The 54304-nt window shown below is 69.3% G+C and carries 64 protein-coding genes (1 of these 64 running past the window's edge); 53 read left to right on the forward strand and 11 right to left on the reverse strand.

The window, feature by feature from the left end:
- Nucleotides 1–171 precede the first annotated feature (171 nt).
- A complete protein-coding gene (locus tag AB0L56_RS00685; RefSeq protein ID WP_365417426.1) occupies nucleotides 172–4071 on the forward strand; it encodes a DNA-directed RNA polymerase subunit beta' in 3900 nt (1299 codons plus the stop codon).
- Between the two features lie 159 nt (nucleotides 4072–4230).
- Complete coding sequence (locus AB0L56_RS00690; RefSeq protein ID WP_365417428.1) at nucleotides 4231–4761, forward strand: DUF1707 and DUF4190 domain-containing protein; 531 nt, start codon at nucleotides 4231–4233, stop codon at nucleotides 4759–4761.
- A gap of 35 nt (nucleotides 4762–4796) precedes the next feature.
- Here the strand turns inward: AB0L56_RS00690 and AB0L56_RS00695 are convergent, their stop codons facing one another.
- The 6 genes from AB0L56_RS00695 to AB0L56_RS00720 all read right to left on the reverse strand — a co-directional run bounded on the left by AB0L56_RS00695 (nucleotide 4797) and on the right by AB0L56_RS00720 (nucleotide 12147).
- Complete coding sequence (locus AB0L56_RS00695; RefSeq protein ID WP_365417431.1) at nucleotides 4797–6044, reverse strand: M48 family metalloprotease; 1248 nt, start codon at nucleotides 6042–6044, stop codon at nucleotides 4797–4799.
- A 42-nt stretch (nucleotides 6045–6086) separates the two neighbouring features.
- Complete coding sequence (locus AB0L56_RS00700; protein WP_365418794.1) at nucleotides 6087–6563, reverse strand: Pycsar system effector family protein; 477 nt, start codon at nucleotides 6561–6563, stop codon at nucleotides 6087–6089.
- Between the two features lie 71 nt (nucleotides 6564–6634).
- Nucleotides 6635–7984 (reverse strand): hypothetical protein, encoded by a 1350-nt coding sequence (locus AB0L56_RS00705; protein WP_365417434.1) that lies wholly within the window; start codon nucleotides 7982–7984, stop codon nucleotides 6635–6637.
- A gap of 13 nt (nucleotides 7985–7997) precedes the next feature.
- On the reverse strand, nucleotides 7998–10214 hold the full coding sequence (locus tag AB0L56_RS00710) for a hypothetical protein (protein ID WP_365417437.1): 2217 nt from the start codon (nucleotides 10212–10214) through the stop codon (nucleotides 7998–8000).
- Nucleotides 10211–11089 carry a hypothetical protein gene (locus AB0L56_RS00715; RefSeq protein WP_365417440.1) on the reverse strand — a complete coding sequence of 293 codons (879 nt, stop codon included), beginning with the start codon at nucleotides 11087–11089 and terminating at the stop codon, nucleotides 10211–10213. Before AB0L56_RS00715 ends, AB0L56_RS00710 begins: the two co-directional genes overlap by 4 nt.
- 317 nt (nucleotides 11090–11406) lie before the next feature.
- On the reverse strand, nucleotides 11407–12147 hold the full coding sequence (locus AB0L56_RS00720; protein WP_365417443.1) for a Crp/Fnr family transcriptional regulator: 741 nt from the start codon (nucleotides 12145–12147) through the stop codon (nucleotides 11407–11409).
- A gap of 434 nt (nucleotides 12148–12581) precedes the next feature.
- Here AB0L56_RS00720 and rpsL point away from each other — a divergent pair, with 434 nt between their 5' ends.
- From rpsL to gdhA, 8 genes are all read left to right on the forward strand, one after another.
- Nucleotides 12582–12953 (forward strand): 30S ribosomal protein S12, encoded by a 372-nt coding sequence (gene rpsL / locus AB0L56_RS00725; protein ID WP_003948652.1) that lies wholly within the window; start codon nucleotides 12582–12584, stop codon nucleotides 12951–12953.
- 2 nt (nucleotides 12954–12955) lie between these two features.
- Nucleotides 12956–13426 (forward strand): 30S ribosomal protein S7, encoded by a 471-nt coding sequence (gene rpsG, locus AB0L56_RS00730; protein WP_003998848.1) that lies wholly within the window; start codon nucleotides 12956–12958, stop codon nucleotides 13424–13426.
- 39 nt (nucleotides 13427–13465) lie between these two features.
- Complete coding sequence (gene fusA / locus AB0L56_RS00735) at nucleotides 13466–15592, forward strand: elongation factor G (protein WP_361031327.1); 2127 nt, start codon at nucleotides 13466–13468, stop codon at nucleotides 15590–15592.
- A gap of 170 nt (nucleotides 15593–15762) precedes the next feature.
- Nucleotides 15763–16956, forward strand: a complete 1194-nt coding sequence (gene tuf, locus AB0L56_RS00740) for an elongation factor Tu (RefSeq protein WP_361031330.1) — start codon at nucleotides 15763–15765, stop codon at nucleotides 16954–16956.
- A 189-nt stretch (nucleotides 16957–17145) separates the two neighbouring features.
- The gene (locus tag AB0L56_RS00745; RefSeq protein WP_365417448.1) at nucleotides 17146–18063 is read left to right on the forward strand and encodes a hypothetical protein; all 918 of its coding nucleotides are present in this window, start codon (nucleotides 17146–17148) and stop codon (nucleotides 18061–18063) included.
- Entirely contained in the window at nucleotides 18063–18353 is a 291-nt protein-coding gene (locus AB0L56_RS00750; protein ID WP_365417451.1) for a hypothetical protein, read from the forward strand. The genes AB0L56_RS00745 and AB0L56_RS00750 overlap by 1 nt, the downstream gene beginning before the upstream one ends.
- Nucleotides 18353–18568: a hypothetical protein gene (locus AB0L56_RS00755; RefSeq protein ID WP_365417454.1), complete on the forward strand. Its 216-nt coding sequence runs from the start codon at nucleotides 18353–18355 to the stop codon at nucleotides 18566–18568. The genes AB0L56_RS00750 and AB0L56_RS00755 overlap by 1 nt, the downstream gene beginning before the upstream one ends.
- 293 nt (nucleotides 18569–18861) lie before the next feature.
- Nucleotides 18862–20220 (forward strand): NADP-specific glutamate dehydrogenase, encoded by a 1359-nt coding sequence (gene gdhA, locus AB0L56_RS00760; protein WP_361031339.1) that lies wholly within the window; start codon nucleotides 18862–18864, stop codon nucleotides 20218–20220.
- A gap of 78 nt (nucleotides 20221–20298) precedes the next feature.
- Here gdhA and AB0L56_RS00765 read toward each other — a convergent pair whose 3' ends face one another.
- Nucleotides 20299–20421, reverse strand: a complete 123-nt coding sequence (locus AB0L56_RS00765; RefSeq protein ID WP_365418885.1) for a hypothetical protein — start codon at nucleotides 20419–20421, stop codon at nucleotides 20299–20301.
- Complete coding sequence (locus tag AB0L56_RS00770) at nucleotides 20373–20831, reverse strand: DUF2071 domain-containing protein (protein WP_365417458.1); 459 nt, start codon at nucleotides 20829–20831, stop codon at nucleotides 20373–20375. Before AB0L56_RS00770 ends, AB0L56_RS00765 begins: the two co-directional genes overlap by 49 nt.
- A 209-nt stretch (nucleotides 20832–21040) precedes the next feature.
- On the opposite strand from AB0L56_RS00770, the gene AB0L56_RS00775 reads away from it, so the two are divergent.
- The 32 genes from AB0L56_RS00775 to truA all read left to right on the forward strand — a co-directional run bounded on the left by AB0L56_RS00775 (nucleotide 21041) and on the right by truA (nucleotide 39226).
- A complete protein-coding gene (locus tag AB0L56_RS00775) occupies nucleotides 21041–21373 on the forward strand; it encodes a cupin domain-containing protein (protein WP_365417461.1) in 333 nt (110 codons plus the stop codon).
- Nucleotides 21374–21796: 423 nt separating this feature from the next.
- A complete protein-coding gene (gene rpsJ / locus AB0L56_RS00780) occupies nucleotides 21797–22105 on the forward strand; it encodes a 30S ribosomal protein S10 (RefSeq protein ID WP_003948644.1) in 309 nt (102 codons plus the stop codon).
- Between the two features lie 18 nt (nucleotides 22106–22123).
- Nucleotides 22124–22768 carry a 50S ribosomal protein L3 gene (gene rplC, locus AB0L56_RS00785; protein WP_190166826.1) on the forward strand — a complete coding sequence of 215 codons (645 nt, stop codon included), beginning with the start codon at nucleotides 22124–22126 and terminating at the stop codon, nucleotides 22766–22768.
- Nucleotides 22769–22776: 8 nt separating this feature from the next.
- Complete coding sequence (gene rplD, locus AB0L56_RS00790) at nucleotides 22777–23436, forward strand: 50S ribosomal protein L4 (RefSeq protein WP_361036890.1); 660 nt, start codon at nucleotides 22777–22779, stop codon at nucleotides 23434–23436.
- Entirely contained in the window at nucleotides 23436–23855 is a 420-nt protein-coding gene (gene rplW / locus AB0L56_RS00795; protein WP_190098386.1) for a 50S ribosomal protein L23, read from the forward strand. Before rplD ends, rplW begins: the two co-directional genes overlap by 1 nt.
- Before the next feature lie 38 nt (nucleotides 23856–23893).
- The gene (rplB, locus tag AB0L56_RS00800) at nucleotides 23894–24730 is read left to right on the forward strand and encodes a 50S ribosomal protein L2 (protein WP_365417465.1); all 837 of its coding nucleotides are present in this window, start codon (nucleotides 23894–23896) and stop codon (nucleotides 24728–24730) included.
- Nucleotides 24731–24742: 12 nt separating this feature from the next.
- Nucleotides 24743–25024 carry a 30S ribosomal protein S19 gene (gene rpsS / locus AB0L56_RS00805; protein WP_365417467.1) on the forward strand — a complete coding sequence of 94 codons (282 nt, stop codon included), beginning with the start codon at nucleotides 24743–24745 and terminating at the stop codon, nucleotides 25022–25024.
- A gap of 44 nt (nucleotides 25025–25068) precedes the next feature.
- Nucleotides 25069–25416, forward strand: a complete 348-nt coding sequence (rplV, locus tag AB0L56_RS00810) for a 50S ribosomal protein L22 (protein WP_006130776.1) — start codon at nucleotides 25069–25071, stop codon at nucleotides 25414–25416.
- Nucleotides 25416–26243, forward strand: coding sequence for a 30S ribosomal protein S3 (rpsC, locus tag AB0L56_RS00815; RefSeq protein WP_361036896.1), 828 nt, complete (start codon nucleotides 25416–25418; stop codon nucleotides 26241–26243). Before rplV ends, rpsC begins: the two co-directional genes overlap by 1 nt.
- 5 nt (nucleotides 26244–26248) lie before the next feature.
- Entirely contained in the window at nucleotides 26249–26668 is a 420-nt protein-coding gene (gene rplP / locus AB0L56_RS00820) for a 50S ribosomal protein L16 (protein WP_004984526.1), read from the forward strand.
- Entirely contained in the window at nucleotides 26668–26892 is a 225-nt protein-coding gene (gene rpmC, locus AB0L56_RS00825) for a 50S ribosomal protein L29 (RefSeq protein ID WP_007494763.1), read from the forward strand. The genes rplP and rpmC overlap by 1 nt, the downstream gene beginning before the upstream one ends.
- A complete protein-coding gene (rpsQ, locus tag AB0L56_RS00830; protein ID WP_023587024.1) occupies nucleotides 26892–27179 on the forward strand; it encodes a 30S ribosomal protein S17 in 288 nt (95 codons plus the stop codon). The genes rpmC and rpsQ overlap by 1 nt, the downstream gene beginning before the upstream one ends.
- Nucleotides 27180–27307: 128 nt before the next feature.
- A complete protein-coding gene (gene rplN / locus AB0L56_RS00835) occupies nucleotides 27308–27676 on the forward strand; it encodes a 50S ribosomal protein L14 (protein ID WP_003998823.1) in 369 nt (122 codons plus the stop codon).
- 2 nt (nucleotides 27677–27678) lie between these two features.
- Nucleotides 27679–28002, forward strand: coding sequence for a 50S ribosomal protein L24 (gene rplX, locus AB0L56_RS00840; RefSeq protein ID WP_016434629.1), 324 nt, complete (start codon nucleotides 27679–27681; stop codon nucleotides 28000–28002).
- The gene (gene rplE / locus AB0L56_RS00845; RefSeq protein WP_361036899.1) at nucleotides 28002–28559 is read left to right on the forward strand and encodes a 50S ribosomal protein L5; all 558 of its coding nucleotides are present in this window, start codon (nucleotides 28002–28004) and stop codon (nucleotides 28557–28559) included. The genes rplX and rplE overlap by 1 nt, the downstream gene beginning before the upstream one ends.
- A 5-nt stretch (nucleotides 28560–28564) precedes the next feature.
- Complete coding sequence (locus AB0L56_RS00850) at nucleotides 28565–28750, forward strand: type Z 30S ribosomal protein S14 (protein WP_003948630.1); 186 nt, start codon at nucleotides 28565–28567, stop codon at nucleotides 28748–28750.
- Nucleotides 28751–28964: 214 nt separating this feature from the next.
- Entirely contained in the window at nucleotides 28965–29363 is a 399-nt protein-coding gene (rpsH, locus tag AB0L56_RS00855) for a 30S ribosomal protein S8 (RefSeq protein ID WP_004984520.1), read from the forward strand.
- A 24-nt stretch (nucleotides 29364–29387) separates the two neighbouring features.
- Nucleotides 29388–29927, forward strand: a complete 540-nt coding sequence (rplF, locus tag AB0L56_RS00860) for a 50S ribosomal protein L6 (protein ID WP_361036901.1) — start codon at nucleotides 29388–29390, stop codon at nucleotides 29925–29927.
- 3 nt (nucleotides 29928–29930) lie between these two features.
- Nucleotides 29931–30314 (forward strand): 50S ribosomal protein L18, encoded by a 384-nt coding sequence (rplR, locus tag AB0L56_RS00865; protein WP_365417474.1) that lies wholly within the window; start codon nucleotides 29931–29933, stop codon nucleotides 30312–30314.
- Nucleotides 30315–30380: 66 nt separating this feature from the next.
- A complete protein-coding gene (rpsE, locus tag AB0L56_RS00870; protein ID WP_004927232.1) occupies nucleotides 30381–30986 on the forward strand; it encodes a 30S ribosomal protein S5 in 606 nt (201 codons plus the stop codon).
- Between the two features lie 3 nt (nucleotides 30987–30989).
- Nucleotides 30990–31172, forward strand: coding sequence for a 50S ribosomal protein L30 (rpmD, locus tag AB0L56_RS00875; RefSeq protein WP_004927226.1), 183 nt, complete (start codon nucleotides 30990–30992; stop codon nucleotides 31170–31172).
- A gap of 2 nt (nucleotides 31173–31174) precedes the next feature.
- Nucleotides 31175–31630 (forward strand): 50S ribosomal protein L15, encoded by a 456-nt coding sequence (gene rplO, locus AB0L56_RS00880; RefSeq protein WP_361036906.1) that lies wholly within the window; start codon nucleotides 31175–31177, stop codon nucleotides 31628–31630.
- Between the two features lie 243 nt (nucleotides 31631–31873).
- Entirely contained in the window at nucleotides 31874–33187 is a 1314-nt protein-coding gene (gene secY, locus AB0L56_RS00885) for a preprotein translocase subunit SecY (protein ID WP_361036908.1), read from the forward strand.
- Nucleotides 33187–33840 (forward strand): adenylate kinase, encoded by a 654-nt coding sequence (locus AB0L56_RS00890; RefSeq protein ID WP_361036910.1) that lies wholly within the window; start codon nucleotides 33187–33189, stop codon nucleotides 33838–33840. The genes secY and AB0L56_RS00890 overlap by 1 nt, the downstream gene beginning before the upstream one ends.
- A 159-nt stretch (nucleotides 33841–33999) precedes the next feature.
- A complete protein-coding gene (gene map, locus AB0L56_RS00895) occupies nucleotides 34000–34836 on the forward strand; it encodes a type I methionyl aminopeptidase (protein WP_365417480.1) in 837 nt (278 codons plus the stop codon).
- Between the two features lie 152 nt (nucleotides 34837–34988).
- Nucleotides 34989–35210 (forward strand): translation initiation factor IF-1, encoded by a 222-nt coding sequence (infA, locus tag AB0L56_RS00900; RefSeq protein WP_003948620.1) that lies wholly within the window; start codon nucleotides 34989–34991, stop codon nucleotides 35208–35210.
- Nucleotides 35211–35270: 60 nt separating this feature from the next.
- Complete coding sequence (gene rpmJ / locus AB0L56_RS00905) at nucleotides 35271–35384, forward strand: 50S ribosomal protein L36 (protein ID WP_003974245.1); 114 nt, start codon at nucleotides 35271–35273, stop codon at nucleotides 35382–35384.
- A 194-nt stretch (nucleotides 35385–35578) separates the two neighbouring features.
- Nucleotides 35579–35959 (forward strand): 30S ribosomal protein S13, encoded by a 381-nt coding sequence (gene rpsM / locus AB0L56_RS00910; RefSeq protein ID WP_004984507.1) that lies wholly within the window; start codon nucleotides 35579–35581, stop codon nucleotides 35957–35959.
- Between the two features lie 65 nt (nucleotides 35960–36024).
- The gene (gene rpsK / locus AB0L56_RS00915) at nucleotides 36025–36429 is read left to right on the forward strand and encodes a 30S ribosomal protein S11 (RefSeq protein WP_003956432.1); all 405 of its coding nucleotides are present in this window, start codon (nucleotides 36025–36027) and stop codon (nucleotides 36427–36429) included.
- Nucleotides 36430–36584: 155 nt separating this feature from the next.
- The gene (locus AB0L56_RS00920; RefSeq protein ID WP_003966937.1) at nucleotides 36585–37607 is read left to right on the forward strand and encodes a DNA-directed RNA polymerase subunit alpha; all 1023 of its coding nucleotides are present in this window, start codon (nucleotides 36585–36587) and stop codon (nucleotides 37605–37607) included.
- Between the two features lie 190 nt (nucleotides 37608–37797).
- Nucleotides 37798–38289, forward strand: a complete 492-nt coding sequence (gene rplQ, locus AB0L56_RS00925; protein WP_361036915.1) for a 50S ribosomal protein L17 — start codon at nucleotides 37798–37800, stop codon at nucleotides 38287–38289.
- Between the two features lie 79 nt (nucleotides 38290–38368).
- Nucleotides 38369–39226 carry a tRNA pseudouridine(38-40) synthase TruA gene (truA, locus tag AB0L56_RS00930; protein ID WP_365417483.1) on the forward strand — a complete coding sequence of 286 codons (858 nt, stop codon included), beginning with the start codon at nucleotides 38369–38371 and terminating at the stop codon, nucleotides 39224–39226.
- 19 nt (nucleotides 39227–39245) lie between these two features.
- On the opposite strand, the gene AB0L56_RS00935 is transcribed toward truA, so the two are convergent.
- On the reverse strand, nucleotides 39246–40127 hold the full coding sequence (locus AB0L56_RS00935; RefSeq protein WP_361036919.1) for a hypothetical protein: 882 nt from the start codon (nucleotides 40125–40127) through the stop codon (nucleotides 39246–39248).
- Between the two features lie 74 nt (nucleotides 40128–40201).
- On the opposite strand from AB0L56_RS00935, the gene AB0L56_RS00940 reads away from it, so the two are divergent.
- The 4 genes from AB0L56_RS00940 to glmM all read left to right on the forward strand — a co-directional run bounded on the left by AB0L56_RS00940 (nucleotide 40202) and on the right by glmM (nucleotide 44371).
- Nucleotides 40202–41464: a glycosyltransferase 87 family protein gene (locus AB0L56_RS00940; protein WP_365417485.1), complete on the forward strand. Its 1263-nt coding sequence runs from the start codon at nucleotides 40202–40204 to the stop codon at nucleotides 41462–41464.
- Between the two features lie 205 nt (nucleotides 41465–41669).
- Nucleotides 41670–42113, forward strand: coding sequence for a 50S ribosomal protein L13 (gene rplM, locus AB0L56_RS00945; protein ID WP_190166836.1), 444 nt, complete (start codon nucleotides 41670–41672; stop codon nucleotides 42111–42113).
- A 42-nt stretch (nucleotides 42114–42155) separates the two neighbouring features.
- Nucleotides 42156–42668 (forward strand): 30S ribosomal protein S9, encoded by a 513-nt coding sequence (gene rpsI / locus AB0L56_RS00950; protein WP_361036923.1) that lies wholly within the window; start codon nucleotides 42156–42158, stop codon nucleotides 42666–42668.
- 344 nt (nucleotides 42669–43012) lie between these two features.
- Nucleotides 43013–44371 (forward strand): phosphoglucosamine mutase, encoded by a 1359-nt coding sequence (gene glmM, locus AB0L56_RS00955; protein WP_365417490.1) that lies wholly within the window; start codon nucleotides 43013–43015, stop codon nucleotides 44369–44371.
- Nucleotides 44372–44955: 584 nt separating this feature from the next.
- Here glmM and AB0L56_RS00960 read toward each other — a convergent pair.
- Nucleotides 44956–45903, reverse strand: coding sequence for a DUF389 domain-containing protein (locus AB0L56_RS00960; protein ID WP_365417493.1), 948 nt, complete (start codon nucleotides 45901–45903; stop codon nucleotides 44956–44958).
- A 78-nt stretch (nucleotides 45904–45981) separates the two neighbouring features.
- Nucleotides 45982–46950, reverse strand: coding sequence for a type I pantothenate kinase (gene coaA / locus AB0L56_RS00965; RefSeq protein ID WP_361036980.1), 969 nt, complete (start codon nucleotides 46948–46950; stop codon nucleotides 45982–45984).
- Nucleotides 46951–47156: 206 nt separating this feature from the next.
- On the opposite strand from coaA, the gene AB0L56_RS00970 reads away from it, so the two are divergent.
- The 7 genes from AB0L56_RS00970 to alr form a co-directional block, all read left to right on the forward strand.
- Nucleotides 47157–47936: a hypothetical protein gene (locus AB0L56_RS00970; RefSeq protein ID WP_365417495.1), complete on the forward strand. Its 780-nt coding sequence runs from the start codon at nucleotides 47157–47159 to the stop codon at nucleotides 47934–47936.
- Nucleotides 47937–48044: 108 nt separating this feature from the next.
- Nucleotides 48045–49892: a glutamine--fructose-6-phosphate transaminase (isomerizing) gene (glmS, locus tag AB0L56_RS00975; RefSeq protein ID WP_365417498.1), complete on the forward strand. Its 1848-nt coding sequence runs from the start codon at nucleotides 48045–48047 to the stop codon at nucleotides 49890–49892.
- Nucleotides 49893–49963: 71 nt separating this feature from the next.
- Entirely contained in the window at nucleotides 49964–50497 is a 534-nt protein-coding gene (locus AB0L56_RS00980; RefSeq protein WP_365417501.1) for a DUF3515 family protein, read from the forward strand.
- Nucleotides 50498–50544: 47 nt separating this feature from the next.
- The gene (locus AB0L56_RS00985) at nucleotides 50545–50916 is read left to right on the forward strand and encodes a holo-ACP synthase (RefSeq protein ID WP_361036934.1); all 372 of its coding nucleotides are present in this window, start codon (nucleotides 50545–50547) and stop codon (nucleotides 50914–50916) included.
- A gap of 223 nt (nucleotides 50917–51139) precedes the next feature.
- A complete protein-coding gene (locus AB0L56_RS00990) occupies nucleotides 51140–51976 on the forward strand; it encodes an RNA polymerase sigma factor SigF (RefSeq protein WP_361036982.1) in 837 nt (278 codons plus the stop codon).
- Nucleotides 51977–52111: 135 nt separating this feature from the next.
- Complete coding sequence (locus tag AB0L56_RS00995; protein ID WP_365417504.1) at nucleotides 52112–53545, forward strand: NAD(P)H-hydrate dehydratase; 1434 nt, start codon at nucleotides 52112–52114, stop codon at nucleotides 53543–53545.
- Between the two features lie 96 nt (nucleotides 53546–53641).
- Nucleotides 53642–54304, forward strand: the 5' portion of a protein-coding gene (alr, locus tag AB0L56_RS01000; RefSeq protein WP_365417507.1) for an alanine racemase. It continues 504 nt past the right edge of the window; only the first 663 of its 1167 coding nucleotides appear in the window; the start codon lies at nucleotides 53642–53644; its stop codon lies beyond the right edge, outside the window.

Consider the following 54304-nt stretch of genomic DNA (forward strand, 5'->3'; position numbering starts at 1 on the left):
CTGTTGCGCGCGGTCGCGCAGCTACTCGCTCTGTGCCCGCGCCGGTCGATCAGTGCTGTGTTTTTTTTGTGGGGGGGGGGGGGGGGCGCCGGGCCCCCCCCCCCCCCCCCCCGCCCCAGGACCCCCGTATCAGACCCCAAGACTTACGACCCTGAGAGGGATTGACGCATAGTGCTCGACGTCAACTTCTTCGACGAGCTCCGGATCGGCCTGGCCACCGCTGACGACATCCGTCAGTGGAGCCACGGCGAGGTCAAGAAGCCCGAGACCATCAACTACCGCACCCTCAAGCCCGAAAAGGACGGACTCTTCTGCGAGAAGATCTTCGGTCCGACCCGGGACTGGGAGTGCTACTGCGGCAAGTACAAGCGCGTCCGCTTCAAGGGCATCATCTGCGAGCGCTGCGGCGTGGAGGTCACGCGCGCCAAGGTGCGCCGTGAGCGGATGGGCCACATCGAGCTGGCCGCTCCCGTCACGCACATCTGGTACTTCAAGGGTGTCCCGAGCCGTCTGGGCTACCTGCTCGACCTGGCTCCCAAGGACCTCGAGAAGGTCATCTACTTCGCCGCGTACATGATCACGTACGTGGACGAGGAGCGCCGCACCCGCGACCTGCCCTCGCTGGAGGCCCACGTCTCCGTCGAGCGCCAGCAGATCGAGAACCGCCGGGACGCCGACCTCGAGGCCCGCGCCAAGAAGCTCGAGACCGACCTCGCCGAGCTCGAGGCCGAGGGCGCCAAGGCCGACGTGCGCCGCAAGGTGCGCGAGGGCGCCGAGCGCGAGATGAAGCAGCTGCGCGACCGTGCGCAGCGCGAGATCGACCGCCTCGACGAGGTGTGGAACCGGTTCAAGAACCTCAAGGTCCAGGACCTCGAGGGCGACGAGCTGCTCTACCGCGAGCTGCGCGACCGCTTCGGCACGTACTTCGACGGTTCGATGGGTGCCGCGGCGCTGCAAAAGCGCCTGGAGTCCTTCGACCTCGAGGAGGAGGCCGAGAGGCTCCGCGAGATCATCCGTACCGGCAAGGGCCAGAAGAAGACCCGTGCGCTCAAGCGCCTCAAGGTGGTCTCCGCGTTCCTGCAGACCTCCAACAGCCCCAAGGGCATGGTGCTGGACTGCGTGCCGGTCATCCCGCCGGACCTGCGTCCGATGGTGCAGCTGGACGGTGGCCGCTTCGCGACCTCCGACCTGAACGACCTGTACCGCCGTGTCATCAACCGCAACAACCGCCTGAAGCGGCTTCTCGACCTCGGCGCGCCCGAGATCATCGTGAACAACGAGAAGCGCATGCTCCAGGAGGCCGTGGACGCGCTCTTCGACAACGGCCGTCGCGGCCGCCCGGTGACTGGCCCCGGCAACCGTCCGCTGAAGTCGCTGTCCGACATGCTCAAGGGCAAGCAGGGCCGCTTCCGTCAGAACCTGCTCGGCAAGCGAGTCGACTACTCGGCGCGTTCCGTGATCGTCGTCGGCCCGCAGCTGAAGCTGCACCAGTGCGGTCTGCCGAAGGCCATGGCGCTGGAGCTCTTCAAGCCGTTCGTGATGAAGCGCCTGGTCGACCTGAACCACGCGCAGAACATCAAGTCGGCCAAGCGCATGGTCGAGCGCGGCCGCACCGTGGTGTACGACGTCCTCGAAGAGGTCATCGCCGAGCACCCGGTGCTGCTGAACCGTGCGCCCACGCTGCACCGCCTCGGCATCCAGGCCTTCGAGCCGCAGCTGGTCGAGGGCAAGGCCATCCAGATCCACCCGCTCGTCTGCACCGCGTTCAACGCGGACTTCGACGGTGACCAGATGGCCGTGCACCTGCCGCTGTCCGCGGAGGCGCAGGCCGAGGCCCGCATCCTGATGCTGTCCTCGAACAACATCCTCAAGCCGGCCGACGGCCGCCCGGTGACGATGCCGACCCAGGACATGGTCCTCGGTCTGTTCTTCCTCACCACCGACGGCGAGATGCGCGACCTCAAGGGCGAGGGCCGTTCCTTCGCCTCGGTCGCCGAGGCGATCATGGCCTTCGACGCGGGCGAGCTGTCGCTCCAGTCGAAGATCGACGTCCGCTTCCCGGTCGGCACCATCCCGCCGCGCGGCTGGACCCCGCCGGCGCGCGAGGAGGGCGAGCCCGAGTGGCAGCAGGGTGACAGCTTCCGGCTGAACACCACCCTGGGCCGTGCGCTCTTCAACGAGCTGCTGCCCGAGGACTACCCGTTCGTCGACTACGAGGTCGGCAAGAAGCAGCTCTCCGAGATCGTCAACGACCTCGCCGAGCGCTACCCGAAGGTCATCGTGGCGGCGACGCTCGACAACCTGAAGGCGGCCGGCTTCTACTGGGCCACCCGTTCCGGTGTCACCGTCGCCATCTCCGACGTCGTCGTTCCCGAGGCGAAGAAGGAGATCGTCCGCGGCTACGAGGCGCAGGACGAGAAGGTCCAGAAGCAGTACGAGCGCGGTCTGATCACCAAGGACGAGCGCACGCAGGAGCTGATCAACATCTGGACCAAGGCGACCAACGAGGTCGCCGAGGCGATGAACGACAACTTCCCGAAGACCAACCCGATCTTCATGATGGTGAGCTCGGGCGCACGAGGCAACATGATGCAGATGCGTCAGATCGCCGGTATGCGTGGTCTGGTGTCGAACGCGAAGAACGAGACGATCCCGCGTCCGATCAAGGCGTCGTTCCGTGAGGGTCTGTCCGTGCTGGAGTACTTCATCTCCACGCACGGTGCCCGTAAGGGTCTGGCGGACACCGCTCTGCGTACCGCCGACTCGGGTTACCTCACCCGTCGTCTGGTCGACGTCTCCCAGGACGTCATCATCCGCGAGGAGGACTGCGGCACCGACCGCGGTCTGCGTCTCAAGATCGCGACCCGGGACGCGGAGGGCGTGCTCCGCAAGGAGGGCGACGTCGAGACGTCCGTGTACGCGCGCTGCCTCGCCGAGGACATCGTCGTCGACGGGCAGGTGCTGGCCCCGGCCGGCACCGACCTGGGCGACGTCCTCATCGAGGAGCTCGTCTCCCGCGGCGTCGAGGAGGTCAAGACCCGCTCGGTCCTGACCTGCGAGTCCGCCGTCGGCACCTGCGCGATGTGCTACGGCCGTTCGCTGGCCACGGGCAAGCTGGTCGACATCGGTGAGGCGGTCGGCATCATCGCCGCCCAGTCCATCGGTGAGCCCGGCACCCAGCTGACGATGCGTACCTTCCACACCGGTGGTGTGGCCGGTGACGACATCACCCAGGGTCTGCCGCGTGTCGTCGAGCTCTTCGAGGCCCGTACCCCGAAGGGTGTCGCCCCGATCTCCGAGGCCTCCGGCCGCGTGCGGATCGAGGAGACGGAGAAGACGAAGAAGATCGTCGTCACCCCGGACGACGGCAGCGACGAGACGGCGTACCCGATCTCGAAGCGCGCCAAGGTCCTGGTCTCCGAGGGCGACCACGTCGAGGTGGGCCAGCAGCTCACCGTGGGTGCCACCAACCCGCACGACGTGCTGCGCATCCTGGGTCAGCGTGCCGTCCAGGTCCACCTGGTCGGCGAGGTCCAGAAGGTCTACAACTCGCAGGGCGTGTCGATCCACGACAAGCACATCGAGATCATCATCCGGCAGATGCTGCGCCGGGTGACGATCATCGAGTCCGGCGACGCCGAGCTGCTGCCCGGCGAGCTGGTCGAGCGCTCGAAGTTCGAGCAGGAGAACCGTCGTGTGGTCCAGGAGGGCGGACACCCGGCCTCCGGCCGTCCGCAGCTGATGGGTATCACCAAGGCCTCGCTGGCGACGGAGTCCTGGCTGTCGGCCGCCTCCTTCCAGGAGACGACCCGAGTCCTGACGGACGCGGCGATCAACGCCAAGTCCGACAGCCTCATCGGCCTCAAGGAGAACGTCATCATCGGTAAGCTCATCCCGGCCGGTACGGGGCTGTCCCGCTACCGCAACATCCGGGTCGAGCCGACCGAGGAGGCCAAGGCCGCGATGTACTCGGCCGTCGGCTACGACGACATCGACTACTCGCCGTTCGGCACCGGCTCCGGCCAGGCCGTTCCGCTGGAGGACTACGACTACGGTCCTTACAACCAGTAAGCGGGTCGCTTGACCCGAAGGGCGGTCACTCCGTACGGGGTGGCCGCCCTTCGGCATGCCGGGACATGGGAGGGTCGGTGGAACCAATCTCCCGGTACGGTGCGTTCAAGTGGGTGAAACAGCACATAGGGACATCTGTCCCGCCCCCGGGAGGCAGCCGTGTCGTACCCGACTCCGTGGCAGGGCAACCCGTTGCAGGGCCCCGGCGGTCCGTCGATGCTGGCCTCGCACGCCGACCGTGAGCGCGCGGTGGACGTCCTGCGGGCCGGGTACGGCGAGGGCAGGCTGGACCACCCCGAGTTCGAGAAGCGCGTCGCCCGGGCCTACTCGGCCCGCACCGTGGCGGAGCTGTCGCTGCTGGTCGCCGATCTGCCGCAGGGCCCTGTGCCGCAGCCGGTGGCGGCCGCCGGGCCGGTCCCGGCGACCTTCGTGCCCCGGCCGCACCCGAGGACCAACGGCAAGGCGATCGCCTCGATGGTCTGCGGCGTCCTGTGCGTGGCCACCGGTGGGCTCACCGGGCTTCCGGCCGTGATCCTCGGCCATGTCGCGCAGTCGGAGATACGCCGCACCGGCGAGGGCGGTGACGGCTTCGCCCTCACGGGGCTGGTGCTCGGCTGGCTGTCGGTCGCCGGCTGGGCGGTGTTCCTGAGCCTGGTCGCCCTGCTGGCCGTGCTGGCGGGTTCCTCCTGACCGCGCCGACGCGCCCACGGGCTCGGGCGCGGAGTTCAGCGGCTCGGCTGGAGATACGGCTGCAGGTGGTGCAGCCGGGTGTAGTAGTCCGGGTGCGAGGACAGCAGCTTGCTCACCGGGGTCTCGGCGACCGGCGTACCTCCGTTGGCCGCGGTCAGCGCCGCGATCTGCTGCTGCTCCTGGTGGTGCAGCTTCTCCAGTACGGCGGCCAGCATCGGGGCGAAGCCGAGCGCGGCGGCGTGCTGGTCGGCGCGCAGCTCGGAGCGTCGTCCGACGGCGGCGAGCGCGTAGGGCATGCCGAGGATCAGCAGCGGCAGACCGTACAGGGTGCTGATCGTGGCGAGCGCGATGGCGCCGGCGAACACGCCGAAGAACAGGACGCCGAAGCAGGAGAACACCCGAGACACCCGGAACATGAACCCGGTGACCGCGCGCAGCACCCGCCAGGCGATCCGGCCGGGCAGCGCGTACCAGTAGCCGAGCAGCCCGGACCAGGCGTGACCGCCGACGTGGTGGCCCAGCTCGTGGGCCATGACGGCGGCCAACTCGCCGTTGGGCAGCTGGTTCATGGCGAACCGGGTGACGCCGACGATGTGTCCGGCCGCGGCGACCGCGTTGAGGCTGTCGCTGTCCTCGACCCACAGCTCGTAGTTCCGGCCCTCGACGCCCGCGCGAGCGGTCACCGTGCGCCAGACCGGCTCGATTTTGGCTCTTTCCTGCGGCGTGGGGTAGCGCAGACGGAGCAGATGGCGCGCGAGGGCGCTTTCGGTCGGGCGGTGGAACACGAGTGCGCCGCTGGCGAGCCAGGCGAGGAGGACCAGGATGCCGAGACCTCCGAAGAGCAGCGAGACCATGCCCATGACGACCAGACTGCACAGGAAGTTCGGCAGGTAGAGCAGCAGATTGCCGAAGGCGGTGGCGTCGGTGCGGCGCTGATGGGCGGAGACGTGGGTCCGGCCTCGGTCGGTGCTGATGTGGTGCGGGTGCAGCGGGGAGTCGGGCGCCGGGGGCGGAGTGGGCTGCGGGTACTGCGGCGCCTGCGGAGGGATCTGGGGCTGGGGTGTGGGCTGTGGCGGGTACTGCTGGGCCCCCGGTGTCGGGTACTGGGGTGCCTGCGGGTACTGCGGGGGGACGGCGAACAGGGGCCCGGGCGGGGTCTGCGGTGCGGGCTGCCCGGGATACGGCGGCGGCGGGTACTGCGGCGGGACCTGCGCCGCCCCCGGCTGGTGGGGCCGGCCGGTCGGCTCGGGGTAGTCCGGCGGGGTCGGCGGGGGCTGGGTCATGGTGCTTCCTTCGCTTGACGTGAGCGGTGGCCGACCCGTGGGTCAGCCGATCAGCAGGGAGGCGGGCAGCAGGAGCGTCCCGGTGCAGAAGGCGATCAGGCCGGTGCGGATCCACTGGTGCTTGCGCCAGGCGATCCGGCTCGTCTCCGTGAGCGCCGCCGTCAGCGCGGCCACCGGATCGGCCTCCGTGTCGGCGAGCGCGGTGTCCAGGCGGCCCGCCTTGACGGCCCGTTGGATGTCCCCGAAGTACGACAGCGGTTGCCCGAGGACCCACGCCCCGCTGCGATAGCGGGGCAGTACGGCCAGCAGCAGCGCGAACAGGGAGAGGGCGAGGGAGAAGGTCCCGGCCCACCACACCGCCGCGCCGGTCGTCGACAGGGCGTCCGGCGACCAGTCCCGTCCGGCAAGCAGTCCGCTGAACACACCCGCGGTGATGCCGAGGGCGGCGACCAGGACGGCTGCCTTGCTGTCGGCGCGGGCGATCTCGGTGCGCAGGTCCGCCAGCAGCCGCTCGCACAGCTGCGTACGGGCCGCAGCGGGGTCGGGGGTGTCCGCGGCCGCCGTCGTCGGGGCGGGCACCGGGTCGGCTGTCACCGGCCCTCCCCCTCACCGGTGTCGCCCTCCGCGGCGCCCTCCGGCTGCCCTGAGTGACTGTCGGCGGGCGGGGCGGTCGGTGCGGGATGCCCCGGCGCGGTGGGCGTCGTGCCGTACCCGGGCGGCGGCTGCCACGCGGGCGCGGGGGGCGCGGGGGTGTACGGCGGGGCCGTCGGCGGTGCGCCCGGTGGGGTCGGGGCACCCGTGCCCGCGCCCGGAGCCGGGGCGGGGCCGGGGTGGTCCGCCGGGGGAAGCAGGGGCGGGTTCTGGGGAACGCCCGGGAGGCGCTGGTTGAGGATGTCGCTGACGGTGCGCAACGCCAGTTCCTTGGGGCCCTCCAGCTCGAACTTCTCCGCGCCCTCGCTCCCCAGCAGTTCCTTCACCAGTTCCATCTGTGCCTGGATCATGCGGAGTTGGTCCTCACGCATGCTGCTCATCACCAGGTGCGAGTCCTCCGGGTGCTGGGCGAGGTGGAGCGCCCAGGACCGCACACCGCCCTGCGACAGATGCCACTCGTAGAACTCGATCTTCCGGGCCTCGATCTGCTGAAGCTCCAGCAGTTGCTGCCCCTTCAGCAAAGCCTGCTCGTGCTGCCAGCGCTGCTGCTGCAGGGCCAGTTCCTGCTGCCGTCGCCCGTACTCCATGGCCCGTTGGAGCTGCAGCTGGTCCTGCTGCCGGTGGCGCTGGTCCATCTCGACGTCGACCTGCATGCCCTGCTGTGCCGTGCGGATCTGCTCGGCCGCGGAGTGGTCGATCGCCTGGAGTCGCTGCTGGTGGTCGATGTTCGCCTGGTCGCGGCGCAGTCGCAGCGTCCAGGTGACCTGGAGCCCTGCCGTCGCGCCGAGCGGTCCGACGAGCATGACCGCCCGCAGCAGCTCCCGCTCGGCCGCGCCGCTGTCGGCGACGGCGAAGCCGCGGGTGACCGGCCGGGCCGCCTGCTGCAACTCGCCGATGAGCAGCGCGGGCACGTCCCTGATTCCGCTCGCCACGAACCGTGCCGCGTCCAGCACCTGCCAGGAGACGTCCACCTCGGCCGTGAACTCGAACGCGTCGTTGTCGCTCGGCAGGGTGAGGGTGTCGGTGAAGGGATGGACACCCATGTCCACCTCGTACACCGCCGTGTACCGGCGGGCCGCGATCTCGCTGCGGCTCGGCCGGGTCGGCGGGGGATAGGCCTCGTACCCGCCCTTCGGGGTGGAGAAGACCAGCGCGTGGTCGATGCGGACCACGTGCTTCAGGGACAGCTCGAAGCGGGAGAGTTGCCGCACGGTGAGCACCGGGTCGATCAGCCGCGTATGCCGGTCGGCGGACTGCTGCCACTCGGGCGGGCGGTGGAAGGAAGGCATGGGGCGTCTTTCGTCAGCTAGGTGGGAGCGTGCTCAGCAGACGGGCGGCCACCTCCGGCGGGGGGTTGCCGTCCTCGCCGGGCATGGTGCGCAGCAGATGGCTCAGCCGCTGGTACTCGGTCGGGGTGGTGACGAGCCTCGGCAGCAGCGCGGCGAGGGCCCATTCGGTGGTCGTGGAGCGGCTCGCGGCGAGCACCCAGTCACGCAGCGAGTCGAGCGCGAGCCGGGTGCATGCGGGATCGCCGAGGGCTACTCGCCACAGGCGCGCGATGCCCTCGGCCACGGTCCGGTCGCCGGCGGTGGCGGCGTCGGCGTACCACTGGAGGACCAGCGGGGTGCCGTACCGCTGGTCGTCCTCGGTCTGGCGGCAGGCGTTGACGAAGCCGCCGAGCGACAGGTCGCGCACGGCCCGCTCGTCGTCGAGGTGGCCGAGCAGGTCGTCGAGCACCTCGGAGGATGCGGGGGAGAGCAGCAACAGCTCCACGGCCTCGGCCAGTTCCCGCGCCATCTCCACGTCGAAGTCGTCCGGGTCGCCGAAGCGCTTGTACAGCTCGCGGGCGGCGTCGCGCAGCGCGGCGAGCGCCTGCGCCGGCCGTTCCGGCCCGATCAGCGCGTACGCCCGGACGGCCACCCAGCGCAGCCGGCGGTCCCCGGCGGTGGACCAGGCGTCGAGGATGCGCGGGATGTTGGGTGTGCCGATGTGGTGGGCGAGGGTGAGCGAGTTGACGGCGACGAGCCGGTGGCGGAACCGGTTCGACGTCGCCCACGGCTCGATGACCAGCGCCATCGCCGAGGGCAGGTCGGTGCGGGCGAGGACGGCGACGGTGGACGCGGCGCGGGTGCGTACGAGGGGCCGGCCGTCGTCGGCGAGGTGGCGCAGCCAGGCGATCAGCGCGGGCCGGGCCGACGGGTGGCCCGTCCACACTTCCCGCAGCAGCACCAGGGAGGCCCGCTCGTCGTGGAACGCGGCCTTCGTCTGGGTGACCGGGCCCCACTCGGTGTGCTCCTCGTCCTGGTAGCGGCGGGCGCGGGCGAGCTGGAGGCGCTTACCGATGTGGGTGCCGAAGACGGGGATCTCGGGGACGCGGGACCGGTTCTCGGTCTGCTGGAGGAAGCCGTAGAGCAGGTCGCTGAGTTCGGCGGTGAGCGCGTACGGCCCGTCGTCGAAGGCGGCGAGCGCGATGAGGAACGCCTTGTCGCGCAGGTGGACGGCGCCCTCGTCCTCCTCGAACCACTCCTGGACCTGGCTCTCCAGCGATACGAGCGAGAAGTCGGCGACCGCCTGTTCGGTGACCTCCCCCGCGGCGTACCGGCCGAGGAGCTGGGCGAACGCGGCGACCTCGCGCAACTGGTGGCCGTGGTGCAGGAACTCCTTGACGTCCGGGAGGCCCAGCAGGCGTGCGACGGTCTCCTCGGTGGTGCGGGTGCGCAGATGTGCGGCCAGTACGTCCTCGGCCGCGGGCGGCCGCCAGTCGGCGGCGGACACGTCGTCCTCCAGGACGGCGGTGGGGCCGACGGTGATCACCGCGTAGGCGTTCTGCTCGGCGAGCCGGTCGGCGGCGCCGAGCAGATGGGTCTCGCGCAGGGCGTTGCCGCGGCGGGTCTCCAGGTCGCACAGCACGTAGCCGCGCGCGGTGTCCGTGCCGCCGGCCGTGTCGTCGCGTGCGGTGAAGCGGTCGGCGAGGGAGCCGGGGCCGGTCTCACGGTCGAGGGCGACCACGGGGTCGGCGCCGAGCCGGTGCAGCAGCATCAGGGCGGCCGTGCGGCGGCCGGTGAAGCGGGCGCCGGACAGCACCAGGACGCGGTCGCGGCGCAGCCGCTCCACGAGGTCGTCGAACATGTCGCCGGCGGTGACGAAGGAGGCGGCGAGCCGTTCCAGGGTGCCGCGCGGGATCTCGCCGGAGGCGGAGGCGGCCGTGGACAGCCCCGGGAACGACCAGTGGTGGACCGTCTTGGTGCCCATGACCACGTCGCCGGTGACCCGGCCGCCGGAGACGCCGTGCTGGTCGCCTTCGGTGTAGCCGCCCCCGAACCGGGAGTGCGTGCCGACCTTCATGGTGCGCGGGCTGTGGTCCACCAGGTCACGCCGGGCCGACCACGCGTTCTGCGGCTGGTCGCGTTCGCCGGACTCCTCGGCGGAGCCGTCAACGGGAGCCTCGTCGGGGGCGGTCTCGCCCGGCGGGGAAGCGGCTTCGGGGCCGCCGCCGGCCGGGGGTTCCTGTCCGCTCACGGCCGCTCGCCCCGCTCCGTCTTGCTGCCCAGGACGACGTCGCCGGTGACCCGGCCGCCGGAGACGCCGTGCTGGTCGCCGGCGACGTAACCGCCGCCGAAGCTCACCGTGCCGCCGCTGATGTCCAGGACCGGGCCCGGCGCCGGGGCTCCCCGATGTCCGGCCGGCGCCGGGCGGCTCTGGTGAGGACCGTCCTCCGATGCGGACGCGGCCGGCGCCGGGCGGTCCCCCGACCCGCCCGGCGCCTCCCCCGCCCCCCGGTCACCGCGGTCCTGGGAATCCCCGCTCCGGTCGGGCGAGCCTGCCGGTACGGGGCCGTGCAGCCACGCCGCCAGCGGGCCGTTCTTGCTGTCCACCGTCACGCGGTGGAACTCGGCGGCCGGGACCCCCGCGTGGTCGTGCCGTACGACACCGGTGTAGACGGAGTCCGAGACGCACAGGGCGAAGTCGTCGGCGCGTTCGCGCAGGGCCGCGCGCAGCAGGGCGGCGTCCAGCAGGCGGCAGGCGTGGTTCAGGTCGGAGCCGACCCAGCCGTCGTGGCGGTCGACGGCCACGTATCCGGCGGCGACGACACCGCGGAGCCGGATCTGCGCGGAGCGGGACGCCATCCGGTTGACGGCCCGCAACTGCGCGGGCACCCCGGTGAGCAGGGCCCGCAGCAGCGCCGTGACCGGGGCGTTGGCGTCGATCAGCTCCATCACGGAGTCGCCGCGGTCGGCCCGCATGCGCAGGGTCTCGTCGATGCCGGCGGTCTCCAGCGCGCGGTCGGTGACGTCGTAGAGCATGCGCCGCAGATACGCCTGCTCCACGTCGTCCCGGTCGCTGAACCTCTCGATGTCCAGCAACAGGATCGTGCGGCTCACGGGGTCGGTCATGGTCGCCCTTCGAGGCAGTGGGGTGGCCGTGCAGGCAGCAGAGTGGCGGGAGCGGGGGGTGGGGTGTGAGGGCGTATGACCCATTGGAAGTGTGAACGTGTGCACAGAGCGCGGTGCTGGTGCTGGTGCTGCGCGGGGCGACTGCCCGCAGCGTGGGCCTGTCCGGCGGATGAAGTCGGGGAAAGGGGCGGCGCCGCGCAATCCAGGCGAGCGGGGTCTGGTGCGTCCAGCTGCAAGGCGGAGGAGGGAGTCGGCGACCGACGACAACGCCGTAGATGGGGTATTCAGACCCCGCGTCCCCGGCATGATTCGCCGCCCTAAGCCCGTGGGGACGGGATGCCGGTGGTCGGCTGGTCCGTGGCGGCGATTCTGCGGAGGATGCCGGGGCGGAGGATCAGCAGGGTGCGGCGGCCGGTCGAGACGGCCTCCTTCTCGCGCAGTTCGCGCAGCAGACGCTGGACCATCTCCCGCGACGCGCCGACCGAACCCGCGAGCTCCTGCTTGCTGAGCGGAACGGCGAGCTCGATGCCCTCGGCGGTGCGGCGGCCGTGGCTGCGGGCCAGATCCAGCAGGAGCACCGCGAAGCGCTGGCGGACGCTCATCGACGCGAACTCCAGGCGCCGCCGGTCGGCCGCCCGGGTGCGGTCCGCCGTGAGGCCGAGAAGGGCGAAGGACACCGCGGGGGAGTGGCCCAGGAAGTCCTTGAAACGCCCGTGCTCCACGGCCACCGCCCGCACCGGCTCCAGCGCGGTCACCGTCGCCGAGCGCGGGCGCCCGGTCAGCGCCGCCGACTCGCCGACGACGTCCCCGGCGCCGCGCAGGGCGAGCAGCGCCTCGTAGCCGTTGGCCGCCGCGGCGGTGACCTTGGTCCAGCCCTGCACCAGGAACAGGACGTGGGAAGAGGGCTCGCGCTGGTGCAGCAGGACGACCCGGGGAGCGAACCGCAGCTCGCGGCCGAGCGCGAGCAGCGCGGTCCGTTCCTGGCTCTCCAGGCGGGCCAGGAACGGCACCCGGTCCTCCAGATTGCCGTCGTCCGTGCCGTGCGACGCCGATGTCATCAGGCTGAACCCCCGTTCGTCTGCGGCGGACGGATCAAAGTACTGACCGCCGCATGTGTAAAGGGCGTGATCCGGCCAACATGGGATATCGGCCACGGATCGGCCGGGGAGCGGCTACGGACGGCCAGGGAGCCCGTACGGTGGGGTTCGCGGGACCGGCGGGGCGAAGGGGGAGAAGTCCGGCGTGTCGGGCCGCGCTCCATTTGTTTTGACCGGAGTCCGTGAGCTAGGTACGCTCAGACCTTGTGCCTGGGGTGTGCCCTGGCCCTCGTGCGTGCCATCACACCGCACCGGGGGCTGAGAAACGGCCACCGCAATTCAGCGCCTTCTTCTGCCTTGCGGTGGGAGTCCGCCGGATTCGACACACCCGACCGCGTGGGTCGGCGATGTTCCAGGTTAGCTGTACCCATCGGCACACAGAAACCGGAGAAGTAGTGCCTACGATCCAGCAGCTGGTCCGTAAGGGCCGGCAGGACAAGGTCGAGAAGAACAAGACGCCCGCACTCGAGGGTTCCCCTCAGCGCCGTGGCGTCTGCACGCGTGTGTTCACGACCACCCCGAAGAAGCCGAACTCGGCCCTGCGTAAGGTCGCGCGTGTGCGTCTGACCAGCGGGATCGAGGTCACGGCCTACATTCCGGGTGAGGGACACAACCTGCAGGAGCACTCCATCGTGCTCGTGCGCGGCGGCCGTGTGAAGGACCTGCCGGGTGTTCGCTACAAGATCATCCGTGGCTCGCTCGACACCCAGGGTGTCAAGAACCGCAAGCAGGCTCGCAGCCGTTACGGCGCCAAGAAGGAGAAGTAAGAATGCCTCGTAAGGGCCCCGCCCCGAAGCGCCCGGTCATCATCGACCCGGTCTACGGTTCTCCTCTGGTGACCTCCCTGATCAACAAGGTGCTGCTGAACGGCAAGCGCTCCACCGCCGAGCGCATCGTCTACGGCGCCATGGAGGGCCTGCGCGAGAAGACCGGCAACGACCCGGTCATCACGCTGAAGCGCGCTCTCGAGAACATCAAGCCGACCCTCGAGGTCAAGTCCCGCCGTGTCGGTGGCGCCACCTACCAGGTGCCGGTCGAGGTCAAGCCCGGCCGCGCCAACACCCTGGCGCTGCGCTGGCTGGTCGGTTACTCCCGCGCCCGTCGCGAGAAGACCATGACCGAGCGTCTGCTCAACGAGCTCCTCGACGCCAGCAACGGCCTCGGTGCCGCTGTGAAGAAGCGCGAGGACACGCACAAGATGGCCGAGTCCAACAAGGCCTTCGCGCACTACCGCTGGTAGTCGCAGTCCACATCGAGACCGAGAGAAGACTGAAGCCTTATGGCTACCACTTCGCTTGACCTGGCCAGGGTCCGCAACATCGGGATCATGGCCCACATCGACGCGGGCAAGACGACCACCACCGAGCGGATCCTGTTCTACACCGGCGTTTCGTACAAGATCGGTGAGGTCCACGACGGCGCTGCCACCATGGACTGGATGGAGCAGGAGCAGGAGCGTGGCATCACGATCACCTCTGCTGCCACCACCTGCCACTGGCCGCTGGAAGACGTCGACCACACCATCAACATCATCGACACGCCGGGCCACGTCGACTTCACCGTCGAGGTGGAGCGTTCCCTGCGCGTACTCGACGGTGCCGTGACGGTGTTCGACGGCGTCGCCGGCGTCGAGCCCCAGTCCGAGACCGTGTGGCGTCAGGCGGACCGCTACGGCGTTCCGCGTATCTGCTTCGTCAACAAGCTCGACCGCACCGGTGCCGAGTTCCACCGCTGCGTCGACATGATCAGCGACCGCCTCGGTGCACAGCCGCTGGTCATGCAGCTGCCGATCGGTGCCGAGGCCGACTTCAAGGGCGTCGTCGACCTGGTGACGATGAAGGCCTTCGTGTGGTCCGCCGAGGCGGCCAAGGGCGAGATGTACGACATCGTCGACATCCCGGCCACGCACACCGAGGCTGCCGAGGAGTACCGCGGCAAGCTGCTCGAGGCCGTCGCCGAGAACGACGAGGAGCTGATGGAGCTGTACCTGGAGGGCACCGAGCCCTCCGTGGAGCAGCTGTACGCGGCGATCCGCCGTATCACCATCGCGTCGGGCAAGAGCGACAGCACCACCGTCACCCCCGTCTTCTGCGGCACCGCGTTCAAGAACAAGGGCGTTCAGCCCCTGCTCGACGCGGTCGTGCGTTACCTGCCCTCCCCGCTCGACGTCGAGGCCATCGAAGGCCACGACCCGAAGGACGCGGAGAAGGTCGTCGCGCGCAAGCCGTCGGAGGAGGAGCCCCTCGCCGCGCTGGCGTTCAAGATCATGAGCGACCCGCACCTCGGCAAGCTCACCTTCGTCCGCGTGTACTCCGGCCGTCTGGAGTCCGGCACCCAGGTGCTGAACTCCGTGAAGGGCAAGAAGGAGCGCATCGGCAAGATCTACCGCATGCACGCCAACAAGCGTGAGGAGATCGAGTCGGTGGGCGCCGGTGACATCGTCGCCGTCATGGGTCTGAAGCAGACCACCACCGGTGAGACGCTGTCCGACGACAAGAGCCCGGTCATCCTGGAGTCCATGGACTTCCCGGCGCCGGTCATCCAGGTCGCCATCGAGCCCAAGTCGAAGGGCGACCAGGAGAAGCTCGGCGTCGCGATCCAGCGCCTGGCCGAGGAGGACCCGTCGTTCCAGGTCCACTCGGACGAGGAGACCGGTCAGACCATCATCGGCGGTATGGGCGAGCTGCACCTCGAGGTGCTGGTCGACCGTATGCGCCGTGAGTTCAAGGTCGAGGCCAACGTCGGTAAGCCGCAGGTCGCCTACCGTGAGACGATCCGCAAGACCGTCGAGCGCGTGGACTACACCCACAAGAAGCAGACCGGTGGTACCGGTCAGTTCGCCAAGGTGCAGATCGCGATCGAGCCGATCGAGGGCGGCGACGCCTCGTACGAGTTCGTGAACAAGGTGACCGGTGGCCGTATCCCGAAGGAGTACATCCCTTCGGTGGACGCCGGTGCCCAGGAGGCCATGCAGTTCGGCATCCTGGCCGGCTACGAGATGACGGGCGTCCGCGTTACGCTCCTCGACGGCGGCTACCACGAGGTCGACTCCTCCGAGCTCGCGTTCAAGATCGCCGGTTCGCAGGCCTTCAAGGAGGCCGCGCGCAAGGCTTCGCCCGTGCTCCTGGAGCCGATGATGGCCGTCGAGGTCACCACGCCCGAGGACTACATGGGTGAGGTCATCGGCGACATCAACTCCCGCCGTGGCCAGATCCAGGCCATGGAGGAGCGGGCTGGTGCCCGCGTCGTGAAGGGTCTCGTGCCCCTCTCGGAGATGTTCGGCTACGTCGGCGACCTGCGCAGCAAGACGTCCGGCCGTGCCAGCTACTCCATGCAGTTCGACTCCTACGCCGAGGTTCCGCGGAACGTCGCCGAGGAGATCATCGCGAAGGCCAAGGGCGAGTAACGGACTCCGTTTAACGGACCCCGTTCACACGCTTTAGGCTTGACCCCGGAGCCTGCAAGTGGGCATTCCGTCACCAACCCGGCGGAATGCCCCGGGCCCGGGTTTCCCAGCAAAGATCACCTGGCGCCGATGAAGTAAGGCGTACAGAACCACTCCACAGGAGGACCCCAGTGGCGAAGGCGAAGTTCGAGCGGACTAAGCCGCACGTCAACATCGGCACCATCGGTCACATCGACCACGGTAAGACGACCCTCACGGCCGCCATTACCAAGGTGCTGCACGACGCGTACCCGGACCTGAACGAGGCCTCGGCCTTCGACCAGATCGACAAGGCTCCCGAGGAGCGCCAGCGCGGTATCACCATCTCCATCGCGCACGTCGAGTACCAGACCGAGACGCGTCACTACGCCCACGTCGACTGCCCCGGTCACGCGGACTACATCAAGAACATGATCACGGGTGCGGCGCAGATGGACGGCGCCATCCTCGTGGTCGCCGCCACCGACGGCCCGATGCCGCAGACCAAGGAGCACGTGCTCCTGGCCCGCCAGGTCGGCGTTCCCTACATCGTCGTCGCCCTGAACAAGGCCGACATGGTGGACGACGAGGAGATCCTGGAGCTCGTCGAGCTCGAGGTGCGTGAGCTCCTCTCCGAGTACGAGTTCCCGGGCGACGACGTTCCGGTCGTCAAGGTCTCCGCTCTGAAGGCCCTCGAGGGCGACAAGGAGTGGGGCAACTCGGTCCTCGAGCTGATGAAGGCCGTGGACGAGTCCATCCCGGAGCCCGAGCGCGACGTCGACAAGCCGTTCCTGATGCCGATCGAGGACGTCTTCACGATCACCGGTCGTGGCACCGTCGTCACCGGTCGTATCGAGCGCGGTATCCTCAAGGTCAACGAGACCGTCGACATCATCGGCATCAAGCCGGAGAAGACCACCACCACGGTCACCGGCATCGAGATGTTCCGCAAGCTGCTCGACGAGGGCCAGGCCGGTGAGAACGTCGGTCTGCTGCTCCGCGGCATCAAGCGCGAGGACGTCGAGCGCGGCCAGGTCATCATCAAGCCGGGCTCGGTCACCCCGCACACCGAGTTCGAGGCCCAGGCCTACATCCTGTCGAAGGACGAGGGTGGCCGCCACACCCCGTTCTTCAACAACTACCGCCCGCAGTTCTACTTCCGTACGACGGACGTGACCGGCGTCGTGACCCTCCCCGAGGGCACCGAGATGGTCATGCCGGGTGACAACACCGAGATGAAGGTGGAGCTCATCCAGCCCGTCGCCATGGAGGAGGGCCTCAAGTTCGCCATCCGTGAGGGTGGCCGGACCGTGGGCGCCGGCCAGGTCACCAAGATCAACAAGTGAGCTTGCTGATCTGACCTGGTAGCTCCTGCTGCGAGCACCTGAGAGGGCCCGCACGACTTCGGTCGTGCGGGCCCTTTCGCTTGGCTGAGGCGCTGAAGCCGTCAACCTGCCGCCATGCGGATCGCTCGATCGCATGATCGATGCCGCATATGCGAGCAGAGTATGCGATCACCCCCATATGTTCGCCGCATGGTCAGCTCATCCCATGAGGCCCTGCACCGGATCTTCCAGGAGGTCCCGGGCCTCTTCGCCCGCGTCGCCAGAAACCTCGGCGCCGCATTCCCCCCACCCGTCTCCTCCGTCGAGCTCTCCACCGACCTCACGGAAACCCGGCCGCTGGAGCGCCGGGTGGACACGCTGCTGAAGATGGAGACCGAGGACGGCAGTTTCCTCCTGGCGGTCGAGTCACAGAGCAAGCCGGAACCGCGCAAGCCCGCGAGTTGGGCGTACTACCTCTCGTACGCGTACGCCAAGTACGGCATCCCGCCGGTTCTCCTCGTCGTCTGCCCCGACCGGGGTACGGCCGCGTGGGCGGCACGGCAGTTCGACATCGGCCCCCGGCAGTGGCCCTCGCTCAGCCTGCGCCCCCTGGTCCTGGGGCCCGACGACGTACCGGTGATCGACAGCCCCGACGAGGCCGCACGCGACATCCCGCTCACGGTGCTCTCGGCTGCGCTGCACAGCCGTGACCCGGAGGCCGATGCCATACTGGCCGCACTGGCAAAGGCACTCAAGGGCCTGTCGGCCGACGACGAGAACACCGCAGTCTTCTTCATCGAACTCACGGAACAAGGGCTCGGCAAGACGCCGGCCGCGGATCTCTGGAGGCATCTCATGGCCGTAGACCTCTCGTTCTTCCAGTCCCAGACCGCCCAGCAACTTCGCGCGGAGGGCAGGGCGGAGGGCCACGAGAAGGGCGTGGCGGAGGGTATGGCGAAGGCCATTCTGCGTCTGCTCAGTCATCGGGGTGTCGAAGTGACCGAAAGGGACCGTGAGCGCATCGTCGGATGTGGCGATCCGGATGTGCTGGGGCATTGGTTGACGCGGGCGCTGACTGCCGAGTCGGTGGCGGAGGTCTTCGCGGCCGATGGACAGGCCGGGGCCTGATGGACCTCTCGTTCTTCCAGTCCCAGACCGCCCAGCAACTTCGCGCGGAGGGCCGGGCGGAGGGCCGGGCGGAGGGCCGGGCGAAGGGCCTGGCGGAGGGCCGGGCGAAGGGCCTGGCGAAGGCCATTCTGCATCTGCTCAGTCATCGGGGTCTCGAGGCGACCGAAGGGGACCGTGAGCGCATCGTCGGATGTGGCGATCCGGATGTGCTGGGGCATTGGTTGACGCGGGCGCTGACTGCCGAGTCGGTGGCGGAGGTCTTCGCGGCCGATGGACAGGCCGGGGCCTGATGGACCTCTCGTTCTTCCAGTCCCAGACCGCCCAGCAGCTTCGCGCGGAGGGCCGGGCGGAGAGCATTCTGCGTCTGCTCAGTCATCGGGGTCTCGAGGCGACCGAAGGGGACCGTGAGCGCATCGTCGGATGTGGCGATCCGGATGTGCTGGGGCATTGGTTGACGCGGGCGCTGACTGCCGAGTCGATGGCGGAGGTGTTCGCGGCGGACTGAGCCTGCTCCCGACGGGCCTGCCATGACGACAACCGGCCCCGGCTGCGCTGTCACAGCGCAGCCGGGGCCGGTTCCGTCGGTGTCGGGCGGGGCATCCGTAGTCCGTGCGTGTTGTCCAGATAGCGGACGATTGCGCTTGGCCCTTGGTTTTGCGTTAACGCAGGAGTAACACTGGAAGGGTCGGCCGTCCTGTCGAGTACATCCGGGGCGGCCACTGTCCCGCGCGCGGCAACGGCGCCGAGCGCTCATCACCGGTGCTGCTACCGGTGTCAGCCGTGCCAGAAAGGGACTCCGTGACTTCACGACCCGACCCCAAGACCTCCCTCGACCAGCTGCGCGCCGAGGTCGAGCGCCGCAACCCCGCGGAGCCCGAGTTCCACCAGGCCGCGCGCGAGGTGCTGGACACGCTCGCCCCGGTGCTCGCGGCCCGGCCCGAGTACGCCGAGCCCGGGCTCATCGAGCGGCTCGTCGAGCCGGAGCGGCAGATCATCTTCCGGGTGCCGTGGCAGGACGACAACGGCCGGACCCAGGTCAACCGGGGCTTCCGGATCGAGTTCAACAGCGCCCTCGGCCCGTACAAGGGCGGTCTGCGCTTCCACCCGTCGGTCAACCTCGGGATCATCAAGTTCCTGGGCTTTGAGCAGATCTTCAAGAACGCACTGACCGGGCTCGGCATCGGCGGCGGCAAGGGCGGCAGCGACTTCGACCCGCAGGGCCGCAGCGACGCCGAAGTCATGCGCTTCTGCCAGTCCTTCATGACCGAGCTGTACCGGCACATCGGTGAGTACACCGACATCCCGGCCGGCGACATCGGTGTCGGCGCCCGCGAGATCGGCTACCTGTTCGGCCAGTACCGGCGGATCACCAACCGCTGGGAGGGCGGCGTGCTGACCGGCAAGAGCGCCGGCTGGGGCGGCTCGCTGATCCGCCCGGAGGCGACCGGATACGGCAACGTGCTGTTCGCGGAGGCCATGCTGCGCGCCCGCGGCGAGGACCTGGAGGGGCAGACCGCCGTCGTCTCCGGCTCCGGCAACGTGGCGATCTACACCATCCAGAAGCTGGCCGCCCTCGGCGCCAACCCCGTGACCTGCTCCGACTCCGGCGGCTACGTCGTCGACGAGAAGGGCATCGACCTGGAGCTGCTGCGCCAGATCAAGGAGGTCGAGCGCGGCCGCGTGAGCACGTACGCCGAGCGCCGTGGAGCCTCCGCGCGGTTCGTGCCCGGCGGGCGGGTGTGGGAGGTCCCCGCGGACGTCGCCCTGCCGTCGGCCACGCAGAACGAGCTGACCGCGGACGACGCCGCCGCCCTGATCCGCAACGGCGTCAAGGCGGTCTCCGAGGGCGCGAACATGCCGACCACGCCCGAGGCCGTCGACCTGCTCCAGCGGGCCGGCGTCGCCTTCGGCCCCGGCAAGGCCGCCAACGCGGGCGGTGTCGCGGTCAGCGCGCTGGAGATGACGCAGAACGCCTCGCGCACCTCCTGGAAGGCCGACCAGGTCGAGCAGGAGCTGGCGCGCATCATGACCGACATCCACACCACCTGCGCCGAGACCGCCGAGCGCTACGGCGCCCCCGGCGACTACGTCACCGGCGCGAACATCGCCGGCTTCGAGCGAGTGGCGGACGCGATGCTCGCGCAGGGCGTCATCTGACGCAGCCACGTCCGCCCGGCGTCCGGAGGTGACGCCGAAGCAGGGCCTCGTCCGGCGCGGACCTGCCCCTTCACGCCGTCACGGCGTGGGCAGGCCGACCGGACGGGCCGACCGTACGAAACGGGCGGGGACGCCCGGTGAGTACAGCACGCTCACCGGCTCCCCGGCGACCGCGGTGACCAGGTCCCCCTCGCACTCCACCGACTCCCCCGGTGCAGCGGCCAGCGCGGATGCGGGTTGGGCAGGTACGCCGGCCGGCCGAAGAAGACGCCGTGCATGCCCCAGCGCGCGGTGAGGAAGTGCTCCAGCTCGGTTGGCTCCCCGATCGGCCCGCGCGGCGCACGATGAGCCGGCCGCCCCCGCCGCCCGGCCCGGGCCACCGTCGGGAGCCGGTGTATCCGACGGTGGCGCCGTCGGGATGGCCGACGCTCATCCGGGACCAGACGTACGGCATCCCGAACCCCAGGCGCCCGACCGCCACCGGGGATCAGTCTGGGCGCGTTCAGGGAGAGGGACGCGACCCCGCGCCGCCCGTGGCTGTCCACGCAGCAGAGGTGGACGGTGGTCTCCGGGAGGTCCCGAGGTAGGGAATCCCCGGGAGGCGCAGTCACCCCGCCCGGTGTATGCGGAACGCCGCGAGACCGACGTAGGTGACCCGTCCAGCGTGCGGGGCACGGTGGGTGAGCAGCGGGCGCGTGATCGGCTCCGGGGACGGTGGCAGCGGCGTCGACGGCGCTGCGCCGGTATCACGGAGGACCGCGTGCGATGTGCCCCACATGGCCCTGGTGGGCCCACCGCCCGGGCGGGAAGGGTTGGGGGCATGCAGAAGCGCTCCCTTGACGCCCTGGCCCGTGAGCACCTGGACCGTGCCGCCGCCGCGGCCAACGGCCGTAGCGCCACCACCGTGTACGGCGGGCACGAACACACCCTGCGTCAGACGCTGCTCGCGCTGACCGCCGGTACGAGCCTCGCCGAGCACGACAGTCCCGGCGAGGCCACCCTGCTGGTTCTGCGCGGTCGCGTGCGCCTGACCAGCGGCGATGCCCACTGGGAGGGGCGCACCGGCGATCTCATCGCCATCCCTCCGGCCCGCCACGGGCTGCAGGCCCTGGAGGACGCGGCGGTGATCCTCACGGTCGCCACACCCGCCTGACCGGCGCCGCCCTGTTTGATCCAGGTCACTCTCGGGGTAATCTCTTCCGCCCGATTGGCCAGGCCCCCGCCCGTTATGGCAGACTGTCGGAGTTGCTCGGTCGAGCGTTGATGCTGCGCGCCTCCCGCCGGGAGGACCGGAAGCGAGTCCCACAGTACTCGTCGTCCCATGCATGGCACCGCAAGGTGCAGGGGCGGACGTACGGGAATCTTCCGGGAAGCGTATGTGCGGCGCCGGCCAGGCACCCGGTGGGCCTTTCGCCCCCGGTCCGCGGTTCTGGTAGGGCCGTGTCAATCCCGCAGGGATGTTCGAACAAGGGACATCTGTGTCAGCGGGAGTGCGACACGCCCGACCGCGTGGGTCGGAACGAGAGGGACCCCTGCCGGGTCCAGAGCGTAAGAGAGACAGGACTACGAAGTAGCCATGGCGGGACAGAAGATCCGCATCCGGCTCAAGGCCTACGACCACGAGGTCATCGACTCCTCGGCGAAGAAGATCGTCGAGACGGTGACCCGCACTGGTGCGTCGGTCGCGGGCCCGGTGCCGCTGCCCACTGAGAAGAACGTGTACTGCGTCATCAAGTCGCCGCACAAGTACAAGGACTCGCGCGAGCACTTCGAGATGCGCACGCACAAGCGCCTGATCGACATCCTCGACCCGACCCCCAAGACCGTTGACTCTCTGATGCGACTCGACCTCCCGGCCGGTGTCGACATCGAGATCAAGCTCTGAGGCCGGTGATCTGAAGAGATGGCTAAGCAGATCAAGGGCATCCTGGGCGAGAAGCTCGGCATGACGCAGGTGTGGGACGAGAACAACCGTGTTGTTCCGGTCACCGTCGTCAAGGCCGGCCCCAACGTCGTCACCCAGGTCCGTACGAACGACGTCGACGGCTACGAGTCGGTCCAGATCGCCTTCGGCGAGATCGACCCGCGCAAGGTGAACAAGCCCCTCAAGGGCCACTTCGCCAAGGCCGACGTCACCCCCCGTCGTCACCTCGTCGAGATCCGCACGTCGGACGCCTCCGAGTACACGCTGGGCCAGGAAGTCACCGCCGAGGTGTTCGAGGCCGGTGTCAAGGTCGACGTGACCGGCAAGAGCAAGGGCAAGGGCTTCGCCGGTGTCATGAAGCGCCACAACTTCCGTGGTCTCGGCGCCGGACACGGTACCCAGCGCAAGCACCGCTCGCCCGGTTCCATCGGTGGCTGCGCCACCCCGGGCCGTGTGTTCAAGGGCCTCCGCATGGCGGGCCGCATGGGCAACGAGCGGGTCACCACCCAGAACCTGACCGTCCACGCCGTTGACGCGGAGAAGGGTCTGCTGCTCATCAAGGGCGCGGTTCCCGGTCCGAACGGCGGCCTCGTCCTGGTCCGCACCGCGGCCAAGGGGGCCTGAGGTAACCGATGAGCACTGTTGACATCCTTTCGCCGGCGGGCGACAAGGCCGGTACCGTCGAACTCCCCGCGGAGATCTTCGACGTCGAGAAGGTCAGCATCCCGCTGATCCACCAGGTCGTCGTCGCGCAGCTGGCCGCTGCCCGCCAGGGCACCCACAAGACCAAGACCCGCGGTGAAGTCCGTGGTGGTGGCCGCAAGCCGTACCGCCAGAAGGGCACCGGCCGCGCCCGTCAGGGCTCGACCCGCGCTCCGCAGTTCGCCGGCGGTGGCATCGTCCACGGCCCGCAGCCGCGTGACTACTCGCAGCGGACCCCGAAGAAGATGAAGGCCGCGGCCCTGCGCCACGCCCTCACCGACCGGGCCCGCCACAACCGCATTCACGTCGTCACCGGCGTGATCGAGGGTGAGACGCCCTCCACGAAGGCCGCCAAGACGCTGTTCGGCAAGATCTCGGAGCGCAAGAACCTGCTCCTGGTCGTCGACCGCGCCGACGAGGCCGCGTGGCTGTCCGCCCGCAACCTGCCCCAGGTCCACATCCTGGAGCCGGGCCAGCTGAACACGTACGACGTGCTCGTCTCGGACGATGTGGTCTTCACCAAGGCCGCTTTCGAGTCCTTCGTCGCCGGCCCGAACAAGGCCAACGACAACGAAGGGAGCGAGGTCTGATGGCTGCCCGTCACCCCTCGATCGCCTCGAAGGCCGCCAAGGCGGCCAAGGCTGCGCGCGTCGCCAAGGCGCGCCGTCACGCCGCCGAGGGCAAGAACACCGTCGTCACCCCGGCGAGCAAGGCGTACACGGACCCCCGTGACGTCCTGCTGAAGCCGGTCGTGTCGGAGAAGAGCTACGCGCTGATCGACGAGAACAAGTACACGTTCCTCGTCGACCCCAACGCGAACAAGACCCAGATCAAGCAGGCCGTCCAGGCGGTCTTCGAGGTCAAGGTCACCGGGGTCAACACGATCAACCGCATCGGCAAGCGCAAGCGGACCCGCACCGGCTTCGGCCAGCGTGCGGCGACCAAGCGCGCGATCGTGACCCTCGCCGAGGGCGACCGTATCGACATCTTCGGCGGTCCGACCGCGTAAGCGGTCAGGATCGTTCGATATCGGACGAGGACTGAGAAATGGGTATCCGCAAGTACAAGCCGACGACTCCGGGCCGTCGTGGCTCCAGCGTCGCCGACTTCGTCGAGGTCACGCGGTCCACGCCGGAGAAGTCGCTGGTCCGTCCCCTGCACAGCAAGGGCGGCCGTAACAATTCCGGTCGTGTGACCGTCCGCCACCAGGGCGGTGGCCACAAGCGCGCCTACCGAGTGATCGACTTCCGTCGTCACGACAAGGACGGCGTGCCGGCGAAGGTCGCGCACATCGAGTACGACCCCAACCGCACCGCGCGCATCGCGCTCCTGCACTACGTGGACGGCGAGAAGCGTTACATCCTCGCGCCGCGTGGCCTGAACCAGGGCGACCGCGTGGAGAACGGTCCCGGGGCCGACATCAAGCCGGGCAACAACCTTGCCCTGCGTAACATCCCGGTCGGTACGACGCTGCACGCCATCGAGCTGCGTCCCGGCGGCGGCGCCAAGTTCGCCCGCTCCGCCGGCGCCTCGGTGCAGCTGCTCGCGAAGGAGGGCCAGATGGCCCACCTGCGCATGCCGTCCGGCGAGATCCGCCTGGTCGACGTCCGCTGCCGCGCCACTGTGGGCGAGGTCGGCAACGCCGAGCAGAGCAACATCAACTGGGGCAAGGCAGGCCGCAAGCGGTGGCTGGGCGTCCGCCCGACCGTCCGTGGTGTCGTCATGAACCCGGTTGACCACCCGCACGGTGGTGGTGAGGGCCGTACCTCCGGTGGCCGCCACCCTGTGTCCCCGTGGGGCAAGAAGGAAGGCCGTACTCGTTCGCCCAAGAAGGCGTCGAACAAGTACATCGTCCGCCGCCGCAAGACGAACAAGAAGCGCTAAGGACGGGTTGAGATGCCTCGTAGCTTGAAGAAGGGACCCTTCGTCGACGACCACCTGATGAAGAAGGTGGAAGTCCAGAACGAAGCCGGTACCAAGAACGTCATCAAGACCTGGTCCCGCCGCTCGATGATCGTCCCGGCGATGCTCGGCCACACGATCGCGGTGCACAACGGCAAGACCCACATTCCGGTGTTTGTCACCGAGTCGATGGTCGGCCACAAGCTCGGCGAGTTCTCGCCGACCCGCACCTTCCGGGGCCACGTCAAGGACGACCGGAAGTCGAAGCGCCGCTAGTCGGCGGGGTGCAATCGACCATGACAGACACTGAAGGGACAACCATGGAAGCCAGGGCCCAGGCGCGGTACATCCGCGTCACGCCCATGAAGGCCCGCCGCGTGGTGGACCTCATCCGTGGCATGGACGCCACGGAGGCTCAGGCGGTCCTGCGTTTCGCCCCGCAGGCCGCGAGCGTGCCGGTCGGCAAGGTGCTGGACAGCGCCATCGCCAATGCCGCGCACAACTACGACCACACCGATGTCGACAGCCTCTTCATTTCCGAGGCCTACGTCGACGAGGGCCCGACCCTGAAGCGGTTCCGTCCGCGTGCCCAGGGCCGTGCCTACCGGATCCGCAAGCGGACCAGCCACATCACCGTGGTCGTCAGCAGCAAGGAAGGAACCCGGTAATGGGCCAGAAGGTAAACCCGCACGGGTTCCGGCTCGGTGTCACGACCGACTTCAAGTCGCGTTGGTACGCCGACAAGCTGTACAAGGACTACGTCAAGGAAGACGTCGCCATCCGCCGGATGATGACGTCCGGCATGGAGCGCGCCGGCATCTCCAAGGTCGAGATCGAGCGCACCCGTGACCGCGTGCGTGTGGACATCCACACCGCTCGTCCGGGCATCGTCATCGGCCGCCGTGGTGCCGAGGCCGACCGCATCCGCGGCGACCTCGAGAAGCTCACCGGCAAGCAGGTCCAGCTGAACATCCTCGAGGTCAAGAACCCCGAGACCGATGCTCAGCTGGTCGCCCAGGCCGTCGCCGAGCAGCTCTCCTCCCGCGTCTCCTTCCGCCGCGCCATGCGCAAGAGCATGCAGTCGGCGATGAAGGCGGGCGCCAAGGGCATCAAGATCCAGTGCGGTGGCCGCCTCGGCGGCGCCGAGATGTCCCGCTCGGAGTTCTACCGCGAGGGCCGTGTGCCCCTGCACACGCTCCGCGCGAACGTGGACTACGGCTTCTTCGAGGCCAAGACGACCTTCGGCCGCATCGGTGTGAAGGTCTGGATCTACAAGGGCGACGTCAAGAACATCGCCGAGGTCCGCGCCGAGAACGCCGCTGCCCGCGCCGGCAACCGCCCGGCCCGTGGTGGCGCTGACCGCCCGGCCCGTGGTGGCCGCGGTGGCGAGCGTGGCGGTCGCGGTCGCAAGCCGCAGCAGGCTCCCGCTGCCGAGGCCCCCAAGGCCGAGGCTCCGGCGCCCGCTCCGGCTGAGAGCACCGGAACGGAGGCCTGACCGACATGCTGATCCCCCGTAGGGTCAAGCACCGCAAGCAGCACCACCCCAAGCGCAACGGCATGTCGAAGGGTGGCACGCAGGTTGCGTTCGGCGAGTACGGTATCCAGGCGCTGACCCCGGCGTACGTGACGAACCGCCAGATCGAGGCGGCTCGTATCGCGATGACCCGTCACATCAAGCGTGGCGGCAAGGTCTGGATCAACATTTACCCGGACCGCCCCCTCACCAAGAAGCCGGCCGAGACCCGCATGGGTTCCGGTAAGGGCTCCCCGGAGTGGTGGGTGGCCAACGTCAAGCCCGGACGCGTGATGTTCGAGCTGTCGTACCCCAACGAGAAGATCGCGCGCGAGGCCCTGACCCGTGCGGCTCACAAGCTGCCGATGAAGTGCAAGATCGTCAAGCGCGAGGCAGGTGAAGCGTGATGTCGGCCGGTACCAAGGCGTCCGAGCTGCGCGAGCTGGGCAACGAGGAGCTTCTTGCGAAGCTTCGCGAGGCCAAGGAAGAGCTGTTCAACCTCCGCTTCCAGGCGGCGACGGGACAGCTCGAGAACCATGGCCGTCTGAAGGCGGTCCGCAAGGACATCGCGCGGATCTACACCCTGATGCGCGAGCGTGAGCTGGGCATCGAAACGGTGGAGAACGCCTGATGAGCGAGAACAACGTGACTGAGACGAACACTGAGGCCCGTGGCTTCCGCAAGACGCGTGAGGGCATCGTCGTCAGCGACAAGATGGACAAGACCGTCGTCGTCGCCGTCGAGGACCGCAAGAAGCACGCGCTGTACGGCAAGGTCATCCGCAGCACGAGCAAGCTCAAGGCCCACGACGAGCAGAACGCTGCCGGCGTCGGTGACCGCGTCCTCCTGATGGAGACCCGGCCGCTGTCGGCGACGAAGCACTGGCGCATCGTCGAGATCCTCGAGAAGGCCAAGTAGGTAATTCCCGCAAGGGAATTCCAAACAGTACGTTCCTGCGGGGCATCCCCCGCAGGACAGTTCCGCCAGGCTCCGGGGGCCGATCGTGATCGGCCCCCGGGGAACCGGCAGACAAACAGGAGATAGACGTGATCCAGCAGGAGTCGCGACTGCGTGTCGCCGACAACACTGGTGCGAAGGAGATCCTTTGCATCCGTGTGCTCGGTGGCTCCGGTCGCCGCTACGCGGGCATCGGTGACGTCATCGTCGCCACCGTCAAGGACGCGATCCCCGGTGGCAACGTGAAGAAGGGTGACGTCGTCAAGGCGGTCATCGTTCGCACCGTCAAGGAGCGCCGCCGTCCGGACGGCTCGTACATCCGCTTCGACGAGAACGCCGCCGTCATTCTGAAGAACGACGGCGACCCTCGTGGCACCCGTATCTTCGGCCCCGTCGGCCGTGAGCTGCGCGAGAAGAAGTTCATGAAGATCATCTCCCTCGCGCCGGAGGTGCTGTGAGCATGAAGATCAAGAAGGGCGACCTGGTCCAGGTCATCACCGGCAAGGACAAGGGCAAGCAGGGCAAGGTCATTGCCGCTTACCCGCGCGACGAGCGTGTCCTGGTCGAGGGTGTCAACCGGGTCAAGAAGCACACCAAGGCCGGTCCGACCGCTCGCGGTTCGCAGGCCGGCGGCATCGTGACCACCGAGGCCCCGATCCACGTCTCCAACGTCCAGCTGGTCGTGGAGAAGGACGGCAAGAAGGTCGTCACGCGCGTCGGTTACCGCTTCGACGACGAAGGCAACAAGATCCGCGTTGCCAAGCGGACGGGTGAGGACATCTGATGACGACCACCATCACTCCGCGTCTGAAGACGAAGTACCGCGAGGAGATCGCGGGCAAGCTGCGCGAGCAGTTCTCCTACGAGAACGTCATGCAGGTTCCCGGCCTCGTCAAGATCGTGGTCAACATGGGTGTGGGCGACGCCGCCCGCGACTCCAAGCTGATCGAGGGCGCCATCCGCGACCTCACCACGATCACCGGTCAGAAGCCGGCCGTCACCAAGGCCCGCAAGTCCATCGCGCAGTTCAAGCTGCGTGAGGGTCAGCCGATCGGTGCCCACGTCACGCTCCGTGGCGACCGCATGTGGGAGTTCCTGGACCGCACCCTGTCGCTCGCGCTGCCGCGCATCCGCGACTTCCGCGGTCTGTCCCCCAAGCAGTTCGACGGCCGTGGCAACTACACCTTCGGTCTCACGGAGCAGGTCATGTTCCACGAGATCGACCAGGACAAGATCGACCGTGTCCGGGGTATGGACATCACCGTGGTCACCACGGCGACCAATGACGAAGAGGGCCGCGCCCTTCTCCGTCACCTCGGCTTCCCGTTCAAGGAGGCGTGAGCGAGATGGCGAAGAAGGCTCTCATCGCGAAGGCTGCTCGCAAGCCCAAGTTCGGAGTGCGCGGCTACACCCGCTGCCAGCGCTGCGGTCGTCCGCACTCCGTGTACCGCAAGTTCGGCCTGTGCCGCGTGTGCCTTCGTGAGATGGCTCACCGTGGCGAGCTGCCGGGCGTGACCAAGAGCTCCTGGTAGTCCCGGCAATTCCGGACTCCCAGGGCTCTCGGTAAGCAAAGGGAACCGGCAGGGGCCCCGCTCCGCATGGCTTAGGCTTGTGGGGTTGGGCGCCTGCCGCGCCCCAGACGACTTACTACGCCGTAGGTCCACCGCGCCGCACCCGTCCCGTCTCGGATCGGGGAGAGGGATGGCGCACCAGGAAACCCCGGCGAGAGAGGCCGAAGGCCAATTCATGACCATGACTGATCCGATCGCAGACATGCTTACGCGTCTGCGGAACGCGAACTCGGCGTACCACGACTCCGTGGCGATGCCGCACTCGAAGATCAAGTCGCACATCGCGGAGATCCTCCAGCAGGAGGGCTTCATCACGGGCTGGAAGGTCGAGGACGCCGAGGTCGGCAAGAACCTCGTCCTGGAGCTGAAGTTCGGCCCCAACCGTGAGCGCTCCATCGCGGGCATCAAGCGGATCTCCAAGCCCGGTCTCCGGGTGTACGCGAAGTCCACCAACCTGCCGAAGGTGCTGGGCGGCCTCGGCGTGGCGATCATCTCCACGTCGCACGGGCTCCTCACCGACAAGCAGGCCGGCAAGAAGGGCGTGGGTGGGGAAGTCCTCGCCTACGTCTGGTAGCGGAAGGGAACGGAGGAAACAGCTATGTCGCGCATCGGCAAGCTCCCCATCGCGGTTCCCGCCGGCGTGGACGTCACCATCGACGGCCGTACGGTGTCGGTCAAGGGCCCCAAGGGCACGCTGACCCACACCGTCGTGGCGCCGATCGAGATCGCCAAGGGTGAGGACGGCGTGCTGAACGTCACCCGCCCCAACGACGAGCGTCAGAACAGGGCTCTGCACGGCCTGTCCCGCACGCTGGTGGCGAACATGATCACCGGCGTGACCGAAGGTTACGTGAAGAAGCTCGAGATCAGCGGTGTCGGTTACCGCGTTGTCGCCAAGGGTTCGAACCTTGAGTTCTCCCTCGGCTACAGCCACCCGATCACGGTTGAGGCCCCCGAGGGCATCACCTTCAAGGTGGAGGCCCCCACCCGTTTCTCGGTCGAGGGCATCGACAAGCAGAAGGTCGGCGAGGTTGCGGCCAACATCCGCAAGCTGCGCAAGCCCGACCCGTACAAGGCCAAGGGCGTCAAGTACGAGGGCGAAGTCATCCGCCGCAAGGTCGGAAAGGCGGGTAAGTAAGCCATGGCATACGGGCAGAAGATCCTCAAGGGCGACGCCTACAAGCGTGCTGCTATCAAGCGTCGTCACATCCGGATCCGCAAGAAGGTCGCCGGTACCGCCGAGCGTCCTCGCCTGGTCGTGACTCGTTCCAACCGCCACATCGTGGCGCAGGTGATCGACGACCTGAAGGGGCACACCCTGGCGTCGGCGTCCACCCTGGACGCGTCCGTCCGCGGTGGCGAAGGCGACAAGTCCGCGCAGGCCAAGCAGGTCGGCGCCCTGGTCGCCGAGCGCGCCAAGGCCGCCGGTATCGAGGCCGTCGTGTTCGACCGTGGTGGCAATCAGTACGCCGGGCGCATCGCCGCCCTGGCGGACGCCGCCCGCGAAGCCGGGCTGAAGTTCTAAGCCGCCCGTCGCGGCAGCGACTCATCGCTGTCGTGTAGCTAGCGGAAACAGAGAGAGGTAATTCCAATGGCTGGACCCCAGCGCCGCGGTGGCGGTGCCGGTGGCGGCGAGCGGCGGGACCGGAAGGGCCGTGACGGCGGCGCAGCTGCCGCCGAGAAGACCGCATACGTTGAGCGCGTTGTCGCGATCAACCGTGTCGCCAAGGTTGTGAAGGGTGGTCGTCGCTTCAGCTTCACCGCGCTGGTCGTGGTGGGCGACGGTGACGGCACCGTGGGTGTCGGATACGGCAAGGCCAAGGAGGTGCCGGCCGCCATCGCCAAGGGCGTCGAGGAGGCCAAGAAGCACTTCTTCAAGGTCCCCCGCATCCAGGGCACCATCCCGCACCCGATCCAGGGTGAGAAGGCTGCCGGCGTCGTGCTGCTCAAGCCCGCGTCCCCGGGTACCGGTGTGATCGCCGGTGGTCCGGTGCGCGCCGTGCTCGAGTGCGCCGGTATCCACGACGTGCTGTCGAAGTCGCTCGGCTCCGACAACCAGATCAACATCGTGCACGCGACCGTGGAGGCCCTCAAGGGCCTGCAGCGTCCCGAGGAGATCGCGGCCCGCCGTGGTCTGCCGCTCGAGGACGTCGCTCCCGCGGCTCTTCTCCGTGCGCGTGCCGGGGCGGGTGCGTAAATCATGGCGCAGCTCAGGATTACGCAGGTCAAGTCCTACATCGGCAGCAAGCAGAACCACCGTGACACCCTGCGCTCCCTTGGTCTCAAGGGGATCAACACGCAGGTCGTCAAGGAGGACCGTCCCGAGTTCCGCGGCATGGTGCACACCGTCCGCCACCTCGTGACGGTCGAGGAGGTCGACTGATCATGGCGGAGCAGAACCCGCTCAAGATCCACAACCTCCGTCCCGCCCCCGGCGCCAAGACCGCCAAGACCCGTGTCGGTCGTGGTGAGGCGTCGAAGGGTAAGACGGCCGGTCGTGGTACGAAGGGCACCAAGGCCCGCTACCAGGTTCCGGAGAGCTTCGAGGGTGGCCAGATGCCGCTCCACATGCGTCTCCCGAAGCTGAAGGGCTTCAAGAACCCGTTCAAGACCGAGTTCCAGGTCGTCAACCTGGACAAGCTCGCCTCCCTCTACCCCGAGGGCGGGGAGGTCACGGTCGCGGACCTGGTCGCCAAGGGTGCCGTGCGCAAGAACAGCCTCGTCAAGGTCCTCGGCCAGGGCGAGATCTCCGTGGCGCTGCAGGTGACGGTCGACGCCGTCTCCGGCTCCGCCAAGGAGAAGATCACCGCCGCCGGCGGTACCGTCACCGAGCTCGTCTGATCACTTCAGGTGTCTTGATGACGTAGAGCGATCCCGACCGGGGATACTCCACATTTGGGGTATCCCCGGTTGGTCGTTCCTAGGGCGGCATGGTCGCCGGTAAGGTGGCCTGCGCTGCCCATTGACCTCGGGGGCCCCTGGCGGGCACTCAGGGCGGCAGTTGACCGTTACGTATTCGTCCTTAGTCGGAATCTCAAGACCGTCACCCTTGACGCAGTTGCGCGGGGGGTCGCAGGAGGCACCGTGCTCACCGCGTTCGCCCGGGCGTTCAAGACGCCCGACCTGCGCAAGAAGCTGCTCTTCACGCTCGGCATCATCGTGGTGTACCGCGTCGGTACAAACGTTCCCATTCCGGGCGTCGACTACCGCAACGTCCAGACCTGTATCGACAACGCCGAGGCCAATTCGGGTCTGTTCGGTCTGGTGAACATGTTCAGCGGCGGCGCGCTGCTCCAGATCACGATCTTCGCGCTGGGCATCATGCCGTACATCACCGCGGCCATCATTCTGCAGCTGCTGACGGTGGTGATCCCGCGCCTGGAAGCCCTCAAGAAGGAGGGTCAGGCCGGTACGGCGAAGATCACGCAGTACACCCGTTACCTCACGGTCGCGCTCGCCATCCTGCAGGGCACCGGCCTGGTGGCCACCGCCCGCAGTGGCGCCCTGTTCCAGGGCTGCCCGGTCGCGAGCCAGATCGTCCCGGACCAGTCGATCTTCGTCACCGTCACCATGGTGATCACCATGACCGCCGGTACGGCCGCGGTCATGTGGCTCGGTGAGCTGATCACCGACCGCGGCATCGGCAACGGCATGTCGATCCTGATGTTCATCTCGATCGCCGCGACCTTCCCCTCCGCCCTGTGGGCCATCAAGGAGCAGGGCAGCCTCGCCGGCGGCTGGATCGAGTTCGGCACCGTCATGCTCGTGGGCTTCGTCATGGTCGGTCTGGTCGTCTTCGTCGAGCAGGCCCAGCGCCGGATCCCCGTGCAGTACGCCAAGCGGATGGTCGGCCGCCGCTCCTACGGCGGCACGTCGACGTACATCCCGCTGAAGGTGAACCAGGCGGGTGTGATCCCCGTCATCTTCGCCGCGTCGCTGCTCTACATCCCGGCGCTGGTCGCCCAGTTCTCGAGCGGCAACGCCGGCTGGAAGACCTGGATCGAGAAGAACCTGGCGGACCCGGGGGCGACGCCGCACATCATCCTGTACTTCCTGCTCATCGTGTTCTTCGCCTTCTTCTACGTCGCGATCTCCTTCAACCCCGAGGAAGTCGCCGACAACATGAAGAAGTATGGTGGCTTCATCCCGGGCATCCGGGCTGGCCGACCGACCGCTGAGTACCTCAGCTACGTACTCAACCGGATCACCTGGCCGGGTTCGCTGTACTTGGGCCTGATCTCTCTCGTGCCGACAATGGCGTTGGCTGGTTTCGGGGCAAACCAGAACTTCCCGTTCGGCGGGACCAGCATCCTGATCATCGTGGGTGTGGGTCTCGAGACGGTGAGGCAGATCGAGAGCCAGCTCCAGCAGCGCAATTACGAAGGGTTCCTCCGCTGATGCGAATTGTCCTCGTCGGGCCGCCGGGTGCTGGAAAAGGTACGCAGGCCACCCGCCTTGCCGAGAAACTGCGCATCCCGCACATCTCCACCGGTGACCTATTCCGCGCCAACATCAGCCGGCAGACCGAACTCGGGAAGCTCGCGAAGTCGTACATGGACGCGGGCAATCTCGTCCCCGACGAGGTCACCATCGCCATGGCCAAGGACCGCATGCAGCAGCCTGACGCCCAGGCCGGCTTCCTGCTGGACGGCTTCCCGCGCAATGTGTCGCAGGCCAAGGCGCTGGACGAGCTGCTGCAGACCGAGGGCGTCAAGCTGGATGCCGTACTCGACCTGGAAGTCCCCGAGGACGAGGTCGTCAAGCGGATCGCCGGGCGCCGGGTCTGCCGCAAGGACTCGTCGCACGTCTTCCATGTGACGTACAGCCCGCCGGCGCAGGAGGGCGTGTGCGACGTGTGTGGTGGCGAGCTGTACCAGCGCGACGACGACTCCGAGGAGACGGTGCGCAAGCGGCTGGAGGTCTACCACACGCAGACCGAGCCGATCATCGACTACTACCGGGCGCAGGGGCTGGTCGTGACCATCTCCGCATTGGGGCCGGTCGACGAGGTCACCAAGCGGGCGCTGGAGGCGCTGAAGAGCGTGAAGTAGTTCTTGTACGTCGATTGCAGCCGCGGTCCTTCGCTCGAGGGCCGCGGCTGTGGTCTGCCGGGGGACGAGCGGGACGGTGGCACGGCCGGCCGTGGATCGTGCCCCGTATCGTTGGAAGCGTTCGTCATCCCCCGTGGTCCCAGAAAGGCCGTCGTCCCCATGGTGCAGATCAAGAGCCCTGAGCAGATCGCCAAGATGCGTGAGGCGGGGCTGGTCGTCGCCGCCATCCACGCGGCCACGCGGGAGGCCGCCGTGCCCGGGGCCACGACGAAGGATCTGGACCTGGTCGCCCGCAAGGTGCTCGCCGAGCACAACGCCCAGCCGAACTTCCTCGGCTACGGCGGTTTCCCGGCGACGATCTGCACCTCCGTGAACGAGGTCGTGGTCCACGGCATCCCCTCCGACGACGTCGTCCTCAAGGATGGTGACGTCATCTCCGTCGACTGCGGCGCGATCGTCGACGGCTGGCACGGTGACGCCGCCTACACGGCGTTCGTCGGGTCCGGTCACTCCCCGGAGCTGATCGAGCTGTCCCGGGTGACCGAGGAGTCGATGTGGGCCGGCATCGCGGCCATGAAGCAGGGCAACCGGCTCGTCGACGTCTCCCGGGCGATCGAGACGTACATCCGCCGCCAGCCCAAGCCGGGCGGCGGCAAGTACGGGATCATCGAGGACTACGGCGGCCACGGCATCGGCACCGAGATGCACATGGACCCGCACCTGCTGAACTACGTCGAGCGCAAGCGGGGCAAGGGCCCCCGGCTGGTCCCCGGCTTCTGCCTCGCCATCGAGCCGATGGTCTCCCTGGGCACCCCGAAGACGGAGGTGCTCTCCGACGACTGGACCGTGATCACCACCGACGGCACCTGGTCGTCGCACTGGGAGCACTCCGTCGCCCTCACCGAGCAGGGACCCCTGGTCCTGACGGCTCCCGACGGCGGCAAGGCCAAGCTGGCGGAGATGGGGATCACGGCCGCCCCGGACCCGCTCGGTTAAGGATCAGCTCGATGGGGCAGACTTTTCGATTCGTGTTTTCCGGGTGCGCTGACGTAGACTGACTCGTCGGCTCTTGTGCACCCGCATGTCCGCATGTGCTCACCACGGTGCACGCCGGAGTCGATCAAGGTAGTCGATTCGAAGGGCGAAGCGTGGCCAAGAAGCAAGGTGCCATCGAGATCGAGGGCACTGTCGTCGAGTCTCTTCCGAACGCGATGTTCAAGGTGGAGCTCCAGAACGGCCACCAGGTCCTGGCACACATCAGCGGCAAGATGCGTATGCACTACATCCGCATCCTCCCTGACGACCGGGTCGTGGTGGAGCTGTCTCCGTACGACCTGACGCGTGGCCGGATCGTCTACCGGTACAAGTAGATCTTGCCCGCGCCCCGGTCCGCCGGGGTGATGGCACTGACCCGGAGAACCTCACATCCCATGAAGGTCAAGCCGAGCGTCAAGAAGATCTGCGACAAGTGCAGGGTGATCCGCCGTCACGGCCGGGTCATGGTCATCTGCGACAACCCGCGCCACAAGCAGCGCCAGGGCTGACCGCAGCACTGATCCACCCTCTGCGCCTTCCGCAGAACTTCGCGCGACGCGAGCAACACACGTTCATACGCAGGTCCCGAGCCGTGTACGGCTCGACACCCCCGGCTCGGAGGCCGGGGACCCAGTTCGTACCTGGTACGGCGGCTGGGAGTCGGCCCTGTGGAAGACCTCCGACAACCAACTGGAGCCATTGAATGGCACGCGTTTCCGGTGTTGACATCCCGCGCGAAAAGCGCGTGGAGATCGCCCTCACCTACGTGTTCGGCATCGGCCGGACCCTTTCGCAGCAGACGCTGGCCGCCACCGGCGTCGACCCGAACACCCGCGTTCGCGACCTCTCCGAGGAGCAGCTCGTCGCGATCCGCGAGTACGTCGACAACAACATCAAGACCGAGGGTGACCTCCGTCGCGAGATCCAGGCCGACATCCGCCGCAAGGTCGAGATCGGCACCTACCAGGGTCTGCGTCACCGTCGCGGTCTGCCCGTCCGCGGTCAGCGCACCAGCACCAACGCGCGTACCCGCAAGGGCCCGCGTCGCGCCATCGCCGGCAAGAAGAAGCCGGGCAAGAAGTAGTCCACAGCGGACGTCTGTCCACGGTCTTCGCTGTAGGACCGACCACCTCCCGTAGGAGATAAGAGATGCCCCCCAAGGGACGTCAGGGCGCTGCCAAGAAGGTGCGCCGCAAGGAAAAGAAGAACGTCGCTCACGGCCACGCGCACATCAAGAGCACGTTCAACAACACGATCGTCTCGATCACGGACCCGTCCGGCAACGTGATCTCCTGGGCCTCCGCCGGCCACGTCGGCTTCAAGGGTTCCCGGAAGTCCACGCCGTTCGCCGCGCAGATGGCCGCCGAGTCGGCTGCCCGCCGCGCCCAGGAGCACGGCATGCGCAAGGTCGACGTGTTCGTCAAGGGCCCGGGCTCCGGTCGTGAGACCGCGATCCGTTCCCTGCAGGCCACGGGCCTCGAGGTCGGCTCCATCCAGGACGTCACCCCGACCCCGCACAACGGCTGCCGCCCGCCGAAGCGCCGCCGCGTCTGACGCCACGGCCGCTTCGTTCGGCCTCGGGTTCCGGGCGGTACGGCTCGCAAGGGCCGTATCGCCCGTACCCTTGCAGTACCCGCACTTTTCACCGGGTGCGGTTTCCGTCGGACGTCAAATAGCGGGCGTCCACGAAAGAAGGATCTGATCCACACATGCTGATCGCTCAGCGTCCCTCGTTGACCGAAGAGGTCGTCGACGAATTCCGCTCCCGGTTCGTGATCGAGCCGCTGGAGCCGGGCTTCGGCTACACCCTCGGCAACTCCCTCCGCCGCACCCTCCTGTCGTCGATCCCCGGCGCTGCTGTCACCAGCATCCGCATCGACGGCGTCCTGCACGAGTTCACCACCGTGCCGGGCGTCAAGGAGGACGTCACCGACCTGATCCTCAACATCAAGCAGCTGGTCGTCTCCTCGGAGCACGACGAGCCGGTCGTGATGTACCTGCGCAAGCAGGGCCCGGGTCTGGTCACCGCCGCCGACATCGCGCCCCCGGCCGGTGTCGAGGTGCACAACCCCGACCTCGTCCTCGCCACGCTCAACGGCAAGGGCAAGCTGGAGATGGAGCTGACGGTCGAGCGTGGCCGCGGTTACGTCTCCGCTGTGCAGAACAAGCAGGTCGGTCAGGAGATCGGCCGCATCCCGGTCGACTCGATCTACTCGCCGGTCCTCAAGGTCACCTACAAGGTCGAGGCGACCCGTGTCGAGCAGCGCACCGACTTCGACAAGCTGATCGTCGACGTCGAGACCAAGCAGGCGATGCGTCCGCGCGACGCCATGGCGTCGGCCGGTAAGACGCTCGTCGAGCTGTTCGGCCTCGCCCGTGAGCTCAACATCGACGCCGAGGGCATCGACATGGGTCCGTCCCCGACGGACGCCGCGCTCGCCGCCGATCTTGCGCTGCCGATCGAGGAGCTGGAGCTCACCGTCCGGTCGTACAACTGCCTCAAGCGTGAGGGCATCCACTCCGTGGGTGAGCTCGTCGCGCGCAGCGAGGCCGACCTGCTGGACATCCGCAACTTCGGTGCGAAGTCCATCGACGAGGTCAAGGCGAAGCTGGCGGGCATGGGCCTGGCGCTCAAGGACTCGCCTCCCGGGTTCGACCCGACCGCTGCGGCGGACGCCTTCGGGGCGGACGACGACGCGGACGCCGGGTTCGTGGAGACCGAGCAGTACTGAGCGCTCCGGGAGGAGGGCCGTACTGCGGCTGCGGGCCGGTTGTGGCCGGTCGCGCAGTTCCCCGCGCCCCTTTGGGGCGCGGACCCTCCGGGCGTCCGAGACGGCGCCCGGATCTCCGACAGGCGACCGCCTGCTCGGATACTGACCCCGGTACCTGATACGGCCGGGGCAGACACACAGGAGAGACATCATGCCGAGGCCCACCAAGGGTGCCCGTCTGGGCGGCAGCGCCGCGCACGAGAAGCTCATGCTCGCGAACCTCGCGAAGTCGCTTTTCGAGCACGGCCGCATCACCACCACCGAGGCGAAGGCGCGCAAGCTGCGTCCGTACGCCGAGCGTCTGGTCACCAAGGCGAAGAAGGGCGACCTTCACAACCGCCGTCAGGTGCTCCAGGTCATCACGGACAAGAGCATCGTCCACACGCTCTTCACCGAGATCGGCCCGCGGTACGAGAACCGTCCCGGCGGCTACACCCGCATCACCAAGATCGGTAACCGCCGTGGCGACAACGCGCCCATGGCCGTCATCGAGCTGGTCGAGGCGCTGACCGTGCAGCAGTCGGCGGTCGGCGAGGCCGAGGCCGCGACGAAGCGCGCGGTCAAGGAAGACGCCCTCAAGAAGGACGAGGCCGTCGAGGCCCCGGCCGAGGTGACCAAGGACGACGAGTCCAAGGACGCCTGAGGCTCTGCCTGAGCGGGCCTGTCCCCTTCCGGGGGGCGGGCCCGCTCTCGTGTGTCCGTGCGGGTGAGAGGATCGCGGTGTGAGTGACGAAGTGCAGCCAGGGTTCGTACGGGTCCGTCTGGACCTGTCCTACGACGGGACCGAGTTCTCCGGCTGGGCCAAGCAGGCCGGCGGCCGGCGGACCGTGCAGGGGGAGATCGAGGACGCGCTGCGGACCGTGACACGGTCCGGCGGGACGACGTACGAGCTCACCGTGGCGGGGCGGACCGACGCCGGTGTCCATGCCCGGGGGCAGGTCGCGCATGTCGATCTGCCGCGGGAGGTGTGGGCCGAGCACCACACGAAACTGCTGAAGCGGCTCGCCGGACGGCTGCCGCGGGATGTGCGGGTGTGGGCGCTCAGGGAGGCGCCCGCCGGTTTCGACGCGCGGTTCTCCGCGATCTGGCGGCGCTACGCCTACCGGGTCACCGACAACCCCGGGGGAGTGGACCCGCTGCTGCGGAGCCATGTGCTGTGGCACGACTGGCCGCTCGACGTCGACGCCATGAACGAGGCCGCGCGCGGGCTGCTGGGGGAGCACGACTTCGCCGCGTACTGCAAGCGACGCGAGGGCGCGACGACCATCCGCACGCTCCAGGAGCTGCGTCTGGAGCGGGGCGACGACGGGATCATCACGGCGACCGTCCGCGCGGACGCCTTCTGCCACAACATGGTGCGCTCGCTGATCGGCGCGCTGCTGTTCGTCGGCGACGGCCACCGTCCGCCGGACTGGCCCGCGAAGGTCCTCGCGGCGGGCGTACGGGACTCCGCCGTCCATGTCGTACGCCCGCACGGCCTGACCCTGGAGGAGGTCGGCTACCCGGCCGACGAGCTGCTGGCCGCCCGCGGCAGGGCGGCCCGCAACAAGCGGTCCCTGCCGGCGGCCGGCTGCTGCTGATCCCGTCCCGGCGGCGGCGCTACTCGTTCGCCGCCGCCGACGCCTGGGCCTCGCCCCTGCGGCGGATCTGACGGAACGTGAACTCCTGGAGGTCGTCGCCGGTGGCGAAGACGGCCTGGTCCTTCGTCGTCACGTCCTTGCCGTCCGTGAAGCCGGCCAGTGTGAAGTAGGCGTAGCGGCCGTAGGAGTTGGTCGTCGAGCGGCAGACCGCGCCGACGCAGAAGTCCTTGACGCCGCCCCCCGACAGCGACTTGATGATGCTCTTCTTGTCGGCCTGCTGCTTGGCCTTGCTCGCCTGGGCCTCGGTGTCGAAGACGGCCACGCCGACCGTCACCGCCACCTTGTCCTTGGTGTAGGTGACCCGGATCAGGCGGGTGCAGTCGTTGTCGGTGAGGACCCCCGGAAGCGTGGCCTTCGCGGCCGAGGCGCAGTTCTTGGTGTCGGCCGTCGGCCCCTTCTTGTACACCGTCTCCCCCATGGTCAGCTGTGTGCCCGGGAAGAGGATGTCGGGGCTCAGCGGGGCCTTGTCCTTCTTCGCGCTGGCGATGAAGTCCTTCGGGTCCAGCGGCGGCGGGGCGCTCGTGGGGGCGAACGACGGGACCGTGCCCGTGGGGCTCGGTAGGTCGGAGGCCCCGGGAAGCTGCGAGGAGGCGCCCGGGGAGGCCTGGTTGCTTCCGTTGGCCGAGACGACGGCGACCGCCACCGCCGTGCCTATCGCGACGGTGGCGAGTGCGCCGCCGCCTATGAACAGCAGCCGGCGCCGCTTGGCGCGCGCCTCCGACGCGTCGGCGAGCGCCGCCCAGTCGGGTGACTGGCCGGCGCCGCCGCCGCTCCACGGCTGCTGGGAATTCGGTTTCCAGGGATCCCACTGCGGTGGAGGTCCCCCCTGCCCAAAGCTCATGGGCCGCATCTTAGACGGGGCAAGGGGTGTGCTGGTCCGCCTCAACCGGCCCGGCAGGCCCTAGCGTTGCCCGCATGGTGACGGGCAAAAGCGACATCTCCGGGTGGTTGGTACGACCTGCGGGCGGCTCCGCGTGGGCCGGACTCGCGGCCGTGCTGGGGGCGCTGACGGTTCATACGGTGCTGGTGACCTCGGACGGAGGCATGGACAACGCGATTGTCGTGAACGCGGCGCGGACCTGGCTGGACGGTGAATCGCCGTACGACGACCGGCACTTCCTCTATTTTCCCAGCGCCGTCATGGCCGCCGTCCCGCAGGCCCTGCTGCCGCGCTCCGTGCTCGATGTGCTGGTACCGGTGACCGTGACCGTCGCCCTTGCCCTGGGCTGGGCCTGTGCGCTGCTGCTGCACCGCGTGCCGCTGCGCAGCAGGCTCGCCGCCCTCGGACTGCTGGGCCTCGCGGCGGGCTTCGCGCCGTTCGGACAGCTGGTGCGGCTGGGGAACTGGACGGTGACGGCCGTGCTGGCACTGCCGCTGTGCCTGCTGCTGGTGAGCCGGGGCCGGTGGGTCGCGGCGGGCGCGGTCATCGGGGTGGCGGTGGCGCTGAAGCCGCTGCTCCTGCCGATGGCGCTGCTGTTCCTCTTCGCGCGGCGGTGGGCGGCGCTGGCCCTGGTGGTCCTGGTGCCGGCGGTCACCTCGGTGGTCGCCGCGCTGTTCCTGCCCGACCCCACGGGCTTCCTCACCCGCACTCTGCCCTTCCTGGTGACCGGCGACGACGCCTTTCTGCGGCTCTACGAGGCATCGCCGGCGGCCGTGCTGCCCCGCCTCGGGCTGCCCCAGGGCCCGGCCACGGGGCTCGCCCTGGCGGCGGGCGCGGCGGGCGTGGTGTGCGCGTACCGGCGCTGGCGGGGGCCCGGGCCGGTGGCGCTGCGGCTGGCGGAGACCTCGGCGGGGCTGATGCTGTCGGCGTTCCTCGTCTCGCGGCCCTCCTACAACCACTACCTCCTGGTCGTCCTGCCGCTGCTGCTCGCCGGCCTGCCGTACGCCGGTGCGGTGGCCCGGCGGCCCTGGTTCTGGCTCGCCCTGGTGCCGCAGCTGCCGGGGATCACCTGGCCATGGCTGGAGTCGGGGCGGCGGCGGGCGTTCCGGGACGCGATCACGCTGGGTGTGCTGGCGGTGACGGTCGCGTATCACTCCGTGCGCGGGGCCACGGGGGCGCGTGGGGCCGGCGGGGCGGGCGGGGCTCCGGAGGCGCCTGGGGAGCCTTCGGAGGAGTCGAGGGGGCGGCGTTCGGCCGTAGGGTGGGTACCGGCCGATGAGCGGCGGGGCTCGTTTTGACCCGTCCGGTCGAGCATGGGTATTCTTCAGGTTCGTTGTGTGTAGTGGCTTGCTCATTCTCACGTGAGGGGCCCTTACACCGGTCCACCGGACCGATGACCAGCGACCAGCACGCGGTTTGCGTCACCGTGGTGCGGTCAAGGCTGTCGATCGTCTTCGGTGACCTTGTCAGGACCATTCACTGAAGAAGCGAAGGCTACGAACCGTGCGTACGTACAGCCCCAAGCCCGGCGATGTGACGCGCCAGTGGCACGTCATCGACGCTCAGGACGTCGTCCTGGGTCGTCTGGCCTCCACTGCGGCCTCCATCCTGCGCGGCAAGCACAAGCCGATCTACGCGCCCCACGTCGACACCGGTGACTTCGTCATCATCATCAACGCCGACAAGGTGCACCTCTCCGGCAACAAGCGGACCCAGAAGATGGCGTACCGCCACTCGGGTTACCCGGGCGGTCTGCGCTCGGTCCGCTATGACGAGCTGCTGGAGAAGAACCCCGAGAAGGCCATCGAGAAGGCCGTCAAGGGCATGCTCCCCAAGAACACCCTGGGCCGTCAGATGCTCTCGAAGCTGAAGGTCTACTCGGGCGACCAGCACCCGCACGCTGCCCAGCAGCCGGTGCCGTTCGAGATCACCCAGGTCGCGCAGTAAGTCCGGCCACCCCCTAAGACTGAAGAGAATCTGAGGAGAATCGTGGCCGAGACCACTGCCGAGCAGCCGCTCGAAGAGCTTGACATCGACAGCTACACCACCGAGTCCGAGGCCCCCGTCGAGGGCGAGTACACCTCGGAGTCCATGGCCTCCCGCTTCGGCGAGCCCCAGCCGGCCGCCGGCCTGGGCCGCCGCAAGAACGCGATCGCCCGCGTCCGGATCGTTCCGGGCTCCGGCAAGTGGAAGATCAACGGTCGCACCCTCGAGGACTACTTCCCGAACAAGGTGCACCAGCAGGAAGTCAACGAGCCCTTCAAGGTGCTCGAGCTCGAGGGTCGTTACGACGTCGTCGCCCGCATCTCGGGTGGCGGTGTCTCCGGTCAGGCCGGTGCGCTCCGTCTGGGTGTCGCCCGTGCGCTGAACGAGGCGGACGTCGACAACAACCGCGGCCCGCTGAAGAAGGCCGGCTTCCTCACGCGCGACGACCGTGCGGTCGAGCGCAAGAAGGCCGGTCTGAAGAAGGCCCGCAAGGCCCCGCAGTACAGCAAGCGCTAAGCACAGGGCGCTCGCGCGTACTCCGAACGCCCCGGCGGCACGCCACAGTGCTGCCGGGGCGTTCGTTTATTCACTGCCGTGGGCGTATAACGGCACAAGGCGCTCAAACGCTAGTGTGATCGAATGGTCTCGTGTCGCGGCCGCTGCTGCGGCGTGCGGCGGGCTCGGGAACGGTGTGGGTCCGGAGTCGCGGAGCCGCATTCGTATGACGACCGTCGAACACATCACAAGCTTCAATCAGTGGCACAACCGTCGGCCGTGCGGCCGGGTCCAACGCCTCGGCAGGATCCTGGTGACGGGGCGCTGGCTCGGCTGTCGATACTGACGCATCCTCAGGAGGACAAGTGGGACGACTCTTCGGCACGGACGGCGTGCGCGGTGTCGCCAACGCGGACCTGACGGCGGAGATGGCGCTCGGCCTGTCCGTCGCCGCGGCGCACGTGCTGGCCGAGGCGGGCACGTTCGAAGGGCACCGGCCCACCGCGGTGGTCGGGCGTGATCCACGCGCCTCCGGGGAGTTCCTCGAGGCCGCCGTCGTCGCGGGCCTCGCCAGCGCGGGCGTGGACGTGCTGCGCGTCGGTGTGCTGCCGACGCCGGCGGTGGCCCACCTCACCGGCGCGCTCGGCGCCGACCTCGGTGTGATGCTCTCCGCCAGCCACAACGCCATGCCGGACAACGGCATCAAGTTCTTCGCCCGCGGCGGTCACAAGCTCGCCGACGAGCTGGAGGACCGGATCGAGTCCGTGTACGAGGAGCACCGCACCGGCGCGCCCTGGGACCGCCCGACAGGCGCGGGCGTCGGCCGCGTGCGGGACTACGAGGAAGGGCTGGACACCTACGTCGCCCACCTCGTCGGCGCGCTTCCGAACCGCTTGGACGGCCTGCGGATCGTCCTCGACGAGGCGCACGGAGCCGCCGCGAAGGTCTCGCCCGAGGCGTTCACCCGGGCCGGGGCCGAGGTCGTCACCATCGGTGCGGAGCCGGACGGGCTCAACATCAACGACGGGTGCGGCTCGACGCACCTCGACCGGCTGAAGGCCGCGGTCGTCGAGCACGGTGCCGCGCTGGGTATCGCGCACGACGGTGACGCCGACCGGTGCCTGGCCGTGGACCACACCGGTGAGGAGGTCGACGGCGACCAGATCCTCGCGGTGCTCGCGCTGGCGATGCGGGAGCGGTCCGCGCTGCGGTCGGACACCGTGGTCGCGACGGTGATGTCCAACCTCGGTTTCAAGCTCGCCATGGAGCGGGAGGGGATCCGGCTGGTGCAGACCGCGGTCGGTGACCGGTATGTGCTGGAGGAGATGAAGGACAAGGGCTACGCGCTCGGCGGCGAGCAGTCCGGCCACGTCATCGTCCTCGACCACGCGACGACCGGTGACGGCACGCTGACGGGTCTGCTGCTCGCGGCGCGTGTCGCCGGGACCGGGCGTACGCTGCGGGACCTGGCGTCGGTGATGGAGCGGCTTCCGCAGGTGCTCATCAACGTGCCGGACGTGGACAAGTCCCGGGTGAAGACGTCGGCGGAGCTGACGGCGGCGGTCGGTGAGGCGGAGCGCGAGCTGGGGGAGACGGGGCGGGTGCTCCTGCGCCCCTCGGGGACGGAGCCGCTGGTCCGTGTCATGGTCGAGGCGGCGGACATCGACCAGGCCCGCTCGGTGGCTGGTCGGCTGGCGGACGTGGTGAAGTCGGCGCTGGGGTAGGTGCGGGTTTCGGGTCGTACGCCTGCGGCGCAGCTTTCCGTTCGGTGAGGGCTTGGGTAGCGCCTACGACCGGTGGGTGGGTCGGGGCCGGGGTGAGGGTGTCCGTCCTCGGACCGGCGCGCTGCGGTTGGTTGGTGGGGTGGATGGTGCGGACGGGCCGGCCACTGCGGGCGAACACCCCCACCCCGTCCCCTTCCGTCGGCGGGCGGCAAGACCCCGGCCGTCCCCTTCCGCCCGCTGCCGGTCCCGGCCGGTCACCTGCCTGCCGCTCCTGCGGGCAGCAACCCCCCGGCTGCTTCCGTGGGCAGCCACCCGGCCGCTTCCGCGGGCAGTCGTGCCTCCCCCAGTGCCTTAAGGGCCTGGGAGGTACCCCCAGGGCGATGGGGGTCCCGCCGCTCGAGCGAAGTCGAGAGTGGGGGAGGGTGGGCGGGACGGCACCCCGTGGGCGCCGGGCTGCGCAGGCTTCCCCCGGGCCACACCGGCGCCGGGGCGGGTGCAAGCACCGGTTTGAGGGCCCGTCCCCGGGCCACACCGGCGCCGGAGCGGTGCACATGCGCCGGGTTGGAGGGCGCCCCCGGCACGGCTCAGGCAGCGCCGCGGCTCCGCAGGCGTTCGTGCTGCTTCGACCACAGCCACTTCTGCGTCAGCAGCGTCAGCGTTCCCGCCAGAACGATCCCGAGCAGGTTGAGCAGCAGTTGCTCCGTGGAACCCCGCGTCTGCACGGTGTCTCCGTAACTCAGCGCCACGGCCGCGTTCGCCGCGGCCGGCACCGTCGTCACCGAGATGGCGACCCCCACCAGCGCTCCGGACTTCGCGGACGTCAGCGAGAGCGTGCCCGCCGTTCCGGCCAGTACCGCCACCACGAAGGAGAACCAGTCGGGGGCGTACACGAAGCCCGTCTGCGGCCGCTCCCCCTTCAGTTGCTCCTGGGTGAACAGCCCGACCGCGTCCATGAAGAGGCTGAACCCCACCGTCACCGCCATCGCCACCGCGAAGCCCACCAGCAGCGCGATCACCGAACGCAGCGCGAGGCGCGGCCGGCGCTGCACCATCGCCGTGGAGATGCCGGCCAGCGGGCCGAACTCCGGGCCCACCGCCATCGCGCCCACGATCAGGACCGCGTTGTCCAGCACCACACCGCACGCCGCGATCATGGTCGCCAGCGTGAGGAACGCGAGGTAGGTGACCGACAGGGTCGACTCCTCGTGGGTGGCCTCGGTGAGGTGCTCCCACAGCACCGCGTCCGCGCCCTCGCCCGGCGCCTCCTTCTCCGCCCGCTCCGCGCGCTCCGACAGCATCAGATCGACGTTCTCCACGGCGATGGAACCGGTCGTGTCCAGCCCGAGCCGCTGCAAGCCGCTCAGCAGGTCGTCGGCGGACTCCCGGGCCACATCGCACATCACGACGTCCCCGGCGGGATCGCGGGCGGCACCCGACAGTACGCAGAGGTGCGTGGTCCCTATCGTCCCCTCGATCAGCCGGACAGCGTCCTCGGTCTGCTCGGCCGGTGTGATCAGACGCAGATGCAGCATGGCGGCAGCGTAGCCGTCGGTGGGGGGTGGGCCGGGGCAGGACGTGGAGAGCTCATCCGCGGTCCCTGGCCGGGCGGTTCACAGTTTGCGCAGGCTCAGGCGCTGGACCTTGTGGTCCGGGCCCTTGCGCAGAACCAGAGTGGCCCGGCCTCGCGTGGGCGCGATGTTCTCCACCAGGTTCGGCTTGTTGATGGTGCGCCACATCGTCCGCGCGTAGTCCAGCGCCTCCTCCTCGGACACCTGGGTGTACTTCCGGAAGTACGAGGAGGGATCCTGGAACGCCGTCTCCCGCAGCCGCTTGAAGCGATGGAGATACCAGCGCTCGATGTCCTCCGCGCGCGCATCGACGTACACACTGAAGTCGAAGTAATCGGCCAGCCCCACCCGCGTACGGCCGTCCTTCCCGGGCAGGGCCGGCTGGAGAACGTTGAGCCCCTCGACGATCAGGATGTCCGGCCGGCGCACGGTGAGCTTCTCGCCGGGGACGATGTCGTAGATGAGGTGGGAGTAGACCGGGGCCGTGACCTCGCCCTTGCCCGCCTTGATGTCGGCGACGAAACGCGTGAGCGCCCGGCGGTCGTAGGACTCGGGGAACCCCTTGCGCGACATCAGGCCGCGTGCCTGGAGCTCCCTGGTCGGCAGCAGGAAGCCGTCCGTGGTGACCAGCTCCACGCGCGGGTGCTCCGGCCAGCGGGACAGCAGGGCGCGCAGCAGCCGGGCCACCGTGGACTTGCCGACGGCCACGGAACCGGCGACCCCTATGACGAACGGCGTGCCCGACTGGGAGCCCTGCTCGCCGAGGAACGTGTTCAGCGCGCCCCGCAGACCGTCGGTGGCGCCGACGTAGAGGTTGAGCAGCCGGGAGAGCGGCAGGTAGATGTCCCGTACCTCGTCGAGGTCGATGACGTCACCGAGACCGCGCAGCCGCTCGACCTCGGCGGCCGACAGCGGCAGTGGGGTCTTGTCGCGCAGCGCGCTCCACTCGGCGCGGGTGAGGTCGACGTAGGGAGTCGCCTCCGGCCGCTGCCGGTGGGCGCTCCGGGGCATCGAGGAGACCGGAGAGATCACAGTCCATTGTTAACGGAGTTCGAACGGGGCGACAGGTGGGCTGCGTCACGCCCGTTCGCCGGATCACGTGCTGATCACGGTCGGGTACCGGGTGGCCGCTGGAAGATCATTTGGCCGGTCCCTGTCATTACAGTGCGCGCAAATGCGATGCGGATTCCTCCGCCACCTTCGAGAAAGAGTCCCCCGTGAGAACCAGCGCCGTCCGTCGTACCGTGCTCGCCGCCTCCGCCGCCGCGCTCGCCCTCCTCGTCACCGCCTGCGGTGGCTCCGGTGACAAGGCCGACGAGGGCAAGGGCAAGGCCGACTCGACCGCCTCCGCCGCGCCGGCGGGCAAGGCGGCCACCGCCGCCGAGCTGGAGAAGGCCGCGCTCGCCCAGTCGGACGTCAAGAGCGGCAAGGTCGCCACCAAGCTCCCGGCGACGGACGACATCGCCGAGGACCAGGTCACGTCGGACGACCCCGCCTGTCTTCCGCTGGCCCACGCCCAGGCCGGTGTCGCCCAGGGCGAGCCCGCCGCGACCGTGAAGCGCTCCTGGACGGGCGAGCCCACCAAGCCCTCCGCCGGCACGGACCCGGAGGAGGCCCTGATGGCCTCCCTCGACGTGGACAAGATGCTGATCAACCTCGCCTCCTACGACGGCGAGGGCGCCGCCCAGGCGATGAAGGGTCTGGCGACCGCCGCCGAGAAGTGCGCGGGCGGCTTCAAGGCCACCGTCGCTGGTGAGGAGGCCAAGGTCGTCAAGGTCGCCACCACCGCCGCGCCCGAGGGCGGCGACGAGGGCACCGCGATCACCCTGACTGTGGCCGCCGACGAGGACGTCAAGGCGGCTAACAAGATCGTCGTGGTGCGCAAGGGGTCCACCCTCGTGTCGTTCAGCGCGGTGAACCTTGCCGCCATGGCCACCGGCGAGGACTTCGACGTCCCGGCGGACGTCGTCGCCGCCCAGGTCGGGAAGCTCAGCTGACGTTCCCCGCGTTTCCTTCCCACCGGTGCCTCGCGCACCGGTGGGAATTTCCGATTTCGGGCAGGCGGAGGCCTTTTTCGGCGGCTGATGGACCGTAGGCTGCCGGGCATGTGCGGAATCGTGGGATACGTGGGGTCGCAGTCGGCGCTGGACGTCGTGACGGCCGGACTGAAGCGACTGGAGTACCGGGGCTACGACTCGGCGGGCGTCGCCGTGCAGGCCGACGGCGGACTGGCCACGGCGAAGAAGGCCGGGAAGCTGGTCAATCTGGAGAAGGAGCTGGCCGACCGGCCGCTGCCGGCCGGGACGACCGGGATCGGACACACCCGCTGGGCGACGCACGGCGGTCCGACCGACGCCAACGCCCATCCGCATATCGACAACGCGGGCCGGGTCGCCGTCGTCCACAACGGCATCATCGAGAACTTCGCGGCCCTGCGCGAGGAACTGGCCGGGCGCGGTCACGAGTTGCACTCCGAGACGGACACCGAGGTCGTCGCCCATCTGCTCGCCGAGGAGTTCTCCGCCTGCGCCGACCTCGCCGAGGCGATGCGGCTGGTGTGCCGGCGGCTGGAGGGCGCCTTCACCCTGGTCGCCGTGCACGCCGACGAGCCGGACGTGGTCGTCGGCGCGCGCCGCAACTCGCCGCTCGTGGTGGGCGTGGGGGACGGGGAGGCGTTCCTCGCCTCCGATGTCGCCGCCTTCATCGCGCACACCCGCGAGGCGATCGAGCTGGGCCAGGACCAGGTGGTCGAGCTGCGCCGGGACGCGGTGACGGTCACCGACTTCGACGGCGGCGCGGCCGACATCCGCGAATACCACGTCGACTGGGACGCCTCCGCCGCCGAGAAGGGCGGCTACGACTACTTCATGCTCAAGGAGATCGCCGAGCAGCCGAAGGCCGTCGCCGACACCCTGCTGGGCCGCATCGACGCGTCGGGTTCGCTGACGCTGGACGAGGTCCGGATTCCGGCGAGTGTGCTGCGCGAGGTCGACAAGGTCGTCATCGTCGCCTGCGGTACGGCCTTCCACGCCGGGCTGATCGCCAAGTACGCCATCGAGCACTGGACGCGGATCCCGTGCGAGGTGGAACTGGCGAGCGAGTTCCGTTACCGGGACCCCATCCTCGACCAGCAGACCCTGGTCGTCGCCATCTCGCAGTCCGGCGAGACCATGGACACGCTGATGGCGGTGCGGCATGCCCGCGAGCAGGGCGCGCACGTGCTGGCGATCTGCAACACCAACGGCTCCACCATCCCGCGCGAGTCGGACGCGGTGCTGTACACGCACGCCGGGCCGGAGGTCGCGGTCGCCTCCACCAAGGCATTCCTGACCCAACTGGTCGCCTGCTATCTGGTCGCCCTGTACCTGGGCCAGGTGCGGGGCACCAAGTGGGCCGACGAGATCAGCGCGGTGGTGCGGGATCTGTCCTCGATCTCCGGTGCGGTCGACCGGGTTCTGGAGACCATGGAGCCGGTGCGGGAACTGGCCCGGTCGCTGGCGGGGAAGAACACCGTGCTGTTCCTGGGCCGGCACGTGGGCTACCCGGTGGCGCTGGAAGGGGCGCTGAAACTGAAGGAGCTCGCCTACATGCACGCGGAGGGCTTCGCGGCGGGTGAGCTGAAGCACGGTCCGATCGCGCTGATCGAGGACGACCTGCCGGTGGTGGTGGTCGTCCCGTCGCCGAGGGGGCGGTCCGTTCTCCACGACAAGATCGTCTCCAACATCCAGGAGATCCGGGCGCGCGGTGCGCGGACGATCGTCATCGCGGAGGAGGGGGACGAGGCGGTGGTGCCGTACGCGGACCATCTGGTCCGGATCCCGGTGGCCCCGACGCTGCTCCAGCCGCTGGTGGCGACGGTGCCGTTGCAGGTGTTCGCGTGCGAGCTGGCGACGGCCCGGGGCAACGAGGTGGACCAGCCGCGCAACCTCGCGAAGTCGGTGACGGTGGAGTAGGCGGCGGTCACGCGGCGGCCCAGGTGGGGGCGGGTGTGCGGCCGCGGGTTCCGGTGGTGAAGGATGGAGCCGTGGAACAGGCGGAACAGGAAGTATCCCGGGAACCGCGGCTACGGATGATGCGCAGGGCGCTCACCCCCGTGCGGGTGGCGGTCGGCGGGCTCGCGGCGGCTGTTCTGGTGGCCGGTTTCCTGGTTGTGGACTCCCACCGGATCGACTCCGCGCCGCGCGGCGGCGACCCGGAGTGTTCCGACGTCGTGGACCGGCTGCCGGAGAAGGCCGGCGGCCGGTCGCGGGACTGGGCCCTCGGGGACGGTGTCGCCTCCTGGGGCGACCGCTCGCTGACACTCCGCTGCGGAGTCGCTGAACTCCAGCCCAATGTGAATCTCTGTGTGACGGCCGACGGGGTCGACTGGGTGCTGGACGAGGACAGGCTGAAAGCGGACGGTGTGAGTGTGCTCACCACCTACGGGCGCTCTCCGGCGGTGGAAGTGACCTATGACGGCCCGCGGCAGGACGTCGGCGGCGTCCTCGTCGATCTGAACGATTCCGTGGAGCCGATTCCGCAGCAGCGTAAATGCGTCGGGGTCGGCGACATCCTGTAGGGGCTGCTTCGGGGGGCCGGACCGGCGGGCCGCCGTAGGGTTCCCGTATGAGCATCATCGGAGTCGGGATCGACGTGGCCGAGGTCGAGCGTTTCGCGGCGTCCTTGGAGCGGACGCCCGGACTGGCCCGGCGGCTCTTCCTGGAGAGCGAACTGCTGCTGCCCAGCGGTGAGCGGCGCGGTGTCGCCTCCCTCGCCGCGCGGTTCGCCGCCAAGGAGGCGCTGGCCAAGGCGCTCGGGGCGCCCGTGGGGCTGTACTGGACCGACGCCGAGGTGTGGTGCGAGGACAGCGGGCAGCCGCGGCTGCGGGTCAAGGGGACGGTGGCCGCCCGCGCCGCCGAACTGGGCGTACGGTCCTGGCATGTGTCGCTCAGTCATGATGCCGGGGTGGCCTCGGCGGTTGTCGTCGCGGAAGGGTGAGACCGTTGTTCGCCTTCCCCGGGGTCGGGGTGGACCTGCCGGTATGGGGTGATGTGTTCCTCGTTGTGGCCGCCGTGCTCACCATCGTCTTCGCCCTCGTACGCTTGGTACGGAACCGCCGTCGGTGACTGCCATGCGTGTATCGGCCGGACGGGGGTAGACGCGAGGAGCCGGTGCCCGGAGCGGGGCCGATTCACGAGGAGGGGTGACTGTGACGTCGACGATGGCGCGGACCGACCGAGCTCTGAGCGTGACCGAGCTGCCGGAGGTCGCCGAACCCGGCCAGGTCGCGCCGCAGGACGCACGAGAGCTGTCCAAGCAGTTCTTCCGCAGGCTGACCGAGCTGGAAGAGGGCACGCACGAGTACCAGTACGCGCGCAACACGCTGATCGAGATGAACATGTCCCTCGTCCGCTACGCGGCGGGCCGGTTCCGCAGCCGCGGTCCGGAGGAGATGGAGGACATCGTCCAGGTCGGCATGATCGGGCTGATCAAGGCGATCGACCGGTTCGAGCTCTCCCGCGAGGTGGAGTTCACCTCCTTCGCGATCCCCTACATCGTCGGCGAGATCAAGCGGTTCTTCCGGGACACCTCGTGGTCCGTGCATGTGCCGCGCAGGCTCCAGGAGGCCCGGGTGCAGCTCGCCCGCGCCACCGAGGAACTGCGCAGCCGGCTGGGCCGTACGCCCACGACCGCCGAGCTCGCGCAGCTGATGAGCCTGACCGAGGAAGAGGTCAACGAGGCCCGGATCGCCTCCAACGGCTACAACTCCGCGTCGCTGGACGCCGCCATCGGCAGCGAGCCGGACGGCGAGAGCGTGCTCGCGGACTTCATCGGCACCGAGGACGCCGCGCTGGAACTCGTCGAGGACTTCCACGCGCTCGCCCCGATGATCGCCGAACTCGACGAGCGTGAGCGCAAGATCGTCCACTGGCGGTTCGTGGAGGAGCTGACGCAGGCGGAGATCGGCGAGCGGCTGGGCTGCTCCCAGATGCATGTGTCGCGCCTGCTCTCCCGCACGCTGAAGCGGCTGCGCGCGGGGATGCTCAGCACCGCCTGAGGCGGCGGCGCGCGCAGGACCTACGCACGGGGTGCGGCTCGGTGAGCCGCACCCCGCGTCCGTCATGGCGATGCGTCAGGCGAACGGCTCCGCCGATACGGGATCCGGTCCCACCCGTACGGGAGACTCGGACGCATGCGGACTGCGTACAGCGTGGAGACGGTCAGGACGGCGGAGCGGGAACTGATGGCACGGCTGCCGGAGGGGGCGCTGATGCAGCGCGCCGCCGCCGGACTCGCCGCGGCCTGCGCGGATGCCCTGGGGCGGGTGTACGGCAGCAGGGTCGTGCTGCTGGTCGGCAGCGGGGACAACGGCGGCGACGCCCTGTACGCCGGCGCCCGGCTGGCCCGGCGCGGCGCGGGGGTGAGCGCGGTGCTGCTCGCGCCGGAGCGGGCCCACGCCGGCGGGCTCGAGGCGCTGCGCCGGGCCGGGGGCCGGGTGACGGGGGCGGACGGGGCCGAGGCCCTCGTCGAACGGGCGGATCTCGTCGTCGACGGCATCGTCGGGATCGGCGGCAAGGGCGGGCTGCGCCCGGCGGCCGTACCCCTTGCCGAGGCCGCCGAACGGGCGCGGGCGGCCGTGGTCGCCGTCGACCTGCCGAGCGGGATCGACGCCGACACCGGCGAGGTGCGGGGCAGGGCGGTCCGCGCGGATCTCACGGTGACCTTCGGGACGCACAAGCCCGGGCTGCTGATCGATCCGGCGCGGGAGCACGCCGGGTCGGTGCGGCTGGTCGACATCGGGCTGTCGCTGCCACCGGTTCCGGAACTGGAGGCGCTGCAGCATGCGGACGTGGCCCGGCTGCTGCCGGTGCCGGCCGCCGAGACCGACAAGTACCGGCGGGGCGTGGTCGGCATCGCCGCCGGATCCGCCCGCTATCCGGGGGCCGCGGTGCTCGCGGTGGCGGGCGCGCTGCGGGGCGGTGCGGGGGCCGTGCGGTACGTCGGCCCGGCCGGGCAGGCCGTGATCGCGCGCTTTCCCGAGACCCTCGTGTCGGACCGGGGGCCGAAGCACGCGGGGCGTGTGCAGGCATGGGTGGTCGGCCCCGGCGTCGGGGACGACGCGGCGACGGTCGCGGAGGTGCTGGCGGCGGACGTGCCGGTGCTGATCGACGCGGACGGGCTGCGGCTGGCGGACCCGGCGGCGGTACGGGCGCGGCGTGCGCCGACGCTGATGACCCCGCACGCGGGGGAGGCCGCCGCGCTGCTCGGTGTGGAGCGGGAGGAGGTCGAGGGCGGGCGGCTGTCCGCGGTGCGGGAACTGGCCGGGCGGTACTCGGCGACGGTGCTGCTGAAGGGGTCCACGACCCTGGTGGCCGGGGTCGGCGGGGGTCCCGTACGGGTGAATCCGACGGGGACGCCGTGGCTGGCCACGGCGGGCAGCGGGGATGTGCTGTCGGGGTTCGCGGGGTCGCTGCTGGCGGCGGGGCTGTCGACGGTGGACGCGGGGAGTGTGGCGGCGTATCTGCACGGGCTGGCGGGGCGGCTGAGGGCGGACGGGGCGCCGGTGGGGGCGCAGGATGTGGCGTCGGGGATCGTGGAGGCGTGGCGGAGTGTGATGCGGGGGTGAGGGTACGAGGGTCCCCGCCGCCCCGTCCCGTCCCCGGGCCCCCGCTTCTCGAACGCCGGAGGGGCTGCCTCCGGGGGCTCTGAGACACTGGGGCCGATGAACGAGACAGTGCGGGCCCGTGCCGAGATCGATCTGGCCGCTGTGCGGGCCAATGTGCGGGCCCTGCGGGAGCGTGCGCCCGGTGCCGCCTTCATGGCCGTCGTCAAGGCCGACGCGTACGGACACGGCGCCGTCGCCTGCGCCCGGGCGGCCGTCGAGGCCGGGGCCGCCTGGCTGGGCACCGCCACCCCGCAGGAGGCGCTCGCGCTGCGCGCACCCGAGGCCGGGCTGCCGGACGACGTACGGATCATGTGCTGGCTGTGGACGCCCGGGGGACCCTGGCGGGAGGCGATCGAGGCCGGGATCGACGTGTCCCTGAGCGGCCTGTGGGCGCTGGACGAGGTCATCCGGGCGGCCCGTTCGGCGGGCCTGCCCGCGCGGGTGCAGCTCAAGGCGGACACCGGGCTCGGCCGCGGCGGCTGCCAGCCCGGCGACTGGGCGGAGCTGGTCGCGGGCGCCCTGCGCGCCGAGGCCGCGGGACTGCTGCGGATCACCGGCCTGTGGTCCCACTTCGCCTGCGCCGACGAGCCCGGGCACCCCTCCATCACCGCCCAGCTGAACCGCTTCCGGGAGATGGTGGCGTACGCGGAGCGGCAGGGCGTCGACCCCGAGGTGCGCCACATCGCCAACTCGCCCGCCACCCTCACCCTTCCCGAGAGC

Source organism: Streptomyces sp. NPDC052079, from assembly GCF_040680275.1.
Lineage (GTDB): Bacteria > Actinomycetota > Actinomycetes > Streptomycetales > Streptomycetaceae > Streptomyces.

Bases quoted from the DNA above. Each gene is read 5' to 3' on its own strand.
- AB0L56_RS00695 (WP_365417431.1), bottom strand. From the start codon at position 6,044: ATGACCCAGCCCCCGCCGACCCCGCCGGACTACCCCGAGCCGACCGGC.
- AB0L56_RS00705 (WP_365417434.1), bottom strand. From the start codon at position 7,984: ATGCCTTCCTTCCACCGCCCGCCCGAGTGGCAGCAGTCCGCCGACCGG.
- AB0L56_RS00715 (WP_365417440.1), bottom strand. From the start codon at position 11,089: ATGACCGACCCCGTGAGCCGCACGATCCTGTTGCTGGACATCGAGAGG.
- AB0L56_RS00720 (WP_365417443.1), bottom strand. From the start codon at position 12,147: ATGACATCGGCGTCGCACGGCACGGACGACGGCAATCTGGAGGACCGG.
- rpsG (WP_003998848.1), top strand. From the start codon at position 12,956: ATGCCTCGTAAGGGCCCCGCCCCGAAGCGCCCGGTCATCATCGACCCG.
- fusA (WP_361031327.1), top strand. From the start codon at position 13,466: ATGGCTACCACTTCGCTTGACCTGGCCAGGGTCCGCAACATCGGGATC.
- AB0L56_RS00745 (WP_365417448.1), top strand. From the start codon at position 17,146: ATGGTCAGCTCATCCCATGAGGCCCTGCACCGGATCTTCCAGGAGGTC.
- AB0L56_RS00750 (WP_365417451.1), top strand. From the start codon at position 18,063: ATGGACCTCTCGTTCTTCCAGTCCCAGACCGCCCAGCAACTTCGCGCG.
- AB0L56_RS00755 (WP_365417454.1), top strand. From the start codon at position 18,353: ATGGACCTCTCGTTCTTCCAGTCCCAGACCGCCCAGCAGCTTCGCGCG.
- AB0L56_RS00775 (WP_365417461.1), top strand. From the start codon at position 21,041: ATGCAGAAGCGCTCCCTTGACGCCCTGGCCCGTGAGCACCTGGACCGT.
- rpsJ (WP_003948644.1), top strand. From the start codon at position 21,797: ATGGCGGGACAGAAGATCCGCATCCGGCTCAAGGCCTACGACCACGAG.
- rplC (WP_190166826.1), top strand. From the start codon at position 22,124: ATGGCTAAGCAGATCAAGGGCATCCTGGGCGAGAAGCTCGGCATGACG.
- rplD (WP_361036890.1), top strand. From the start codon at position 22,777: ATGAGCACTGTTGACATCCTTTCGCCGGCGGGCGACAAGGCCGGTACC.
- rplW (WP_190098386.1), top strand. From the start codon at position 23,436: ATGGCTGCCCGTCACCCCTCGATCGCCTCGAAGGCCGCCAAGGCGGCC.
- rplB (WP_365417465.1), top strand. From the start codon at position 23,894: ATGGGTATCCGCAAGTACAAGCCGACGACTCCGGGCCGTCGTGGCTCC.
- rpsS (WP_365417467.1), top strand. From the start codon at position 24,743: ATGCCTCGTAGCTTGAAGAAGGGACCCTTCGTCGACGACCACCTGATG.
- rplV (WP_006130776.1), top strand. From the start codon at position 25,069: ATGGAAGCCAGGGCCCAGGCGCGGTACATCCGCGTCACGCCCATGAAG.
- rpsC (WP_361036896.1), top strand. From the start codon at position 25,416: ATGGGCCAGAAGGTAAACCCGCACGGGTTCCGGCTCGGTGTCACGACC.
- rplP (WP_004984526.1), top strand. From the start codon at position 26,249: ATGCTGATCCCCCGTAGGGTCAAGCACCGCAAGCAGCACCACCCCAAG.
- rpmC (WP_007494763.1), top strand. From the start codon at position 26,668: ATGTCGGCCGGTACCAAGGCGTCCGAGCTGCGCGAGCTGGGCAACGAG.
- rpsQ (WP_023587024.1), top strand. From the start codon at position 26,892: ATGAGCGAGAACAACGTGACTGAGACGAACACTGAGGCCCGTGGCTTC.
- rplX (WP_016434629.1), top strand. From the start codon at position 27,679: ATGAAGATCAAGAAGGGCGACCTGGTCCAGGTCATCACCGGCAAGGAC.
- rplE (WP_361036899.1), top strand. From the start codon at position 28,002: ATGACGACCACCATCACTCCGCGTCTGAAGACGAAGTACCGCGAGGAG.
- AB0L56_RS00850 (WP_003948630.1), top strand. From the start codon at position 28,565: ATGGCGAAGAAGGCTCTCATCGCGAAGGCTGCTCGCAAGCCCAAGTTC.
- rpsH (WP_004984520.1), top strand. From the start codon at position 28,965: ATGACCATGACTGATCCGATCGCAGACATGCTTACGCGTCTGCGGAAC.
- rplF (WP_361036901.1), top strand. From the start codon at position 29,388: ATGTCGCGCATCGGCAAGCTCCCCATCGCGGTTCCCGCCGGCGTGGAC.
- rplR (WP_365417474.1), top strand. From the start codon at position 29,931: ATGGCATACGGGCAGAAGATCCTCAAGGGCGACGCCTACAAGCGTGCT.
- rpsE (WP_004927232.1), top strand. From the start codon at position 30,381: ATGGCTGGACCCCAGCGCCGCGGTGGCGGTGCCGGTGGCGGCGAGCGG.
- rpmD (WP_004927226.1), top strand. From the start codon at position 30,990: ATGGCGCAGCTCAGGATTACGCAGGTCAAGTCCTACATCGGCAGCAAG.
- rplO (WP_361036906.1), top strand. From the start codon at position 31,175: ATGGCGGAGCAGAACCCGCTCAAGATCCACAACCTCCGTCCCGCCCCC.
- AB0L56_RS00890 (WP_361036910.1), top strand. From the start codon at position 33,187: ATGCGAATTGTCCTCGTCGGGCCGCCGGGTGCTGGAAAAGGTACGCAG.
- map (WP_365417480.1), top strand. From the start codon at position 34,000: ATGGTGCAGATCAAGAGCCCTGAGCAGATCGCCAAGATGCGTGAGGCG.
- rpmJ (WP_003974245.1), top strand. From the start codon at position 35,271: ATGAAGGTCAAGCCGAGCGTCAAGAAGATCTGCGACAAGTGCAGGGTG.
- rpsM (WP_004984507.1), top strand. From the start codon at position 35,579: ATGGCACGCGTTTCCGGTGTTGACATCCCGCGCGAAAAGCGCGTGGAG.
- rpsK (WP_003956432.1), top strand. From the start codon at position 36,025: ATGCCCCCCAAGGGACGTCAGGGCGCTGCCAAGAAGGTGCGCCGCAAG.
- AB0L56_RS00920 (WP_003966937.1), top strand. From the start codon at position 36,585: ATGCTGATCGCTCAGCGTCCCTCGTTGACCGAAGAGGTCGTCGACGAA.
- rplQ (WP_361036915.1), top strand. From the start codon at position 37,798: ATGCCGAGGCCCACCAAGGGTGCCCGTCTGGGCGGCAGCGCCGCGCAC.
- AB0L56_RS00935 (WP_361036919.1), bottom strand. From the start codon at position 40,127: ATGAGCTTTGGGCAGGGGGGACCTCCACCGCAGTGGGATCCCTGGAAA.
- AB0L56_RS00940 (WP_365417485.1), top strand. From the start codon at position 40,202: ATGGTGACGGGCAAAAGCGACATCTCCGGGTGGTTGGTACGACCTGCG.
- AB0L56_RS00960 (WP_365417493.1), bottom strand. From the start codon at position 45,903: ATGCTGCATCTGCGTCTGATCACACCGGCCGAGCAGACCGAGGACGCT.
- coaA (WP_361036980.1), bottom strand. From the start codon at position 46,950: ATGCCCCGGAGCGCCCACCGGCAGCGGCCGGAGGCGACTCCCTACGTC.
- glmS (WP_365417498.1), top strand. From the start codon at position 48,045: ATGTGCGGAATCGTGGGATACGTGGGGTCGCAGTCGGCGCTGGACGTC.
- AB0L56_RS00985 (WP_361036934.1), top strand. From the start codon at position 50,545: ATGAGCATCATCGGAGTCGGGATCGACGTGGCCGAGGTCGAGCGTTTC.
- AB0L56_RS00990 (WP_361036982.1), top strand. From the start codon at position 51,140: ATGGCGCGGACCGACCGAGCTCTGAGCGTGACCGAGCTGCCGGAGGTC.
- AB0L56_RS00995 (WP_365417504.1), top strand. From the start codon at position 52,112: ATGCGGACTGCGTACAGCGTGGAGACGGTCAGGACGGCGGAGCGGGAA.